The organism is Brevundimonas sp. (genome assembly GCF_031412435.1).
GTDB lineage: Bacteria > Pseudomonadota > Alphaproteobacteria > Caulobacterales > Caulobacteraceae > Brevundimonas.
This window is the reverse complement of sequence record NZ_JANODA010000088.1, coordinates 1-45179: the sequence shown is the minus strand read 5'-3', so window position 1 is coordinate 45179 and position 45179 is coordinate 1. Positions and strand designations below refer to the sequence as shown.

The 45179-nt window shown below is 67.5% G+C and carries 46 protein-coding genes; 27 read left to right on the top strand and 19 right to left on the bottom strand.

Translation table 11 applies throughout. The features are described 5' to 3' along the window. The 6 genes from RMO01_RS17915 to RMO01_RS17890 form a co-directional block, all read left to right on the top strand. On the top strand, positions 1-567 hold a 567-nt coding region (locus RMO01_RS17915; protein ID WP_309630424.1), incomplete at its 5' end, for a UvrB/UvrC motif-containing protein. Between the two features lie 121 nt (positions 568-688). Beyond that, entirely contained in the window at positions 689-2647 is a 1959-nt protein-coding gene (locus RMO01_RS17910; RefSeq protein ID WP_309630423.1) for an AAA family ATPase, read from the top strand. A gap of 25 nt (positions 2648-2672) precedes the next feature. After that, the gene (locus tag RMO01_RS17905; protein ID WP_309630422.1) at positions 2673-2891 is read left to right on the top strand and encodes a hypothetical protein; all 219 of its coding nucleotides are present in this window, start codon (positions 2673-2675) and stop codon (positions 2889-2891) included. A gap of 28 nt (positions 2892-2919) precedes the next feature. Next, positions 2920-3726 (top strand): DpnI domain-containing protein, encoded by an 807-nt coding sequence (locus tag RMO01_RS17900; RefSeq protein WP_309630421.1) that lies wholly within the window; start codon positions 2920-2922, stop codon positions 3724-3726. 238 nt (positions 3727-3964) lie between these two features. Then, positions 3965-4306 carry a GIY-YIG nuclease family protein gene (locus RMO01_RS17895; protein WP_309630420.1) on the top strand — a complete coding sequence of 114 codons (342 nt, stop codon included), beginning with the start codon at positions 3965-3967 and terminating at the stop codon, positions 4304-4306. 271 nt (positions 4307-4577) lie between these two features. Beyond that, positions 4578-5123, top strand: coding sequence for a hypothetical protein (locus RMO01_RS17890; RefSeq protein WP_309630419.1), 546 nt, complete (start codon positions 4578-4580; stop codon positions 5121-5123). A gap of 196 nt (positions 5124-5319) precedes the next feature. Here RMO01_RS17890 and RMO01_RS17885 read toward each other — a convergent pair whose 3' ends face one another. Next, positions 5320-5991, bottom strand: coding sequence for a DsbA family oxidoreductase (locus tag RMO01_RS17885; protein WP_309630418.1), 672 nt, complete (start codon positions 5989-5991; stop codon positions 5320-5322). 78 nt (positions 5992-6069) lie between these two features. On the opposite strand from RMO01_RS17885, the gene RMO01_RS17880 reads away from it, so the two are divergent. Beyond that, positions 6070-6585 (top strand): hypothetical protein, encoded by a 516-nt coding sequence (locus RMO01_RS17880; RefSeq protein ID WP_309630417.1) that lies wholly within the window; start codon positions 6070-6072, stop codon positions 6583-6585. Positions 6586-6632: 47 nt separating this feature from the next. Next, positions 6633-7040, top strand: a complete 408-nt coding sequence (locus tag RMO01_RS17875) for a hypothetical protein (RefSeq protein WP_309630416.1) — start codon at positions 6633-6635, stop codon at positions 7038-7040. Between the two features lie 11 nt (positions 7041-7051). Here RMO01_RS17875 and RMO01_RS17870 read toward each other — a convergent pair whose 3' ends face one another. The 4 genes from RMO01_RS17870 to RMO01_RS17855 form a co-directional block, all read right to left on the bottom strand. Further along, the gene (locus tag RMO01_RS17870; RefSeq protein ID WP_309630415.1) at positions 7052-8041 is read right to left on the bottom strand and encodes a hypothetical protein; all 990 of its coding nucleotides are present in this window, start codon (positions 8039-8041) and stop codon (positions 7052-7054) included. A gap of 63 nt (positions 8042-8104) precedes the next feature. Then, the gene (locus tag RMO01_RS17865) at positions 8105-8386 is read right to left on the bottom strand and encodes a DUF427 domain-containing protein (RefSeq protein WP_309630414.1); all 282 of its coding nucleotides are present in this window, start codon (positions 8384-8386) and stop codon (positions 8105-8107) included. Between the two features lie 12 nt (positions 8387-8398). After that, on the bottom strand, positions 8399-9166 hold the full coding sequence (locus RMO01_RS17860; RefSeq protein WP_309630413.1) for an ABC transporter permease: 768 nt from the start codon (positions 9164-9166) through the stop codon (positions 8399-8401). Next, positions 9163-10119, bottom strand: a complete 957-nt coding sequence (locus tag RMO01_RS17855) for an ABC transporter ATP-binding protein (RefSeq protein WP_309630412.1) — start codon at positions 10117-10119, stop codon at positions 9163-9165. The genes RMO01_RS17860 and RMO01_RS17855 overlap by 4 nt, the downstream gene beginning before the upstream one ends. 238 nt (positions 10120-10357) lie before the next feature. Between RMO01_RS17855 and RMO01_RS17850 the strand changes: the two genes are divergently transcribed. The 5 genes from RMO01_RS17850 (at position 10358) to RMO01_RS17830 (ending at position 14419) form a co-directional block, all read left to right on the top strand. Continuing rightward, entirely contained in the window at positions 10358-10723 is a 366-nt protein-coding gene (locus RMO01_RS17850) for a BlaI/MecI/CopY family transcriptional regulator (protein ID WP_309630411.1), read from the top strand. After that, on the top strand, positions 10716-11585 hold the full coding sequence (locus RMO01_RS17845; protein ID WP_309630410.1) for a M56 family metallopeptidase: 870 nt from the start codon (positions 10716-10718) through the stop codon (positions 11583-11585). The genes RMO01_RS17850 and RMO01_RS17845 overlap by 8 nt, the downstream gene beginning before the upstream one ends. A 60-nt stretch (positions 11586-11645) precedes the next feature. Continuing rightward, positions 11646-12119, top strand: coding sequence for a hypothetical protein (locus tag RMO01_RS17840; RefSeq protein ID WP_309630409.1), 474 nt, complete (start codon positions 11646-11648; stop codon positions 12117-12119). Beyond that, positions 12116-12643, top strand: a complete 528-nt coding sequence (locus RMO01_RS17835; protein ID WP_309630408.1) for a hypothetical protein — start codon at positions 12116-12118, stop codon at positions 12641-12643. The genes RMO01_RS17840 and RMO01_RS17835 overlap by 4 nt, the downstream gene beginning before the upstream one ends. Positions 12644-12805: 162 nt before the next feature. After that, a complete protein-coding gene (locus tag RMO01_RS17830; RefSeq protein WP_309630407.1) occupies positions 12806-14419 on the top strand; it encodes an NAD(P)/FAD-dependent oxidoreductase in 1614 nt (537 codons plus the stop codon). 160 nt (positions 14420-14579) lie between these two features. Here the strand turns inward: RMO01_RS17830 and RMO01_RS17825 are convergent, their stop codons facing one another. Then, complete coding sequence (locus tag RMO01_RS17825) at positions 14580-15569, bottom strand: histidine kinase dimerization/phosphoacceptor domain -containing protein (protein ID WP_309630406.1); 990 nt, start codon at positions 15567-15569, stop codon at positions 14580-14582. Positions 15570-15840: 271 nt separating this feature from the next. On the opposite strand from RMO01_RS17825, the gene RMO01_RS17820 reads away from it, so the two are divergent. The 3 genes from RMO01_RS17820 (at position 15841) to RMO01_RS17810 (ending at position 18703) form a co-directional block, all read left to right on the top strand. Next, positions 15841-16758: a DUF1206 domain-containing protein gene (locus RMO01_RS17820; RefSeq protein WP_309630405.1), complete on the top strand. Its 918-nt coding sequence runs from the start codon at positions 15841-15843 to the stop codon at positions 16756-16758. Positions 16759-16833: 75 nt separating this feature from the next. Further along, positions 16834-17373: a lipocalin family protein gene (locus RMO01_RS17815; protein ID WP_309630404.1), complete on the top strand. Its 540-nt coding sequence runs from the start codon at positions 16834-16836 to the stop codon at positions 17371-17373. Positions 17374-17383: 10 nt separating this feature from the next. Then, a complete protein-coding gene (locus RMO01_RS17810) occupies positions 17384-18703 on the top strand; it encodes a sorbosone dehydrogenase family protein (protein ID WP_309630403.1) in 1320 nt (439 codons plus the stop codon). Between the two features lie 58 nt (positions 18704-18761). On the opposite strand, the gene RMO01_RS17805 is transcribed toward RMO01_RS17810, so the two are convergent. Then, positions 18762-19301 carry a hypothetical protein gene (locus RMO01_RS17805; protein ID WP_309630402.1) on the bottom strand — a complete coding sequence of 180 codons (540 nt, stop codon included), beginning with the start codon at positions 19299-19301 and terminating at the stop codon, positions 18762-18764. Positions 19302-19659: 358 nt separating this feature from the next. Between RMO01_RS17805 and RMO01_RS17800 the strand changes: the two genes are divergently transcribed. From RMO01_RS17800 to RMO01_RS17780, 5 genes are all read left to right on the top strand, one after another. Next, complete coding sequence (locus RMO01_RS17800; RefSeq protein ID WP_309630426.1) at positions 19660-21459, top strand: long-chain-acyl-CoA synthetase; 1800 nt, start codon at positions 19660-19662, stop codon at positions 21457-21459. Positions 21460-21528: 69 nt separating this feature from the next. Then, on the top strand, positions 21529-22398 hold the full coding sequence (gene motA / locus RMO01_RS17795; RefSeq protein WP_309630401.1) for a flagellar motor stator protein MotA: 870 nt from the start codon (positions 21529-21531) through the stop codon (positions 22396-22398). Positions 22399-22563: 165 nt separating this feature from the next. Next, complete coding sequence (locus RMO01_RS17790; RefSeq protein WP_309630400.1) at positions 22564-22842, top strand: hypothetical protein; 279 nt, start codon at positions 22564-22566, stop codon at positions 22840-22842. Positions 22843-22958: 116 nt separating this feature from the next. Then, positions 22959-24824, top strand: coding sequence for an FAD-dependent 5-carboxymethylaminomethyl-2-thiouridine(34) oxidoreductase MnmC (gene mnmC, locus RMO01_RS17785; protein WP_309630399.1), 1866 nt, complete (start codon positions 22959-22961; stop codon positions 24822-24824). After that, complete coding sequence (locus RMO01_RS17780; RefSeq protein ID WP_309630398.1) at positions 24800-25210, top strand: hypothetical protein; 411 nt, start codon at positions 24800-24802, stop codon at positions 25208-25210. Before mnmC ends, RMO01_RS17780 begins: the two co-directional genes overlap by 25 nt. An 8-nt stretch (positions 25211-25218) precedes the next feature. Here the strand turns inward: RMO01_RS17780 and scpA are convergent, their stop codons facing one another. From scpA to RMO01_RS17755, 5 genes are all read right to left on the bottom strand, one after another. Next, on the bottom strand, positions 25219-27363 hold the full coding sequence (scpA, locus tag RMO01_RS17775) for a methylmalonyl-CoA mutase (RefSeq protein ID WP_309630397.1): 2145 nt from the start codon (positions 27361-27363) through the stop codon (positions 25219-25221). Beyond that, positions 27360-28748 carry a methylmalonyl-CoA mutase family protein gene (locus RMO01_RS17770; RefSeq protein ID WP_309630396.1) on the bottom strand — a complete coding sequence of 463 codons (1389 nt, stop codon included), beginning with the start codon at positions 28746-28748 and terminating at the stop codon, positions 27360-27362. The genes scpA and RMO01_RS17770 overlap by 4 nt, the downstream gene beginning before the upstream one ends. A gap of 70 nt (positions 28749-28818) precedes the next feature. Then, on the bottom strand, positions 28819-30129 hold the full coding sequence (locus RMO01_RS17765; RefSeq protein ID WP_309630395.1) for an MFS transporter: 1311 nt from the start codon (positions 30127-30129) through the stop codon (positions 28819-28821). A gap of 77 nt (positions 30130-30206) precedes the next feature. After that, complete coding sequence (locus tag RMO01_RS17760; protein WP_309630394.1) at positions 30207-31019, bottom strand: fumarylacetoacetate hydrolase family protein; 813 nt, start codon at positions 31017-31019, stop codon at positions 30207-30209. A gap of 49 nt (positions 31020-31068) precedes the next feature. After that, positions 31069-31398 carry a hypothetical protein gene (locus tag RMO01_RS17755; protein ID WP_309630427.1) on the bottom strand — a complete coding sequence of 110 codons (330 nt, stop codon included), beginning with the start codon at positions 31396-31398 and terminating at the stop codon, positions 31069-31071. Here RMO01_RS17755 and RMO01_RS17750 point away from each other — a divergent pair. After that, positions 31289-32287, top strand: a complete 999-nt coding sequence (locus RMO01_RS17750; RefSeq protein WP_309630425.1) for a LacI family DNA-binding transcriptional regulator — start codon at positions 31289-31291, stop codon at positions 32285-32287. The two genes, RMO01_RS17755 and RMO01_RS17750, sit on opposite strands and share 110 nt — an antisense overlap. A gap of 46 nt (positions 32288-32333) precedes the next feature. Here RMO01_RS17750 and RMO01_RS17745 read toward each other — a convergent pair whose 3' ends face one another. Next, the gene (locus tag RMO01_RS17745; RefSeq protein WP_309630393.1) at positions 32334-32993 is read right to left on the bottom strand and encodes an RpiB/LacA/LacB family sugar-phosphate isomerase; all 660 of its coding nucleotides are present in this window, start codon (positions 32991-32993) and stop codon (positions 32334-32336) included. Between the two features lie 119 nt (positions 32994-33112). Here RMO01_RS17745 and kduI point away from each other — a divergent pair, with 119 nt between their 5' ends. The 5 genes from kduI to RMO01_RS17720 all read left to right on the top strand — a co-directional run bounded on the left by kduI (position 33113) and on the right by RMO01_RS17720 (position 38348). After that, the gene (gene kduI, locus RMO01_RS17740) at positions 33113-33946 is read left to right on the top strand and encodes a 5-dehydro-4-deoxy-D-glucuronate isomerase (RefSeq protein ID WP_309630392.1); all 834 of its coding nucleotides are present in this window, start codon (positions 33113-33115) and stop codon (positions 33944-33946) included. A gap of 6 nt (positions 33947-33952) precedes the next feature. Beyond that, a complete protein-coding gene (gene kduD, locus RMO01_RS17735) occupies positions 33953-34711 on the top strand; it encodes a 2-dehydro-3-deoxy-D-gluconate 5-dehydrogenase KduD (RefSeq protein ID WP_309630391.1) in 759 nt (252 codons plus the stop codon). A 20-nt stretch (positions 34712-34731) separates the two neighbouring features. Continuing rightward, the gene (locus RMO01_RS17730; RefSeq protein WP_309630390.1) at positions 34732-35742 is read left to right on the top strand and encodes a sugar kinase; all 1011 of its coding nucleotides are present in this window, start codon (positions 34732-34734) and stop codon (positions 35740-35742) included. Positions 35743-35985: 243 nt separating this feature from the next. Continuing rightward, a complete protein-coding gene (locus RMO01_RS17725; protein WP_309630389.1) occupies positions 35986-37635 on the top strand; it encodes a pectate lyase in 1650 nt (549 codons plus the stop codon). Further along, complete coding sequence (locus tag RMO01_RS17720; protein WP_309630388.1) at positions 37635-38348, top strand: LamG domain-containing protein; 714 nt, start codon at positions 37635-37637, stop codon at positions 38346-38348. Before RMO01_RS17725 ends, RMO01_RS17720 begins: the two co-directional genes overlap by 1 nt. A gap of 100 nt (positions 38349-38448) precedes the next feature. Here the strand turns inward: RMO01_RS17720 and rplS are convergent, their stop codons facing one another. The 6 genes from rplS to RMO01_RS17690 form a co-directional block, all read right to left on the bottom strand. Then, positions 38449-38877: a 50S ribosomal protein L19 gene (rplS, locus tag RMO01_RS17715; protein ID WP_309630387.1), complete on the bottom strand. Its 429-nt coding sequence runs from the start codon at positions 38875-38877 to the stop codon at positions 38449-38451. 3 nt (positions 38878-38880) lie between these two features. Further along, positions 38881-39630, bottom strand: a complete 750-nt coding sequence (gene trmD / locus RMO01_RS17710) for a tRNA (guanosine(37)-N1)-methyltransferase TrmD (RefSeq protein ID WP_309630386.1) — start codon at positions 39628-39630, stop codon at positions 38881-38883. 32 nt (positions 39631-39662) lie between these two features. Further along, positions 39663-39998 (bottom strand): thioredoxin, encoded by a 336-nt coding sequence (trxA, locus tag RMO01_RS17705; RefSeq protein ID WP_298163590.1) that lies wholly within the window; start codon positions 39996-39998, stop codon positions 39663-39665. A gap of 149 nt (positions 39999-40147) precedes the next feature. Beyond that, complete coding sequence (locus RMO01_RS17700; RefSeq protein WP_309630385.1) at positions 40148-40987, bottom strand: alpha/beta fold hydrolase; 840 nt, start codon at positions 40985-40987, stop codon at positions 40148-40150. A 173-nt stretch (positions 40988-41160) separates the two neighbouring features. Continuing rightward, positions 41161-44649, bottom strand: coding sequence for a double-strand break repair helicase AddA (addA, locus tag RMO01_RS17695; RefSeq protein WP_309630384.1), 3489 nt, complete (start codon positions 44647-44649; stop codon positions 41161-41163). Further along, on the bottom strand, positions 44646-45179 hold a 534-nt coding region (locus RMO01_RS17690), incomplete at its 5' end, for a PD-(D/E)XK nuclease family protein (protein ID WP_309630383.1). The genes addA and RMO01_RS17690, both read right to left, overlap by 4 nt.

Below are 45179 nucleotides of genomic sequence, written 5' to 3'. Positions count from 1 at the left end.
TGCGGCCTGGTCGCCATCCTCGACGCGGACAAGGAGGGCTTCCTGCGCTCCGAGACCTCCCTGATCCAGACCATCGGCCGCGCGGCCCGCAACGTCGACGGCCGCGTCATCCTCTATGCCGACCGGATCACCGGCTCGATGGAGCGCGCCATCGCCGAGACCAACCGTCGCCGCGAACGGCAGGAGGCCTACAACGCCGAACACGGCATCACCCCGGCCAGCGTCAAGCGCGACATCAAGGAGATCCTCGACAGCCCCTATGAGAAGGACCGCGTCCTGGTCCCCGTCACGGGCGTCAAGGAGGACAGCCGCCCCTTCATCGGCAACAATTTCCAGGCCACCCTGCGCGACATGGAAGGCAAGATGCGCGAGGCCGCCAGCAATCTGGAGTTCGAGGAGGCCGGCCGCATTCGCGACGAGATCAAGAAGCTGAAACTGCTCGACCTGGAGTTCGCCAACGAGATCCTGACCGGGGACGGACAGGACGTGGACGCCTCAGCGCCGAAGCGGTGGCGCAAGGAGGCGCAGGCGGAGGCGCAGGAGCGGTTCAGGAAGGGGCGGTTGTAGGGGGCGACCCGCGATCCAAGTCGACGAAGCTCACCTGCCGAAAAGTACAAAAAGCGAACATCAACTTGACCGTGTCCGTTTTCCGATCAACGATACGGGAAAATGATGAGGGGAGAAGTCGGTGAAACTGGCCAAGATTCACGTCCAAAATTACCGCTCGGTCGAGGACTCGGGCGAGTTTTCTATTGGGGACGTAACTTGCCTCGTCGGAAAAAATGAGGCGGGCAAGACAGCGGTTTTAAACGCTCTCCATCAGCTACGGCCGTATGGTGAGGACGAAAAAGCATACGACAAGGTCATCGACTACCCGAGACGCTTCCGTGCTGACTACAAGCAGCGGCACGCGGGAAGCGAAGCCATTGTATGCAGCTCTGAATGGATTTTGACTGCTTCCGAGATCGCGGCGCTGAACGCAGCATTTGGCGAGGGCGCATACAACGGCGGCACAGTCACCATCTCAAAATATTACGAAAGCGCGGGGGCACATTGGTTGCTCCCCATCGACGATAGGAAAGCACTAGCCAACCGCATCGCAGCCCATCGATTGGATGAGCTAGAAGCCGAACCGTTGAAACTTGCGCCCGGAACCGCAAGTGCGGCGAAAATATTATCCGAACTGCCGTCGCCAAGCGACAAGCAAGCTGCGCTTTTAGCCGAGTTGAACACTTACCCAGCTAAGAGTGCAGTATCTCGGGCGCGCGCTATTTTGGACAAAACTACTCCAAAGTTCAAACTCTTCTCGCATTTTGATCGAATGGCCGGTGAAGTTCAATTGGAGAAGATTGTCTCTGATAGAGACAATAGCCGATTGACCCGTCCAGATGCGATTTTCCTGCAGTTTCTCGAATACGCAGGAACTGACTTGGCGGACATATCAGGCGCAAACAGGTATGAAGAACTGAAGTCAGAGTGCGAAGCCGCTTCAAATCGCCTAACCGATCAGATATTCGAGTATTGGTCCCAGAATACAGCCCTTGAAGTTGAGGTTGACGTTTCACCCGGCCGTCCGGGTGATCAGGCACCCTTTAACTCAGGAACTGTGATCCGTGCTCGCGTTAAAAATACCAATCACCGAGCGTCGGTGCCATTCTCCGAGCGAAGCGCCGGCTTTATTTGGTTCTTTTCTTTCTTGGTTGAGTTTACCCAAATCAAGAACGAAGATGGCAATGTCATCATTCTCTTGGATGAACCTGGCCTAACACTCCACGGGAAAGCTCAAAGAGACCTCCTGCGATATGTCTACGAGCAACTTAGCCCTCACCACCAAGTCATCTTCACCACGCATTCGCCGTTCCTGATCCCGAGCGACGATCTCGGAGCGGTTCGTGTCGTGGAAGATGTTGTGAACCGCCTCCCGAGCGGCCGGATGGAAGTCTTGGGGACTAAGGTTCGATCGGACGCTTTGGCGACGGACCGTGATACCTTGTTCCCGCTACAAGGTGCGCTCGGATACGACATCGCTCAATCCCTGTTTATCGGCGAACACACACTCCTCGTCGAAGGCCCTTCGGACATTCTATATCTGAAGGCTGCATCGCAGGCCCTTCGCAAAGCAGGAAGGATGAGTTTGGACCCAAGATGGGTCATTTGCCCGTCCGGCGGGATCGACAAACTCCAACCGTTCATATCGCTCTTTGGCGGCAACGGTCTTCATGTTGCCGCGCTATCGGATTTCGGCGCGACCGACAGACGAAAAGTCGAGCAGTTGCTCGCTTCAAACATTCTTCAGGCAGGGCACTTCTTCACGACCAGCGATTTTGTGGACCAAGACCATTCCGACATCGAGGATTTCTTCGGGGTGGATGGCTACCTCGAAATAGTGAACTCGACCTACGGGAAAGACCTGAAACCTAAGCTGATTGCAGCCAATTTTTCCACGGTTGAGCCTAAGAGTGAAAGGGTCGTGAAAATGGTCGAGGGCGTTTTTCGACTAAAGCCGACGTGGCCCGATTTCGATCACTTCACCCCATCGTCTTGGTTCTTCGAGCACCCCACCGAAGCGAGCGATCTCCTCTCTCGGAACCCCGAAGCAGTGGACCGTTTCGAAAAACTGTTTGTGGCACTCAATAAGCTGCTTTGAGCAGCCGATCCGTCGGAGGTGCACCATGCCTAGGTTCACGGTACTCAGCCGCGTCGATGCCTACGTCGACTATTTGACTGAGGTTGAGGCCGACTCTCCCGAAGAGGCCGCTGAGATCGCTTATGATGGTGGTCCCGAAATCAAATGGGTCGAGCAGGGCACCGTCGAGTTCGACGCTGCCCGCGTCGTGACCCTCGACGCCCATGGCGAAGAGATCGAGTCCACCGTGTGCGGTAAGGGCTGACTAACCAACGCACGGCCATTCTGACCGCATGGCCGAAGACGACGCGCCCTGGAGTACGCTCGGCTTCGCCGAAGAGGCGGCCGTATATAACGGCGCGACCCAGAACGCCCGCGTGCTCAGCGAGGACTGGGTCGCCGCCAACGCCTTCTGTCCAAGCTGCGGCGCGACGCCCCTGACCGCCTTCGCGGCCAACGCGCCGGTGGCCGACTTCCATTGTGGCGTCTGCGCCGAGGAATACGAACTCAAGGCCACCAAGGGCCGCACCGATACCAAGCTGGTCAACGGCGCATGGGGCGCGATGAAGGCGCGGCTGGCGGCGGCGAACAATCCCAGCCTGATGGTCATGGGTTATGACAAGGCCCGCACCCGCGTCACCGACCTGATCGTCGTGCCGAGCCATTTCTTCACCGAAGCGATCATCGAGCCGCGCAGGCCGCTGTCGATGACGGCGCGTCGCGCGGGCTGGCAGGGGTGCAATATCCTGATCGGGAAGGTGCCGCTGGCGGGGCGTATTCCGCTGATCCGGGCCGGGGCGCATGTAGCGAAACAGGCCGTGCTTGAGCAATGGCGGGCGACGCTGTTCCTGCGTGACGCCGCGCCGGCTGCGCGGGGCTGGCTGCTCGATGTGATGAAATGCGTCGAGGCTATCGGACGGCCGGAGTTCACCCTGGCCGAGGTCTATGGGTTCGAGGCGCGGCTGGCGGCGATCTATCCGGGCAACAACAATGTCCGGCCGAAGATCAGGCAGCAGCTGCAGGTGCTGCGGGACATGGGGTGGCTGCAGTTCGGCGGGCGGGGGAGGTACCGGCTCGCACGGGAGACCCCCTCGGTTTGAACGAGACGCTCTCTTACTTTCGTCATTCCGGGCGAAGCGAAGCGTAGACCCGGAACGGGGTGGCGCGCGGGAGCGCGAACCTGTCGCGCATGCATCCGCTGACCCATCGCCTTCGCTTCGCTGCGGCGCCGCCTCGTTCCGGGTCTGCGGCGCAAGCGCGCCTTCGCCCGGAATGACGAATGAAAGTGGGTGGGGAAGCGGGAATGACGAAAACCGAAAACACGTGTAGATTGCACGGATGCGGACACGTCGCCCCTTCATTGCGACCTACATCATGGCGAACGGGCGCAATGGCGCGACCTATGTCGGGATGACGTCGAACCTCCGTGCGCGGGTGTGGAAGCACAGGAACGGGACGTTCGACGGCCATTCGAAGACGAAGGGCTGCACGCAACTGGTCTGGTACGAGCCGCACCAATGGGTGGTCGAGGCGATCCGGCGGGAGAAGCGGATCAAGGGCTGGAAGCGCGACTGGAAGCTGAAGCTGATCGAGGATGCGAACCCCGACTGGCTGGACCTCGCGGCGGACTGGTATCCGGTGAACGATCCGGACTGGGTTCCGCCGCCTGAGGAGGATTGATCGTCCCTCTCTCTCTCCTTCGTCATTCCGGGCGCAGCGCAGCGGAGACCCGGAACATTCGTCATCCTCCGGCCGAGCGGAGCTCGGACCGGGGGACGGCGCCGCAGCGAAGCGAAGGCGAATGCTTCAGCGAATGCGCACGCGACAGTTTCGCGCTCTCGCGCGCCGCCTCGTTCCGGGTCTCCGGCGCAAGAGCGCCTTCGCCCGGAATGACGACAGGGTGGCGGGCGTGCGTCCGATTCCGGCGCAAGGGCGTGCAAGGCTCATGTCCATGACGCTGCATCGCTTCAAGAAATTCCGCGACGACGAGACCTGGGAACGCGTCCGGCGGGCGTGGGAGGGCGGGGAGACGGCGGCGTCGTGCGCGCGGCGGTTCGATGTCGGACTGGCCAATCTGTGGCGGCGGCGGGCGGCGGAGGGGTGGGAGCGGGATCGGCCCGAGGACCCGACGCCGGAGCCGGTCGAGGGCTGGGAGCGGTACGCCCAGGATCAGGTCGAGTGGTTCGAGCGTCGGCTGAGGGACGAACGCGCTCTGGCGAAGAATCTGGCGCAGTCGATGGCGGGCGGGCCGGTGGAGGATGTGCCGCTGTGGCACCTCGGCTTCGTGCTGGCGTGGCGGGCCGAACACCTGGGCGCCGAGGTCGCGGCCGGGGATCGGGAGCGGAACCGGGAGCAGCCGTGGGCGAGCGCGATCTGGGCCGAGGACGGGACGATGAAGATGCCGGCGACGATGGACCGGGGCATCGTGGCGCTGCATCGCGAGGCGTGGCGGAAAGAGGCCGGGCTGCCGGAGGGGGTGGCGGAGTTGTGGCCGTGAGGGGGTGTCCTTCTCCCCGTCCGAAGGATGGGGAGGTGGCAGCGAGCCCTTCGCGAGCTGACGGAGGGGGCGACCGGGTTTCGACGGGTGGGCACGCGCCAGCCCTCACCTTACGCATCGTGTCGCCCCCTCCGTCACGACGCGAAGCCGCGTCGCGCCACCTCCCCATCGCTGCGCGACAGGGAGGAGAAGGACGTTAAGCCGCCGCCTGTTCCGCCGCGATCTTGCGGAGGGCTTCCTCGAACACCGCGGCGGGCTGGCCGCCGGAGATCAGGTATTTGCCCTCGACGACCACGGCGGGGACCGAGTTGATGCCGCGCTGGCGCCACAGGGCCTGTTCGGCGCGGACCTCGGCGGCGTAGCGGCCGGAGGCGAGCACCTCGGCCGCCTCGGCGCGGTCGAGGCCGGCGGCCTCTGCGGCCCGGGTCAGGACGCCGGCGTCGGTCAGGTTGTTCCCGTCGGTGAAATGGGTGCGGAACAGGGCCGCCTTGAGCGCCTTCTGACGCTCCGGCCCCGCCTCCCCGGCCCAGGCCAGCAGGCGGTGGGCGTCGAAGGTGTTCCAGATGCGGCTGTCGGCGGCCATCCTCATCTCGAACCCGGGCCAGGCCTCGGCCGCGCGGGCGGTGATCATGGCGCGGTTGGCCGCCGACTGTTCGGGGGTGGAGCCGTATTTGGCGGCGATGTGCTCGGCGACGTTCTCGCCCTCGGGCGCCATGCCGGGGTTCAGCTCGAACGGCTGGAAGGCGATCTCGGCGGTGATGCCCTCGTCTTTCAGCTTGTCGAGCGCGGTCTCGAGCCCGCCGAGGCCCACGACGCACCAGGGACAGACGACGTCGGAGACGAAGTCGATGTGCAGGGGTCTGGTCATGGCTTCGGTCATGGGCGGGGCTCCGCAACGGTTCATGTTGCATATGGGTCTTCGGGCGGTCTGCGCTAGGGTGGGGTCATGGCTCACTACGCGCGTATTCTGGCGACCCTCGTCCTGCTGGCCGCCGCCGCCGGCGGGGTGGTGTGGCGGCTGTGGAAGCCGAAGGCGGAGCCGCTCTACGAGGAGCGGATCCTGCTGGGAGCGGAGGTCCGGGCGCGGCTGCAGGCCCTGCGCGACGAGGACAAGTTCCACGCCGACGGGACCTATGCCGGACCCAAGGGGCCGAAGAACCGGGCCACCCTGTCGGCCTGGGTCGATGGAGTCATCGACGACATCCTGGCCGAACCGGACGGGCCGCTGGAGGCCTCGGACGTGGCCGGGCGGCTGGGGATCGCCATCGGGGCGGCGTCGAAACGGCCCGCGGCGGACCAGGACCGGCTGCACGGCTACCTGATCGAGATCTGGTACATCCTCGGCTACCGCTCGGCGACGGGGTATTTTCCGGCGTCGGAGGATGCGCCCGAGGGGTGGTCGGAGCCCCTGCCCCCCGGCTGGGCCGCTCCGGACCGGCCACGCTTGCTGACGTCGCGTTAACCGGTCGGGCGCAGGCTCCGCTCAGGGAAACGCCCAGGGAAGCCTGAATGTCCAGCATCATGACGTCCAGCAGCCGCAGCCGCCGGGACCATTTCGAGCCCAGCGACAGCGATCCGCAGGAGCAGCGCAAGCTCCGCGGGCATCTGGAACAGATCGACTACACCGCCTTCGTCTCGAACCGGGAGGTGATCCCGCAGGTCCTGGGACTGGGCGCCAACCATACCGAACCGGCCGCCTTCCAGAGGCTGGCGGTGGCCGCGGCGACGGCGCGGGCGCGCTGGATCGCCGAGGCGCTGAGGCTGTCGGAGGCCGGACAGGCCGTCGGCCCGGCCGAGGCCCAGAGGCTGACCGGCCTGCGCGCGGCCTACGAGGAGCTGTCGGAGGCCTATGAGGGCCTGCGCCGCATGGTCGAGCGGGGCTACCTGCCCTACCGCGCGCCGGAGCCCAAGGCCTAGTTGAGCGGCTCCTAGTTCAGCGGCTGGGGCGCGGTCGAGACGGGCGCGTCCGGGTCAGCCTGTGCGGGCGCGGCCGGGGTCGGCGGCTCCACGACCAGGGGCGCAGTCTCGATATAGGGCCGGGGCGCGGTCTGGGCCGGGGCGGACGGAACCCCTGCGACTGGCGCGGCCTGCGTCGGTGTCGCACGGCGCGGCGGTGCGGCCACCGGCGCAGCGGGCGCGGATGAGACAGGCGCAGGCGCGGCGCTGGCGGGCGCAGGGCGTTCGACAGCGGGCGAAGAGTCCTCGACCACGGGCGTCTCGTCGAGACGCGGCGCATCGGCGACAAGCGGAGTCGGGGCCGGGGCGACCGGCCGCGGCGCCGGCAGGGTGGCCAGCCAGATGAATCCGCCGATGACCACCAGGGCGGCGACGCCCGCGACGATGGGCCAGCGGTCGCCTTTGGCCACCTTCTGCATGGCCGCGCCCATGGTGGCGTAGATCGCCGGGGTCACAACCACCGACGGCAGTTCGCGCGGTCGGGCGGCCGGTTTCGCCTCGGTCGAGAGCGGCGGCGGAACGGTGACGGCGGGCTCGGCCGCCTCGGGCTCGATGACGATTTCCTGCGGCGCCTGCGTCGGCTCGGGCGCGGCCTGAACGGAGTCGGCCACGGGTTCGAACGCGGCGGCGACCGGCTCCGGTTCGGGCGAGACGGCCTCGACGACAGGTTCCGGCGCGACGGGTTCAGGCGCGGGAGCAGCCTCGACGATCGGTTCGACCCGAGCTTCGGGCAAGGGCTCGACGGCAGGGGACGCGGCCCGGGTCGAAGGGATCATGGAGCCGGTCAGGATGCCGGCGCCCGCTCTGCGGACGGGACGGGCGGCCGGGGCCGGGGCGACGCGCGGCAGGGGACCGACGCGGAACACGGGCTGGGGCGGGCGCGACCAGACGATCCGGCCGCGCGAGAACGGCTCGGTCGGACGGTCTTCAGCGGGGGGGCCTGAAGGGGTGTCGGAGGACATGGGAGCGGTCTTAGCGGCGAACGGAGGGGGCGTCCAATGTCAGGACATTAACCGACCGTACCGTCAGCGAACCTCGACGCCCTTCCAGAAGGCCAGTCGACCGGCGATCTCGGCGGCGGCGGACCTGGGCTCGGGATAGTACCAGACGGCGTCCCTGTTCTCCTTCCCGTCCACGACCAGCGAGCAATAGGAGGCCGTCCCCTTCCACGGGCAGACCGAGGTGGTCGTCGAGGCCGTCAGCACGGCCGGATCGACGGCGTCACGCGGAAAATAGTGGTTGCCCTCGACCACCACGGTATCGTCCGAGCGGGCGATCACCACCCCGTTCCAGGTCGCAGTCGTCATCTGTCATCTCCGTCAGGTTTTGAGCCGATAGCCGGTTTTGAACATCCACCCGACGACCGCCAGGCAGGCGACGAGGAAGCCGACGGTGGCCACCAGGCTCCAGACGATCGGCACGTCGCCGGTCCCGTAGAAGCTCCAGCGGAATCCGGAGATCAGATAGACCACCGGGTTGAAGTGGGTGATCGTCCGCCACGGCTCGGGCAGCATGTGGATCGAATAGAAGGAGCCGCCCAGGAAGGTCAGGGGCGTCACCACCAGCATCGGGATGAAGTTCAGCTGCTCGAAGCTCTGGGCCCAGATGCCGATGATGAAGCCGAACAGGCTGAAGGTCGTGGCGATCAGGATCAGGATGGCCAGCATCCAGACCGGGTGCAGGATCTGCAGCGGCACGAACAGGGCCGCGGTCCCCAGGATGATCAGCCCCAGTACCGCCGACTTGGTCGCCGCCGCCCCGACATAGGCCAGGACGATCTCGAACGGCGACACGGGCGCCGACAGCAGTTCGTAGATGGTGCCGGTGAACTTCGGGAAATAGATGCCGAAGGAGGCGTTGAAGATCGACTGGGTGAACAGGCTCAGCATGATCAGGCCGGGCACGATGAAGGCGCCGTAGGGCACGCCGTCGATCTCGGTCATGCGGCTGCCGATGGCCGAGCCGAAGACGACGAAATACAGGGCCGTGGTGATCACGGGGGTGACGATCGACTGCCACAGGGTGCGGAGAGCGCGCGCCATCTCGAACTTGTAGATGGCCCAGACGCCATAGCCGTTGAAGGTCATGCGGAGGCTCCCCCGACGCGGATATCCTGCGGCGGTTCGCGGTGGACAAGGCTGACGAAGATGTCCTCCAGCGAGCTCTGGCGGGTGTTCAGGTCCTTGAAGGCGATGCCGAGGTCCGAGAGCTTGCGCAGCAGGGACGGCACGCCGGTCTTCTCGGCGTTGGAATCGAACACGAACTCCAGCTCATTGCCCTCGTCGCGCAGGGTCAGGTCCCACTCGGCCAGCTCGGGCGGCAGGGTCTCCAACGGGTCCTGCAGGTTCAGGGTCAGGGTCTTCTTGCCCAGCTTCTTCATCAGCTCGGTCTTGTCCTGCACCAGGATCAGTTCGCCCTTGAGGATGACGCCGACCCGGTCGGCCATCTCCTCGGCCTCCTCGATATAGTGGGTGGTGAGGATGATGGTGACGCCGCTCTCGCGCAGGCGCCGGACAAGGTTCCACATGTCGCGACGCAGCTCGACGTCCACGCCGGCCGTCGGCTCGTCGAGGAACAGGATGTCGGGCTCGTGGCTCAGGGCCTTGGCGATCATGACCCGGCGCTTCATGCCGCCGGACAGGGTCATGATCTTCGCATCCTTCTTGTCCCACAGACTGAGGTCCTTCAGGACCTGTTCGATATAGGCCGGGTTCGACGCCTTGCCGAACAGGCCCCGGCTCAGGGTCACGGTGGCCAGCACCGTCTCGAAGGCGTCGGTGGTCAGTTCCTGGGGCACCAGGCCGATCTTCATCCGCGCCTGGCGGTAGTCCTTCTTGATGTCATGCCCGTCGGCGATGACCGTGCCGGACGTGGCCGTCACGATCCCGCAGACGATGGAGATCAGGGTCGTCTTGCCCGCCCCGTTCGGACCCAGCAGTGCGAAGATCTCGCCCTTGCCGATCTGAAGGTCGGTGGGCTTGAGCGCCTGCAGCCCGGAGGCGTAGGTCTTGCTCAGGCCCTTGATGTCGATGACCGGCATGCGGCGTTCCTGACGGCCGAACTGCCGTGGCGGCAATATGGCGACGTTCGGTCGCCGCTCAAGGCGCAGCGGGCAGGTAAGTCGCCAACTGCTGACATTTCGAGGCTTTGAGCGGACACGGTCCATGTCCGCCATGAGCGGGAAGCGCACGGGTGCTTTCAAATCATCCTGGCCGTTCAGCTCGAGATCGCTTGCGCCGGCGTTGCTTTACATGTGTAATCCTGTGCCGGAGAGACGCATGAACATCACGGACGCCGAGTTCAAGGTCATGGACGCCCTGTGGGTGGGGCAGCCCCTGTCCGCGGAACAGCTGATCGCCGAGGTGCGCGCCCGGACGACCTGGGGCGACGCAACGGTCAAGACCCTGATCAACCGGCTCCTGAAGAAGGGCGCGATCCGCTCCGAGCGCGCGGAGGGGCGGCACCGCTATCTCGCCGCGCTGGAGAAGGAAGCGTTCGCCCTGGCCGAGAGCGAGACTTTGCTGGACCGGCTGTTCGGCGGAGAGGTTGCGCCGCTTGTGGCGCAGTTCGCGCAGCGCCGGACGCTGTCGGCCCAGGATCGGGAACGCCTGCGAGCCATCATCGCCGAGTTGGGCGATGACTGACGCCTTGGGACATCTGACGGAGCTGAACGCGGCGCTGGCTGCGGCTGTGCTGATCGTGCTTCTGGTCCGCCGACCGTTTCGCCACAGGTTCGGGCCGCGCGCCGCCTATGGCCTTTGGGCGATCGTGCCTGCGGCCATGGCGTCCGTTTGCCTGCCGAGAATGGGCATCGGCGTTGAATCCGCAGCGCCGTTCGTGGTTCCGACGACGATCGTCCTGTCCGTCTGGCTGTTTGGTGTCGTGGTGTCCGCCGGCCTGATCGTGGCGGCGCAGGCGCGGTTCGCGATGCAGGCGCGCCGGGGCCTGGCCGGCCCCGCGATCACCGGGGTCCTCGTTGGACAACTGGTCATGCCGGCCGATAGCGGCGCCCGCTGGAGCCCCGAGGAATTGGCCGTCGTCCGCGCCCATGAACACGCCCACCGCGACCGGGGCGATCTGCGCGTCAATGCGGCGGTCGCGGTGCTGCGCTGCCTCTTCTGGTGCAACCCGCTGGCGCACATCGGCGCCGACCGCTTCCGTTTCGATCAGGAGCTGGCCTGCGACGCCACGGTGATGGCGATGAGGGCCGGGCGACGCCGCATCTACGCCGAGGCCCTGCTCAAGACGGCGCCGACGCCGCCCCTGGTCCTCGGGTGCAGCTGGAGCGCAACCGGCGCCACGGCGCTGGAAACGCGCGTGGCCAGCCTGCGTTTGCGCTGTCATCGGCCGGACCTCGCGGCGACCCTCTGCGTGTTGGCGCTCGCCCTGGCCGCCGCGACGGTGGCCTGGAGGGTGCAGCCCGCTTCGCCGGAGACTGTAAGGCCGGCGTCCTTGCCCGTGGTGTATCTCCAACTGAGAGCCCCCGTCTCGCTCGCCGCGCCATGACCTGTTGACCGTATTACAATTGTAATCCATTCTGCCTTCGTCAATCGAACGGAGGATGCCATGCGTTTCCACATCGCCTTGCCGACGATCGCGGCGGCCTTGTTCGCCGCCTGGGGCGTCGCGGCGCAGAGCGTCGAACCCGGCGGAAGAGGATGGAAGGTCGCCGCGGCCTTCAACGACGCCGGGCCCGAGACGAAGCTCATCGTGATCGGTCTGGTCGTCAGCGGGCTGACGGCCGCGGCTCTGGGACCCTGGCTCGCCAGACGGACGCGCGACACCCTGTCGCCCCGGGGGATCGGCTTCGTGTCGGGGCTGCGGCTGGGCGGACCACTGGTCGCCCTGATGACCGTGTTCCAGAACCTGCTCAACGGGGCCGTGGCCTCGGCATGGTTCAACCGGCCGCCATCGTCCCTGCAACTGGCGCAGATCTACGCGGAACTCGCCCTGATCGCCCTGGCGGGGACTCTGGCTGCCGCCGCGGCCGTCTTCAGCCTGGAGCATGTGCGGGCCGCCATCGCTCGCGCGAGGCAATGACCTTGCGCCGAGGTCAGTCGGTGACCTGGGCCGCCGTGCGGTTGACGATCCTGACGGCGGCGATGGTTGCGGGGTGCGAGGTCCGCACGGACCGTTGGCTCGAACGACAGGCCGCAGTCGACCCGCCGGAGTTGTGGCGTGTGGAGGTCGTGAACAGCGACTCCCTTCCTGTCCAGCTCTGCGCCGACACCCTGCTTCGCGAGGGCTTCAAATCCCCGCTTCCGGAGGTGGGGGGACAGCCCTGCATTCTTATCGGGGAACCGGTGGAGACCGACGGCGGGCGGATCGGACGTTGCGCGTCCGGCGGCCACGCCCTGATGTTCAGCGTGAAGACGGAGGGCGACCCGTCGGACTTCACGGTGGCCCTGAACGTTCAAACCCTGGGTCGGCACGGCTACATCGTGACCCAGACCCGTCGCTACACCAGGCTGGGACCCTGCCCCCAAGGCTGGAGCATCGGAGACAACACTGATCAGCAGGGTCGGAAGCGGAACAATATCTGGCCGCCGGCCTGGGGCGGATAGGCAGGCGCCTCCAACTTCCCGACCGCAGTTGTCGGGATCTGCCCTTGAGGTCCGCTTTGCGTGGTGGGCCCACCGTCGAAAGCGGACCTTGGCCTTTTGCCGAGAAACCGACGCGAACGTTGGCTCATGCGCTTAGCGTCGCGAGCGGCTACAAGGCCGCCGATGTTGCGCCTCTCCGAACTCAAACTGCCTCTCGACCATGCGCCGGAGGCCCTGCCCGCCGCGATCGCCGCGCGTCTGGGCGTGCCGGCGCGCGATCTGATCTCGTGGTCGATCTGGAAGCGGGCGCATGACGCGCGCAAGAAGTCGGCGGTCCTGAAGGTCTATATCCTCGACGTCGAGGTGACGGATGAGGCGGCGGTGCTGGCCCGCTTCAAGGACGACCCGCATGTGAAGTCCACGCCGGACGTCGCCTATCGGCATGTCGCCGTTGCGCCGAAGGATCAGCGCCTGAGACCGGTCGTGATCGGGGCCGGGCCGTGCGGTCTGTTCGTCGGGCTGATCCTGGCCGAGATGGGCTTCAAGCCGATCATCCTGGACCGCGGCAAGGTGGTGCGGGAACGGACGAAGGACACCTGGGAGCTGTGGCGGAAGGGCAAGCTGCACCCGGAATCCAATGTCCAGTACGGCGAGGGCGGGGCGGGCACCTTCTCCGACGGCAAGCTCTACAGCCAGATCAAGGATCCGCGATTCCTGGCCCGCAAGGTGCTGCATGAGTTCGTCGAGGCCGGGGCGCCGGAAGAGATCCTGACCGAGGCCCATCCGCACATCGGCACCTTCCGCCTGGTGACCATGGTCGAGGCCATGCGCGAGAAGATCGAGGCCCTGGGCGGCGAGTATCGGTTCGAGCACCGGGTCACCGACATCGAACTGGAAAAGGGCGCGATCCGGGGCGTGCGCCTGCACACCGGCGAGACCATCGAGGCGGACCACGTGGTCTTCGCCATCGGCCACTCATCGCGCGACACGTTCGAGACGCTGTATGAGCGGGGCGTCCATATCGAGGCCAAGCCGTTCTCGATCGGCTTCCGGATCGAGCATCCGCAGTCGTGGATCGACCGGGCGATGTTCGGCCCCTGCGCCGGACACCCCGATCTGGGCGCGGCGGCCTATACGCTGTCGCACCACTGCTCGAACGGCCGCACCGTCTACAGCTTCTGCATGTGCCCGGGGGGCACGGTGGTGGCGGCGACCAGCGAGCCCGGCCGCGTCGTGACCAACGGCATGAGCCAGTATTCGCGCAACGAGCGGAACGCCAACTCCGGCTTCGTGGTCGGCATCTCGCCGGAGGATTACGGGAGCGACCACCCGCTGGCGGGGATCGAACTGCAGCGCGATCTGGAGACCCGCGCCTATTCGGCAGGAGGCGGCGACTATTTCGCGCCCGGTCAACTGGTCGGCGACTTCCTGGCGGGCCGCGCCTCGACCGAGTTGGGGGAGGTGGCGCCCAGCTACAAGCCGGGGGTGCGCCCGACCGATCTGGCGCCGCTGATGCCCGACTATGTGATCGCCGCCATGCGCGAGGCCCTGCCCGTCTTCGGCCGCAAGATCGCCCGCTATGACGACGCCCAGGCGGTCCTGACGGGGGTGGAGACCCGCAGTTCCTCCCCCATCCGCATGACCCGCGGCGCCGACTTCCAGAGCCTGAACGTGCGCGGCCTGTTCCCGGCGGGCGAAGGCGCGGGCTATGCGGGCGGCATCCTCTCGGCCGCTGTCGACGGCATCAAGGTGGCCGAGGCCGTGGCCCGGTCGATGGTGGGCGGGGACGCGGCGTAGGCGGACGGGGTCGATGTCCGCCATGAGCGGGAAGAGGACGCCGTTCTGGTTGTCGCCGTCGATGGAGCGGCCCCGGGCAGTGAGCGCGATGATGATTGAGGAGTTCGCCTTGGGCGGTATGGCAAGCCCTGGCGGCGGAGCGCTTCCGGGAGTGGCGGTATCAGGTCTGGCGCGGCGCGGGTGACGTGGGCCAGCACAGCCGGGCGCATGCGCCGGGGTCGGCCGACCGAAGCGACCACTGCCCGCCCAGTTGTCGTGTCAGGGCGGTGATGATCCTGAGCCCCATGCTGCCGGGTTCGGCGGCCGCCGTTTCGGAGACGCCCACGCCATCGTCGGCGATGGTCAGAGTTCGATCAGGACCGTCGTCCCTCAGCTCGATCGTGATCCGGCCGGGACGGTCCGGGAAGGCGTGCTCCAGAGCATTGTTCACGCTTTCCAGCAGAATCAGCACGACCGGCGTGGCTTCCTCGGCCGACAGCGCCACCTCGCCGCTTGAGATGGAGACGGCGACATCGTCGCGGGCGGCCGCCTTGAGCGCGTCATCGACGATGGAGCGGGCAAGGGCCTCGAAGGCGGTGGCCTGCCGCTCGGCGTCGGCCAGGCTTCTCTGGATGCGGGCGACCAGGGCGGTGCGGGCGGAGGCATCGGCCAAGACCTTGCGGGCGCCCGGATCGGCTGCGGCGCGCGCTTCCAGACTCAACAGCGCACTGACCACCTGGATATTGTTGGACACCCGGTGCTGCACTTCCCGCAGGAGAATGTCGCGGCTCTCCGCGAGGGCGGCGTTGCGCTCGACCTCGCGGGCCAGCCGCCGTGATACGCCGTCCATGCCGACGATGAAGAAGATGTCGACCGCCGCGACGAAGATATAAAAGCCGAGGGCGACCAGGGTGGCGACGCCGAGGTCGAAACCTTGCGGGCCGATCCAGAACCACCAGGCGGTCAGGCCGGACAGAGTGGCGGTCAGGATCGCAGGACGCAGGCCGGCATAGTAGGCCACCAGCACCACGGCCGGGAAGAAGGTCAGGTAGGGAAAGCCCGGCGGGAACCATTGCGCCAGCCCGTGGCGCACGGCGAAAGCGACCCCCCAGGCGACGAGGGCCAGCAGGTAGCCGCGCCAGGCGGCGCGTCGGAAGACATCTTGATCCATGCGGTCCCCGGCAGCCGCGGGAAGCGCGGCTGCTGGCTCCACCTATCGAAGCTGCACCTCAGGAAGTCCAGTCCGGGAGCCTGCTGTGATCAATGCCGGACTCTCGACGGATCCTTAAGGGGGCGGGCGACCAAACCGGCTCGGGGTCGGATAAGAACCTTGAACTCCCGCCGGGCAGGTGACGCTGCCCGCCCTGGCTCAGCATTCTGTTTTCCGCCCGGGAGCGATACGGCGCCTCCGGCGTTGAACGGCTCCGCTTGTTCGAGACGACATGGCCGCATCCCTCCCCGACCTCGGCATCGGCCGCCTCCGCAGGGAGGTCGGTCGTCTGATCGACCGCGTTCGCAAACGCCGTACATGGCGCGACCGGTTCCCGCGTCTGCACGACGCGCTGGAAGCCTCGTCACGGTTCGGTTTCGCGGCCAACGGCTTCGTCTATGTTTCGGTCGGCATCCTGATGCTGGCCACGGCCCTCGACATGCGGGGACAGGCGGTCGATCCGCACGGCGTCCTCTCTGTGCTGGCTCAGCAACCGCTCGGGCGGCTTTGGCTGATCCTGATCGGCGCAGGTCTGTGGGCCTTCGTCGGCTGGCGGGTGTTGCAGGCGGTTTTCGACGTCGATCACGAGGGTTCGAACCTGCAGGGATGGGTCGTGCGCGCGGCCCAGGCCGCCAGCGGGCTGGCCTACGCCGTTCTGGCCTCGGGCATGTTCGAACTGCTGGACGAGGTCGGTTCGAACATGGGCGCGGAGCAACTGGCCGAGAACCAGGAAAAGGCGTCGGTCCTGCTCGGACTGCCGTTCGGAGGCGCGACGCTGATGATCATCGGCCTGGTCATCGCGGGCGTCGGGATCGGCAATGTCGTCAGGGGGATCATCAGCGACTTCGGCGCGACCCTGATCTGTTCGAAGACGGTCTGTCGCTGGGTCTTGCCCCTGGCGCGTGTCGGCTATGTCGCGCGGGGTCTGGCTTACCTGCCGCTGGCCCTGTTCGCGACGCTTGCGGGGTGGCGGGCGCAGTCTTCGAAGGTCGAAACCTTCGGCACCGCCCTGGAGGCGCTGGAGCGACAGCCGGGGGGCGATCTGATGCTGGGACTGACCGCCGCAGGGTTGATCGCCTTCGGCGCCTATGCCTTCGTCGAGGCGCGGTTCCGAAGGATCCGGGTGCCGAAGGATCTGGCGACCGGATAGGCTTGTGTCGGCGATGCGTCCGGGGACGGAACCGCGCACGTATCTGTGGTTTTCCATTCAAAGCGAGGACTGCCGATGTCGATCCGATCCCTGGTCATGGCCGCCGTGGCGGTCGTCGGCGTCAGCGCCTGCGCCACCTCCATCCCTGCGGACCAGATCCGCGCGCCCCAGCCGGCGCGGGCCGTCGATCTGGAACGATTCTATACCGGCCGCTGGCTGGAAATCGCCCGTCTGCCCATGAGCCTGACCGACGGCTGCGTGGCCGGGGCGACGACCTATGTCGTCCAGTCGCCGACGCGGATCGGAGTGCGCGACACCTGTCAGCGCGACACGCCGCAAGGCTCGGAGAAGGCCATCGGGGCGTCGGGGACGATCCTTGATCCGGGCTTCAACGCCAAGCTGCGCGCCCGATACCTCGGCGGCCTGATCACCTGGGAATACTGGGTGCTGGATCACGCGGAGGACTACAGCTGGTTCATCTCGTCGGATCCGAAGTTCGAGAAGCTGTGGATCTATACGCGCGAAGTTCCCGACGCCGCCGAACGCGCCGCCCTGGTCGAGCGGGCCCGCGCCTTGGGCTATGATGTCAGCCGCCTCGAATTCCCCGCCTTCTAGGATGCGAACCATGCGCCACGCCCCCCTCGTTCTTACGGTCTGCGCGGCGGCCCTGACGCTTGCGGCCTGCGGCAGCGGACCAATCGCACCGGAGGGCTCGACCTATGGCGCCCAGCCGACCCTGGTCGAGCCGCACAGGAACCTGGTGGCGCCGACGGTGAACATAGCCCCGGCCGTGGGTTGGCCCGACGGCGCCATGCCGACCGCGCCGCAGGGTTTCCGGGTCCAGGCCTTCGCGAGTGGCCTCGACCATCCGCGCTGGCTCTACGCCCTGCCCAACGGCGACATCCTGGTCGCGGAGACCAATGCGCCGCCGAAGCCCGAAGGCAAGTCGGGCGGCATTCGCGGCTGGGTTATGGGTCTGGTGATGAAACGCGCGGGCGCGGCTCCGCCGAGCCCGAACCGGATCATCCTGCTGCGCGATGCGGATGGGGACGGGGTCGCGGAGACGAAGTCGACCTTCCTCGAGAACCTGACCTCCCCGTTCGGCATGGCTCTGGTCGGCGACAGGCTGTTCGTGGCCAATGCCGACGCCGTCGTCGCCTTCCCCTACCAGGGGGGCCAGACGCAGATCACGGCCCCGGCGACGAAGATCGCCGATCTGCCCGCCGGTCGGAACCACCACTGGACCAAGAGCCTCGTCGCCTCGGCGGACGGGACGAAGCTCTATGTCGGGGTCGGGTCGAACTCGAACATCGGCGAGAACGGCATGGACGAGGAAGTCGGCCGCGCGGCGATCCACGAGATCGATGTGGCGACGGGGGCCCAGCGGATCTTCGCCTCCGGCCTGCGCAATCCGGTCGGGATGGCCTGGCAGCCGGACAGCCGCGCCCTGTGGGTCGCAGTCAACGAGCGGGACGAGCTCGGGAACGATCTGGTGCCCGACTACATGACCTCGGTGCGGGATGGCGGCTTCTATGGCTGGCCGTACAGCTATTACGGCCAGACGATAGATGCGCGGGTGCGGCCACAGGACCCGGCGAAGGTCGCCTCGGCCCTCGCGCCGGATTATGCGCTGGGCGCGCACACAGCGTCGCTGGGCCTGGCCTTCTACGTGGGGAACGCCTTCCCGACCGCTTACAGCCACGGCGCCTTCGTGGGGCAGCACGGGTCGTGGAACCGGGAACCCAAGGCCGGATACAAGGTGATCTTCGTGCCCTTCGCCAATGGCGTTCCATCGGGCGCGCCGCAGGACTTCCTGACCGGCTTCCTCAACGACGACGGCGAGGCGATGGGTCGGCCGGTCGGGGTGCAGGTCGATCGGCTGGGCGCCCTGCTCGTCGCCGACGACGTGGGCAATGTCATCTGGCGGGTCGCGCCCGCGCGCTGACTGCAGACCGCAAAAAGCCCCCGGCGCGAACCGGGGGCTTTTCTGTCTTCACCGCTGGTTAGTTCAGCGGGGCCGTCTGGATGGCCGGGGCGCGCGGCGCCGTTGGCAGGGCCGGCAACAACGGGGACTGGACGGTCACCTCGGAAGGCGAGGCGCTGTAAGGCTGCGGACCGGTCGGTTCAGCCGCGGTCCCGGCGCGGGGCGCGACTGCAGCCGGGGCGACGCGACGCTCCACGGCAGTGGCGCGAGGCCGGACGGCGGGCGGCGTGGCGGGCGGAGCTTCGCGGACCACCGGAGCCGGAGCGGCCGCCGCGGTCGTCAGAGCCGCCGGAGCGACCGAACTTTCCATCGGCGCGGCCACGAGTGGCTGGACGGCGGGTGCGACAGGTTCGGGCTCGACCAGAGGCTGGCTCTCGGCTCCTCCGCCCATGACCATGATGGCGCCGCCGCCGATCAGGGCCAGGGCGCCGATGGGGGCGAGGATCATCCAGGTGCGCACCCCCTTCTTCGCGCGCTTGGCGCGGGCGTAGCGCGGCACGAAGGTATCGGCCTCGACCGAAGTGTTTCGAACGGCTTCTTCCGTATAGGTCACAGTCATCTGTGTTGCTCCAAGGTTAGGTCGATAGAACTACCGTCAGCGATCAGGGTTCCGGAAGACCGATGCTGCCTTCAAGAAACACCGTGATCGACACAAACCAGCCGCGATCAACGGTGATCACGACCAAACCTTGGCCGTTTTTGCAGTCAGCGACGTGTAGTCTTGCAGAGCGATGCGGCCTGCGATGTCTTAGGAACCAGCCTGGACGCAGGCTTCCCCTGCGGCGCCGACGCAAAGGCGCCACGCCCGGGAGGAAACGGCGCCGACCACCGTTACGGATTCGCCTGCCGGTTGACCCCGTCCCGCCGGTTGTTCATCACCGGTCTGACTTACGCCTGCATACGGAGTGACTGCGACCATGGGTCTGGCGGCCAATATCCGACGCGATCTCAAGTTCGCGGCCGGTCTGCGTCGGCTGCTGAAGCGCATCAAGCCGATCGCTCTGGATAGCGACGTGCTGGTCTGCGACGACTTCGAGGAAGCCGTCGACAAGTTCTCCGACAATATCGCGGTCGAGGACGAGCACCGGTCGCTGACCTATCGCGACCTGGACGGCATGGCGAACCGGTATGCCCACTGGGCGCGCAGCCGGAACCTGAGGCGGACCGACGTCATCGGCCTGGTGATGACCAACCGTGCGGAATACATCGCTGCCTGGATGGGGTTCTCCAAGGCCGGCATCGCCACGGCCCTGATCAACACCAACCTGACCGGTCATACGCTGGCGCATTGCCTCAACATCGCCGGCGTCGCCGTGGTCGTGGCCGACGAAGAGACGTGGCGGAAGTGCGAGGACGCCCGGCCCTTCGTCTCCCGCACCATGATGCTGTGGGTGCTGGGCCTGAAGGACGCCGATGAGGTGTCCGAGCGGCGCGGTCTCGACAATGCGGTGCGCAGCGGATCGTCGGTGCGCCCGACCCGCGCCATCCGCGACGGCATCACCAACCGCGATACCGCCCTCTATATCTACACCTCCGGCACGACCGGCATGCCCAAGGCGGCTCGCATCCATCACGCCCGGGCACGGACCTACATGCGGGCCTTCGCCGGCTGCACGGAATCGACGCCGACGGACCGGATCTTCAACGTCCTGCCGCTGTATCACTCGACCGGCGGTCTGGTCGGCGTGGGCCCTGCCCTGCTGAACGGCGGCCGGCTGATCCTGCGCCGGAAATTCTCGGCCTCCAGCTTCTGGCAGGACGTGAGCACCTCGGGCGCCACGATGTTCGTCTATATCGGCGAACTGTGCCGCTATCTGGTCAACTGCCCGCCGCAGGATGGCGAGCGGGGGCACAAGATCCGCCTGGCCTACGGCAACGGCCTGCGGCCTGACGTCTGGCCGGACTTCCAGTCGCGGTTCGCCATTCCGCAAATCCTTGAGTTCTACGGCTCGACAGAGGGCAACGTCTCGCTGTTCAACTTTGACGGCAAACAGGGCTCCATCGGCCGGGTGCCGAAATTCCTCAAGAACCAGATCAACATTCGCCTCGCCGCCTTCGACGTCGATACCGAAGAACCGATCCGCAACGCCAGCGGCCTGGTCTCGGAGGCGTCGGTCGGCGAAATTGGCGAGGCGATCGGCAAGATCGGCGACGACATCCGACACGATTTCTCAGGCTATGCCGACAGGGCCGCCTCCGAGAAGAAGATCCTGACCGACGTCTTTGTGCGCGGGGATCGCTGGTTCCGCACCGGCGACCTGATGCGTCAGGACTCCGAGGGCTATTTTTACTTCATCGACCGGATCGGCGACACCTTCCGCTGGAAGGGCGAGAATGTCTCGACCGCCGAGGTCGAACAGCGGCTGGTCGATGCGCCGGGCGTGAAGGAAGTCATCGCCTATGGCGTCCCCGTACCCGGAGCCGAGGGCAAGGCAGGCATGGTCACCCTGGTGGTCGAGGGCCGCTTCTCGGCCAAGGAGTTCGCCGCCTGGGCCGACGAACAGTTGCCCCACTACGCCCGGCCGGTGTTCGTCCGGCTGGCCAAGACGCTGGAAACGACGGGCACCTTCAAATACCGCAAGGTCGATCTGGTCGCCGAGGGCTTCAATCCTGAGAAGATCGACGGGCAGGTGTACGTGCGGGGCGGCAAGTCCGGCTACACCAAGCTGACCGACGAGGGGTTCGCCGCGATCCAGAGCGGCCACAACCGACTATGACCTAAAGCGGCCGTTAATCATTAACGGCGAAGGTCGGCGTCTCTGCTCCCGGAGACGTCGGACCGCTTCATGTTTCAGATCATCGGTATTGTCGTGCTGTTCGCCATGGTGTTCGGCGGCTACACGATCGCGGGCGGCAAGATGGGGGTCATCCTCCACTCACTGCCCTACGAGATGATGATGATCGGCGGCGCCGCGGTGGCTGCCCTGCTGATTTCCAACGCCCCGTCGACATTGAAGGGCGTGGCCGGCGGATTCGGCCGTGTGTTCGCCGGACCAAAATGGAAGAAGCAGGACTACAAGGATCTGCTCAGCCTGCTGTTCGCCCTGACCAAGACCATGAAATCCAAGGGCGTCATCGCCCTGGAAAGCCATATCGAGAAGCCGGGCGAGTCCGCCATTTTCCAGAAATACCCCAAGGTGATGAAGGATCACTTCGCCACCGACTTCATCTGCGACACCCTGCGGATGATGACGATGAACCTGGAGGATCCTCACCAGATCGAGGATGCGATGGAAAAACAGCTCGAGAAGCATCATCACGAGGCGCTAGAGCCCGCGCATGCGCTTCAGAACATGGCCGACGCCCTGCCCGCCCTGGGCATCGTCGCGGCCGTTCTGGGGGTGATCAAGACGATGGCGGCCATCACAGAACCGCCGGAAGTGCTGGGCGGAATGATCGGCGGGGCGCTGGTCGGAACCTTCCTCGGCGTGTTCCTGGCCTATGGACTGGTTGGACCCCTGGCGACACGGCTTACTGGCATCATCAACGGCGACGCCGCCTTCTACAAGATCATCCAGTCGGTGCTGGTCGCACACCTGCACGGCAACGCCGCCCAGATCTCGGTGGAGATCGGCCGTGGCGACATCCCCTCGTCCGCCCAGCCTTCGTTCGCCGAAATGGAGGAGCATCTCTCGGCGAACCCGGCCGACGCCTGACCCTTTCTCACCGCCTTTCTGCTCGCTGAAACGGCATAAGAGCCCGCGAACACGGACGATCACGAACGCGTGAGATTTAGCTTGCGAATCCGCTCACGATCCCGTTATCTCCCTGATGGAGAGGTCTTATGACCCCTCTCAAAAAACCCCTAGGAGGATAACCCCATGCGCATCGTTGCCCTGATTGCCGCTTCGGCCGCCGCTCTGGCCCTGGCTGCTTGCCAACCCGCCGCCGAAGACAAGGCCGCTGACGCTTCGGCCGACGCCGCTGCCGCCGCCGACACCGCCACGGACGCTGCTGCGACCGCCGACGCTGCCGCCACGGACGCTGCTGCCGCCGCTGGTGAAGCCGCTGCCGCCGCTGCTCCGGCCGCCGATGCCGCCATGGCTCCGGCCCCGGCCGCCGCCGCTGCCCCGGCCGCTGAGAAGCCGGCCGCCCACTAAGACCTCACGGTCTCAGTATTCGAGCGGCGCACAGCGTCGCTCGGCGGAAAGGGATCGCCTCCGGGCGGTCCCTTTTTTCGTGCCCGCGATGCGCCGCGCCGCCTATAGACCCCGCAATGACCAATACGGATGACCGCGACCCGCAACTGGTCTGGACAGAGGTCGGAGAGCCGCGCTCCGGCCGGTATGGTGACGTCTATTTCTCGGCCGAAGACGGGCTGGCTGAAACGCGCGCCGTCTTCCTGGACGGTTGCGACCTGCCGAACGCCTGGGCGGGTCGGCGGGACTTTACGGTGGCCGAACTCGGCTTCGGCAGCGGGCTGAACATCGCCGCCCTGCTCGACCTGTGGCGAGAGCGCCGCCCCGAAGCCGGACGACTGCACATCTTCTCGATCGAGGGCTATCCGCTGGACGCAGGACAGGCGCGCCGGGCGCTGTCCGCCTGGCCCGGGATTCATGAGGCGACGGCGGCCCTCGTCGACCGCTGGCCCGCCGCGACCCCGGGCTTTCACCGCATCGACCTGCCGGAGTTCCACGCCGTTCTGGATCTCGCCGTGGGGGACGCGGAGTGGGCATTGGCTCAGTGGACGGGCCGCGCCGACGCCTGGTTCCTCGACGGGTTCGCGCCCTCGGTGAACCCGGGGATGTGGTCGGAAGCCGTCTTCGACCTGATCGCCGCGAAGTCGGCGCCCGACGCCCGCGCCGCGACCTTCACGGTCGCCGGGGTGGTTCGTCGAGGACTGGGTGAGCGTGGTTTCGCCGTCGAGAAGCGCCCCGGCCATGGTCGCAAGCGCGAACGGCTCGAGGCGCGCCGCACCGGTGATCCCGCCGCTGTTCTCCCTCTGCGCCCGGTCATCGTCATCGGCGCAGGGATCGCCGGAGCCGCCATGGCGCGCGCCCTGACGGTGGCAGGCATGGCTCCCGTGGTCATTGAAGCGGCTGGTGCGGGCGCGGGCGCATCCGGCTTCCCGGCCTCACTGGTGACCCCACGCTTCGACCTCGGCGACGAGACGGTCGCAGTATTGTTCGCCCAGGCGCTGGAGCGGGCCGACGCCCTGTATGGTCCCGTGCCTGGCGCCGTCGTCGCGCGCGACGTTCTTCAACTCGCGGGCACGGAGCGAGACGCGCGGCGCTTCGAGCGTATCGCCGCCCAACCGGTCTGGGTCGACGGCGCGATGACATTGACGGACGGCGCCGAAGCCTCGCGCATCGCCGGGGAGCCTGCCGAAGGCCCGGGGCTGCGTATGGGCTCCGCCTTCGTCGTCGCGCCGCACGCCATCCTGTCGGCCTGGCTCGCGCCCGACGCCGTGCGCCAGGGCAAGGCGACGCGCGTCGAGCCCCATGCGGGGGGATGGCGGGTTCTCGATGCGACCGGCGCCGTTCTGGCCGAGGCGGAGGCGGTCGTGTTCTGCGCCGGAGCGGGCAACGCCGCCCTGACGCCGGAGTTGTCGCTGTCGCCGGTGCGGGGACAGGCCGAATGGGTCGAAGCGAGCGAGGCGCCGAATGCGATGGCCTGGGGCGGCTATGTCGCGCCGACCGGGACGGGCTTCCTGTTCGGGGCCACCCACGACCGGGGCGACACCGGGACGGAGGTCCGTCCGGCCGATACGGAGCGGAACCTCGCCGCGCTCGCCGCGCGTCTGCCGCAGCTGGCGGGGAACATCACGCCGGACGCGGTCCGCTCTCGCGCCGCGACCCGGGCGACCACTCGAGACCGCCTGCCGATCGCGGGCCCCCTGCCCGGTCAGCCCGGGCTGTTCGTTCTCGGCGGGCTGGGATCGCGCGGCTTCTGCCTCGCGCCGTTGCTGGGCGAACATGTCGCCGCCCTGATCGCGGGACAGCCCTCGCCCCTGCCGTCCGACGTCGCCGAAAGGATCACGCCCTCGCGAGCGGCCCTTGCGCCCCGCCCAAGGCAGGAGGACGGTCGCGGCGTCCAGTTCGAAAGAGGAGACGCTGCATGCGCCGATCGATCGCGGTCCTGATTGCCCTGTCCGGGCTCGCGGCCTGCGCCCCGACTGAAGGCTCGGCTCCCGGCTCTGGTATCGGTTTGCCCGGCGGGGGCGCGCGTCAGTGCTTCCAGCCGGACCGGATCATCAATTTCACCCGCGGCGAGACCGAGCAGGTTTACGTGAAGGTGCTGGGCGGAGGGGTCTTTGCGATCCGATCGGGCGGATGCCCCGACGTGGCGTCGGCCAATAGCCTGTCGATCACCCCGGCGACCGGCATGGGCAGCCAGCTGTGCGTCGGCGACAGCGCACGGATCGTCGTGCCGAACGCCCGCTTCGGCCCGGATCAATGCCTCGCCCGCGTCGAACGCTCTCTGACCCAGGCCGACGTCGACGCCCTGCCGGCCCGCCAGCGACCCTAGAGCCTGATTCACGCCTTCTGGGCGTAACCCAGGCGCTGGTTCAGCTTCTCGATCAGGTCGATGGCCGTGTCGGCGATGACGGAGCCGGGCGGGTAGACGGCGGCAGCGCCCATGTCGATCAGGGTCTGGACGTCGCTTGGCGGGATGACGCCGCCGACGGTGATCATGATGTCCGGCCGACCCAGCTTCTCCAGCTCGGCTTTCAGGGCGGGCACCAGCGTCAGGTGTCCGGCCGCCAGCGACGAGGCCCCGACGACGTGGACGTTGTTGGCGACGGCGTCGCGCGCGGCCTCCTCCGGCGTCTGGAACAGCGGGCCGGCGACGGCGTCGAGACCGAGGTCGCCATAGGCGGTGGCCACGACTTTCTGGCCCCGGTCGTGACCGTCCTGTCCCAGTTTGGCGATCAGGATGCGCGGGGGGCCGCCGTCGTTCTCGACGAAGGCGGCGACCATGTCGCGGGCGCGGGAGATCTTCGGGTCCTTGCCGGCCTCGCGGGCGTAGACGCCTGAGACCGTCTTCACCGTGGCGACGTGGCGACCGAAGGCGGCCTCGAGCGCATCGGACATCTCGCCGACCGTGGCGTGGGCGCGGCCTGCGCGGACGCAGAGCTCCAGCAAATTGTCCGAGCCCTTCGCGCCCTCGGTCAGGGCGGTGAGAGCGGCCTGGCATTTCGCCTCGTCGCGTTCGGCGCGGAGACGTTTCAGCTTGTCGATCTGGGCTGAGAGGACGGCGGCGTTGTCAACCTTGAGCACCGGGATGTCGTCGGGCGTATCGTTGAGATAGCGGTTCACCCCGACCACGGTCTGCTGGCCGGTATCGATGCGGGCCTGTGTCCTGGCGGCGGCTTCCTCGATGCGGAGCTTGGGCAGGCCGGCCTCGATGGCCTTCGCCATGCCGCCCAGTTCGCGCACCTCGGCCATATGCGCGCGCGCCCGCTCGGCCAGCTCGTGGGTCAGGCGTTCGACGAAGAAGCTGCCGCCCCAGGGGTCGATGACCTTGGTCAGGCCGGTCTCGAGTTGCAGCAACAGCTGGGTGTTGCGCGCGATCCGGGCCGAGAAATCCGTCGGCAGGGCCAGGGCCTCGTCCAGCGAATTGGTGTGCAGCGACTGGGTCTGGCCGCCTGCCGCCGCCATGGCCTCGACCATGGTGCGGGGCACATTGTTGAACACGTCCTGGGCCGCCAGCGACCAGCCCGAGGTCTGGCAGTGGGCCCGCAGAGACAGGCTGCGTTGGTCCTTCGGCGCGAACTCGGCCTGGACCGCCTCGGCCCAGAGCAGGCGGCCGGCGCGGAGCTTCGCCACCTCCATGAAATAGTCCATGCCGATGGCCCAGAAGAAGCTCAGGCGCGGGGCGAACCGGTCGACCTCCATGCCCGCCGCGACCCCGGCGCGGATGTATTCCAGCCCGTCCGACAGGGTGTAGGCCAGCTCCAGATCGGCGGAGGCTCCGGCCTCCTGCATGTGATAGCCGCTGATGGAGATGGAGTTGAACTTCGGGGTCTCCTGCGCCGTCCAGGCGAAGATGTCGGCGATGATCCGCATCGAGGGGCCGGGCGGATAGATGTAGGTGTTCCGGACCATGAACTCCTTGAGGATGTCGTTCTGGATGGTCCCGGTCAGGGTCTTGTGCTCGACGCCCTGCTCTTCCGCCGCGACGACATAGAGGGCCAGGATCGGCAGGACGGCGCCGTTCATGGTCATCGAGACCGACATCTGGTCGAGCGGGATGCCGTCGAACAGGGTCCGCATGTCGAGGATGGAATCGATCGCGACCCCCGCCATGCCCACATCGCCGGCGACGCGCGGGTGGTCGGAATCGTAGCCCCGGTGGGTGGCTAGGTCGAAAGCGATGGACAGTCCCTTCTGACCGGCCGCGAGGTTGCGGCGGTAGAAGGCGTTGGAGGCCTCGGCGGTGGAGAAACCGGCGTACTGGCGCACGGTCCAGGGGTTGGACGCATACATGGTCGGATAGGGGCCGCGCACGAACGGGGCGAAGCCGGGCAGGCCGTCGGTGAAGTCGAGGTTTGCGATGGCCGCCGCATCGTAGACGGGGGCGATGTCGATGCCTTCGGGCGTGCGGATCGGGGCGCGGTCAAGGGCGCCGGCGAGGGGCGACAGGTCGAGAGAGGCCCTGGTGAAATCTGGATGGGTCATGCCGCTTCTCCCTCGAAGGCTTCGGCCCAGCGGAGGGGCGGCAGGGGCGGACAGCGGTCGCCGCCGGACCCGGATGGTTCGGCGGTAGAGGTCTCGACCGCGACAGACCGCACGTCGGCATCGACGAACTTCGTCACCCCGATCATCTGGCCGCCGCCGTCCGAGAGAGCGGCCTTGCCCGCCATGCGGGAGGCGGCGATGCGCTGCTGGAGCGCGCCGCCGCGCAGGGAGGCGACGATCCCGCCCTCCCGCTCGATGCGCTGGAATTCCGCCCAGCCGGCCTCGGCGAGGTCGCGGGTGCGGTGGTCGAGGAACCACGAGCCGGCGGCCGGGTCGGCGACGCGGCCGATGTGCGCCTCCTCCATAAGGATCAGCTGGGTGTTGCGAGCCTGACGGCGGGCGAAGGCGTCGGGGCGACCGACGGCGCGGCTGAAGCCATCCAGCACCACGGCGTCCGCGCCGCCGACCGCGCCGGCGAACCCGGCGGCGGTGAGGCGTAGAAGGTTGGGCCAGGGATCCTTGGCCGCAAGCATGCGGCGCGAGGAGCGGGCTTCGATACGGGCGGGTGTCTCGTGTCCGTAGACCGAGGCGATCGAGCGCCAGATGAGGCGCAGCGCCCGGACCCTGGCCAGGCTGTCGAAATATTCGGCGTCGATGCTGACGCCCAGGCCGGTCCCGGACAGCGCGCGCTCGACGGGCAGGCCGGCCTCGACGGCGGCCTTCAGATAAGCCGTGGCGGCGGCGGCGGCGAAACCGAGTTCCTGACCGGCGGAACCTCCGGCCTCGTGCGCGGCGCGGCCCGTGGCGAGGAAGAAGCTGGCGTCCGGATAGGCGCCGGCATGGCGGGCGGCGGTGTTGGCGGCGAGGCTGATATGTTCCTCGATCGACCGGGGCGATCCGCCCGTTTCGGCGAAGGCCGTCAGAGGATCCATGTGGAACATCAGCTTCGCGCGCGGCGAGCCCTTGGCGACGACGGCCAGGGCGTTGGCGGCGTCAGGGCCGGCGAGACCGGCGTCGAGACCGACGGGCGCCAACTCCAGCGCCACGCCGTTGAGAGTCCGGCCGAGCGGCTCTGAATCGGCCAGGACCGTTCCTGACAGGATGACAGAGGCGGCGCCGCCTTCGAGGTCGGCGAGGACGGCTGCGTTGGCGGCCTCAGGGTCATCGCCCTCGACCTGGGTGCGCAGGTCCCAGGGGCGGCCGTCGGCGTCCGAGGTCCGGGGGGCGAAGACCGCCTCCGTCGCATTGGCTCGGCCGTAAAGCGGGCGGGTCGTCAGGTGGTCGGCGTCGAGATGGACCAGCCCCTCGACCGGCCTGCCCTTCAGAGCCTTCTCGGCCTCGGCGCGCCAGTCGGCGGGCGACGGGATCGGGAAGGCGTTGGACATGCGGACTCCGAAAAAAGGCGGGAGCCGCTCTATTGCGACTCCCGCCCTGATCCGTCCAGTCCGGCTAGCTTCAGACCTTGGCCGGCTCGTAGCGCGGCGACAGGAGGTGGATGACCAGGAGAGCGATCAGGTAGGCCGAGGCGGCGACGATGAAGATCGGCGTGTAACTGCCGATCTGGTCGAGGACGTAACCGGCGTATTTGGCCATGGCCATGCCGCCGAAGCCGCCGATCATGCCGCCGATGCCGACCACGGAGCCCACAGCCGAGCGGGGGAAGACGTCGCCCGGCATGGCGTAGAGGTTGGCTGAGAAGCCCTGGTGGGCCGCGGTGGCGATGCCGATGACCAGAACCGCCAGCCACATGTTGTCGATATTGCCCGCGAAGGCGACCGGCGTAACGGCGAGAGCGCAGATCAGCATGGTCAGTTTGCGTGCCGACCCCAGGCTCATGCCCCGTTTCAGGAACTGTCCCGACAGCCAGCCTCCGCCGATCGAACCGACGTCCGAGAGCAGATAGATGGCGATCAGAGGCGGACCGAAAGTGAGCAGGTTCAGGTCGTACTGGGCGCCGAGGAAGCCCGGCAGCCAGAACAGGAAGAACCACCAGATCGGATCGATCAGGAACTTGCCGAGCGCATAGGCCCAGGTTTCCTTGACCGTCAGCAGCTTCAACCAGCCGATCTTGTGAGCCGGGTCCGGCGCGTCCTGGGCGATCCAGTTCAGCTCGGCCGGGGTGACCTTCTTGTGCTCGCTGGGGCGGCGATAGATCATGAACCAGACGGGGACCCACAGGAACCCGAGCACGCCGATAATGATCAGAGCCATGCGCCAGTTCGGGTCGTCGGGCGTGCCGAGCCAAACCGAAGCGATGAGGGGAATGATCAGCGGGGTGATGATGGCGCCGATGTTGGTGCCGGCGTTGAACAGGCCGACCGCGAAGGCGCGTTCCTTCTTGGGGAACCACTCCGTCACGGCCTTGATGCCCGCCGGGAAGCCGCCGCCTTCACCGATACCCAGCGCCACCCGGGCGATGATGGCGGTATTCAGGCTGCGAATGCCGGCGTGGGCGAGGAAGGCGATCTGCCAGATGATGAAGGCGATGCCGAAGCCCCAGCGGGCCCCGATCTTGTCCACCAGCCGCCCCCACAGCAGGTAGGAGACGGCGTAGGCCGCCTGAAACCAGAAGACGATGTCGGCAAAGTTGGTTTCGGTCCAGCCGAACTCGTCCATCAGCGTCGGCTTCAGGACGCCCAGCGCCTGACGGTCGACGTAGTTGATGACCATGGCCGCGAACAGCAACCAGACCACCACCCAGCGGTATCTGCCTGACGGCGGCTGGATCTGGATTGGTTCGACCTTGGCCGAAGTGGCGTCTGTCATGGCCCCGTCCTTACTGTTTCCGTGCCCTGACCCTTCTTGTCACCGCGAGCGGCGCGCCGGGTTCCGGGATGGTTGAACTACGCCTCGGCCGCTACGACCGTGCAATGAATTTCGCCGACACCCGAGAAGGCGCAGACGGATTGAGCGCCGATATCGACGCTGTGCACGCCAGTGACGGCGCCCGTGGAGATGAGGGTTCCCTCGGTCACCGGCCGTCCGCGACGGGCCAGATGTTCGATCAGGAAACGGACCGATTCCAGAATCCCCATGGGGATAGCAGCGGCCGTGGCCGTGCCGATGACCTGTCCGTCGATGATCGTCTGCACCTCGATGCCGTCCAGGCGTGCGGCCCAGTCCTCGATCTCGGCGCCCAGCACCAGGCCGCCGTTGTTGCCGAAGTCGGAGGCCACAACGGCCGAGCCGAGATCGTTGATGGTCGGCAGGGCGCTGGCGGCCAGTTCGACGCCGATATGCATGGCGACGATGGCGGCGGTCGCTTCTTCCAGGGTCCAGTCCAGCTTGGCCGGATCAACCTTGCCGATGCGGGCGACGAACTCGGCCTCGACCGCCGCGAACCCGCCGGGAATGGCCGGAAGGGGTGTCGGCCCGGACGAGGCGGTCCAGACGTTGCGGCTGAAGATCGGGCCCGCGAGGCGGTGAATCTTCAGGGTCGGCTGCTGGGCCGGCGGCACCATGCCGACCTTCCAGCCGATGATCTCGTCAGGGAACAGGCCAATGGCCGCTTCCTGGGTCGCATAGGCGGTGGCCATGTCGAGCGGCCGCTGGCCCGGATAGTCCGGCAGGGCGGTCCGGGTCAGGCGCGCGTCGACGAAGCGTGCGGCGATGTCCGACACACTGTCGTTCAGGCCCTGGGCGTTCACCGCGCTCATGCCGCGACCGCCGAATGATGATGAATGCCCGTCACGCGCCGTCCCGATGTCATTTGCCGGATGCCGATCTTTCGTCGGTCAGGGATGATTGAAGGGGAAGGAAACCGGTGTCAACGGGGTTGCCGACATCGGTGTCATCCGGAGAGGCAGGCATGGCGTCGCGACCGGAGCGGTTGTAAGGCTGGTCGGCTAGCAGCAAGAGGTCGAGTTTGACCGACGACGACACGACATCCGCCCGCGCGGGGATGAGGCCCGGAAAACGGCCCACGATCAACGACGTGGCCCGCATCGCCGCGGTCTCGAAGAAGACGGTCTCGCGGGTCATCAACCAGTCGCCTTTCGTGCGCGAGGAAACCCGCGTGCGGGTCAGTTCGGTCATCGAGGAACTGGGCTTCACGCCGGATGCGCAGGCGCGCGGCCTGGCCTTCCGGCGGTCCTTCCTGGTCGGGCTGATCTACGACAACCCCAGCCCCAACTACGTCGTGAACATGCAGCAGGGGGTGCTGGACGCCCTGCGGGGCTCCGGTCTGGAACTGGTCGTGCACCCCTGCGTCCGCACATCCGACACCGTGGTGACCGACATCCGCACTTTTGTGGAGCGTCAGAAGCTGTTCGGCGTGATCCTGCCGCCGTCGATGTCGGAGGACGAACGGGTCATCCAGGTCCTGCGCGACCTCGACTGCCCCTATGTCCGCATCGCCTCGGTGTCTCTGGACGAGCCGGGCGCCATGCTGGTGACCAACGACCATCTCGGCGCGGCGGAGGCCGGACGGCACCTGGCCGACCTGGGGCACAGCCGGATCGGCTTCATCTCCGGCCCCGAACTGTTCCGCTCCAGCGCCGTGCGCGGCGGGGGCTTCCGCGAGGGCCTGGCCGAAAAGGGGCTGACGCTGGACGACCGCTATGTCGCCGTCGGCGCCTATACGTTCGAATCGGGGGTGGAGGCGGCGAAGACGCTTCTGGCCCTCGACCCGCCGCCGACCGCCATCTTCACCGGCAATGACGAAATGGCGCTGGGCGTGTTCAAGGTCGCCCGCGACATGGGTCTGGAGATACCGCGCGACCTCAGCGTGGTCGGCTACGACGACCTGCCGATGGCGTCACGGGTCTGGCCCAACCTGACCTCGGTGCGCCTGCCGATCCGCGACATGGGCCGGATGGCGGCCGAGAAACTGCTGGCGCCGCTGCGCGGTCTGGATCCGGCGAAGCTGAACCAGCCGGAGGTGCGGCCTTCGCTGGTGGTCAGGGATTCGGCGCGGGCGCTGTAGCTCGAGAAGGTGGCGGCGGCGCGCCGGGGCGCGCCGCCTTCCAAACTCAGGCCGGCGCGAGCGCCTTCGCGCCGACGAGGCCCTTGATGTAGTCGCGAATGCCTTCGTCGGTGGCGTTGGCGAAGAAGTAGTCCTGGAACTTCTCGCCGGCGACGGCCGCCTTCAGCAGGTCCTGATCGACGTTTTTCAGCACCGTCAGCATGTCGTGGCAGGTCACGGCCTTCAGCGACTTCAGGATGCCGCGGTTTTTGGCCATGATCTCTGCGCGCTCCTTGGGATAGCCCAGGCCGCGCTCGCCTTCGAACAGCTTGCGATAGACGTCCTGCAGGTTCAGCTCGGCCGCCCAGCCGAAGCCCTTGGCGTAGGGCATGGAGATGGCGTTGCCGTCGTTGATCTGGCCAAACAGGAAGGCGTCGGTCGGATCGATGACCAGACCGCAGAAGACGCCCGGCATGGCGTTGCAGGCCAGCATGGAGCCCATGCCCGTGCCGCAGCCGGTGACGACGAAGTCGGCGGCGCCCGAGTTCAGCAGGATGCCCGTCAGCAGGCCGTTCATGACGTAGGTCAGCGAGGCCTTATCCTCGGCCGTGTACATGCCGTAGTTGAAGACCTCGTGGCCCATCGGCACGGCCACGGCGGTCAGGGCGTCGTGGATGATGGCGTTCTTCGCGGCCTGGCTGTTCTCGGTGATCAGGGCGATTTTCATGGGATGTTCTCTCGTCAGGTCTGTGGGATCGGCGAGGGCTTTACCCCGTCGCGCGATCATTTGCATCTGGTTTTGACACCGGTTACCAAGCACCCAAACGCCGGTGGGAGGATCGCCGCATGTATCGCAAGACTTACCATGCCACCCATCCGGGTTCGATGGTCGGCGCCAGCAATGACGATCTGCGCGACCGCTATCTGATGACGGACCTGTTCGCTCCGGGCGAGGTGCGGCTGAACTACACCCACTATGAGCGGATGGTGATCGGCGGGGTCGAGCCGGGTTCCGGGTCCGTGAGCCTGCCCAGACAGACAGAGCCGGCGTCGGCGGCGGGCCAGCCCTATCTGGAGCGGCGCGAGATGGGCGTCATCAATGTCGGTCAGGCCGACGGCGTCGTCATCGTTGACGGCCAGAGCCTCACTCTCAGGCCCAGGGACGGGCTCTACATCCCGATGGGTTCGGCCGAGGTCAGCTTTGCAGGCGCGACGCGCTTCTATCTCGTGTCCACCCCCGCCCACGCGGCCCACCCGCTGACGCTGATCCCGCAGGATCAGGCCGTGTCGATGGAGCGCGGCGCGCTGGAGACGGCGAACGAGCGGACCATCTACCAGTACATCGTGGCGGGGACCGTGAAGTCCTGCCAGCTGGCCCTGGGCCTGACGGTGCTGAAGCCCGGCAGCGTCTGGAACACCATGCCGCCGCACACCCACGACCGGCGCTCCGAGGCCTATTTCTATTTCGAGCTCGGCGAGGCCAACCGGATGTTCCATTTCATGGGCGAGCCGGACAAGGTGCGCCAGATCGTGATGGCCGATTCCGAGGCCGTGATCAGCCCGCCGTGGTCGATCCACATGGGCGCGGGCACGTCGAACTACACCTTCATCTGGGCGATGGGCGGCGAGAACATCGACTATACCGACATGGACGTCCTCGACGTCAGCCAACTGAAGTAGGGCCTCATGACCAATCCATTCAGCCTTTCTGGCAAGGTCGCCGTCGTCACCGGCGGCAACACCGGCATCGGTCAGGGTATCGCCCTGGCGCTGGCGGACGCGGGCGCGCACATCGCCTCGGTCGCTCGCCGGGCTTCGGACGACACTGTCGGCCAGTGCCTGGCCAAGGGGGTGAAGGCCATTTCGATCCAGGCCGACCTCGGCTCGATGGAACCGATCGAGCGCATCGTCGCCGAAGCCACCTCGGGCCTCGGCCCCATCGACATCCTGGTCAACAACGCCGGCATTATCCGCCGCGCCGACGCCGTGGACTTCACCGAGGAAGACTGGGACGCGGTCCTGAACGTCAATCTGAAGTCGGTCTTCTTCCTCTCCCAGGCCGTGGTCCGCGACATGATCGCCGGCGGTCGCAAGGGCAAGATCATCAACACCGCCTCGATGCTGTCCTATCAGGGCGGGATCCGGGTGCCGTCGTACACGGCGTCCAAGTCGGGCGTCGCCGGCCTGACCAAGCTGATGGCCAACGAGTGGGCGAAGCACGGGATCAACGCCAATGCCATCGCGCCCGGCTATTTCGCCACCGACAACACCCAGGCGCTGCAAGACGACCCGGTCCGGTCGAAAGAAATCCTCGGCCGCATCCCCTCGGGTCGCTGGGGCCAGCCGTCGGACATCGGCGGGGCGGCGGTCTTCCTGTCGTCGGCGGCGTCGGATTATGTTCAGGGCATCACGCTTCCGGTCGATGGCGGCTGGCTCGCTCGCTAACGACCCGCTAGCGTAACGGCATGTCCATTCTGTGCTTCGGCGAGATGCTGCTGCGTCTCACGCCCAACGATGGCGAACTGCTGATGCAGTCGCCCGGCCTGACCGTCCGTCCCGGAGGGGCGGAGGCCAATGTCGCGGTATCCCTGGCCCGCTACGGCGCGCCGGCCGCCATGGCGACCGTCCTGCCCGACAATGCGCTGGGTCACACCGCCCGTGACGAGGTGCGCAAGCACGGCGTCGACACGCGCGGCATCGTCTTCAAGCCGGGCCGGATGGGGCTGTATTTCCTGACGCCGGGGGCCGTGCGGCGTCCGTCGGAAGTCCTCTATGACCGCGCCGCCTCGGCGTTCGTCCAGCATGTCGACGGCGCGCTGGACTGGGCGACACTGCTGGAGGGCGTGGAGTGGCTGCATCTGTCGGGCGTGACCCCCGCGACCGGGCCGACCGGCTCGGCCGCTGCGCTGGCCGCCATCGCCGCTGCGACGGCTGCGGGCGTAAAGGTCAGCTTCGACGGCAATTTCCGGGGCAAGCTGTGGGCCGAATGGGCCGGCGATCCGCCGCGCGTCCTCGGCCAGATGCTGGCCGGGTCCAGCCTGGCCTTCGCAGACGACCGCGACTTCGCCCTGGTGCTGGGACGGTCCTTCGAAAACGCGGACCCTGCCGAGCGTCGCCGCATGGCCGCGAAGGTCGCCTTCGAGACCTGGCCCTCGCTGGAGCGGATCTGCTGCACCCTGCGGATCAACGACAGCGTCCAGGACCAGACCCTGTCGGCGGTGATGATCACCCGCGACGGCGAACACCACGCGGCGCCCATCGCCCTGACCGGGGTCGTGGACCGGGTCGGCGGCGGGGACGCCTTCGCTTCCGGGGTGCTGTTCGGCGTCTACAGGGGCTGGTCGAATGACGAGGCTCTCGCCTTCGGTCTCGCCGCGGCCGGCCTGAAGCATTCGGTTCCCGGCGATTTCAACCTGTTCGACGAGGCCCAGGTCCGGGCCGCCATGACCGCCGAAGGCTTCGACATCCGGCGCTGATTGATCCTCCCCGCATCGGGGGAGGGGGACCGCAGCGCGCTTGCGCGGGGGTGGAGGGGGCTAACCCCGGACACCGAACTCGCGGTTGGCCCCCTCCGTCACGGCGCTGAAGAAGCGCCGCGCCACCTCCCCCGATGGGGGAGGAATGGCATCTAGGAAACCGGTGTCAATCGTGGTTATGATCCGGGCGACCGGGCGCAAGACCCGGCGCTTCTGTCTTTAGGAAACGACCCGGAGTTCCCCATGTCGCCGACCCTGTCGCGCCGCGCCGTCCTCGCCTCGGGCGCCGCCCTGATGGCTGTCGGCGGAGCGGCCCCCGCCTTCGCGCAAAGTTCTCACGGAGGGGCCGCGCCCGACCGCGCCGCCATTCTCGCCACCATGAAGCGCGCCACCGCCTTCATGACCGACGAGGTCGCTGTGGGCGGCGGCTATGTCTGGAACGTCCTGCCCGACTTCTCGCGACGCTGGGGCGAGCTGGAAGCGTCGCCGACCATGATCTGGGTCCAGCCTCCAGGCACGGCGACGGTGGGCCACGTCTACCTCGATGCCTATCACGCCACCGGCGACGAGCAGTTCTACAACGCCGCCAAGGCCGCCGCCGACGCCCTGATCGCCGGCCAGCACCCCCGGGGCGGCTGGAACTACGTCATCGACACGGCCGGCGAGGAGAGCCTCAAACACTGGTACGAGACGATCGGCGGAAACGCCTGGCGGCTGGAGGAATTCCAGCACTACTACGGCAACGCCACCTTCGATGACGCGGGCACGGCCGAGGCGTCGCAGCTGCTGTTGCGGGTCTATCTGGAGAAGCGCGAGCGCAAATATCGGGCGCCGCTCGACAAGGCGATCCAGTTCGTTCTCGACGCCCAGTATCCGAACGGCGGCTGGCCCCAGCGCTTCCCGTTCGTCGAGGGCGCGGGCGGCCTGCACGGCAATCCGGACTACACCCCCTACATCACCTTCAACGACGACGTGGCGGGCGAGAACATCGAGTTCCTGCTCTACTGCCACCAGGCGCTGGGGTCGAACGACCGCCGTCTGGTCGACGCCATCCAGCGTGGCATGGACATCTTCATCGCCACCCAGCAGCCGATGCCGCAACCGGCCTGGGGGCTGCAGCACTATCCCGACACGCTGAAGCCGGCTCAGGCCCGCACCATCGAACCGCGCGCCTTCGCCACCCACACCACGGCGACGAACATCCGGTCGATGATCGGCTTCTACAAACTGACGGGCGACCGGAAATACCTGGCGCGCCTGCCGGAGGCGCTGGACTGGCTGGATCAGGTGAAGACGCCCCAGAACCTGATCGCGCCGGGGCGGACCCATCCGACCTTCATCCTCGAGGGCTCGAACACCCCGGTCTATATCCACCGCCGGGGATCGAACATCAGGAACGGCCGCTACTACGCCGACGAAAACCCGACCAACCTTGTCATCCACTACGGCTCGTTCCGGAACCTCGACACGGCCGCCCTTCGCGCCGAGCTGGAAGCGGCGACCGCGATGGATCCGGCGGCTCTGATCGCCGCCTCGCCGCTGAAGGTTCGGGCGGGTACGCTGAACCTGCCCAAATACTTCACCCTGCGCGACGTCAGCATCTGGGACATGTCGACCGACGGGCGGCGTCCGCGTCCGGTGGCGGCCGGGCGGGCGGCGGAACTGGCGGCGAGCCTCAACGCACGCGGCTACTGGCCGACGCCGATGACCACGACGTCCAACCCCTATATCGGCCCGTCACCAGAGGCGGTGACCGGCGGCGAGTATCAGACAACCCGTGTCGGCGACCTGTGGGACACCTCGCCTTACAACACCGACTTCCCGGTGGAAGCCATCTCGACCGAGACCTTCATCCGCAACATCGGCGACCTGATCGAGGCGATGGCGTCGTAATGGACCGGCGACAGCTTCTCGTCACCGGCGCGGCGGCGGGCCTGACCGCCACTGGCGGCTGCGCCTCCCTGATGGGCCGGGGCCCGGCGGACCAGACCGTCTGGCGCTTCGGGGCCCTGGACCGGATCGGCGCGCCCCTGACGATCGAGGGGGCGCCGCAGCGCGTCGAGGGCCCCTCCTCCCTTCCCGACGGCGCCCTGCAGTTCGACGGCGTGGACGATGCCCTTTTCATCAGCCAGCATCCGCTGGCCGGGGCCTCGACCTTCGCCTTCGAGGCCGTCTTCCGCCCCGACGGCGGCGCCTTCGAACAGCGCTGGCTGCATCTTCAGTCCGACGAGAATCCCGCACCCGGCCAGACCCCGGTCGGGACCCGGTTCCTGTTCGAGATCCGCGTCTACGGCGACCAGTGGGCGCTCGACGCCTTCGTGAAGGGGCCGACCTACAATCAGACGCTGCTCTTCCCCGACAGGCTGCACCCCGTCGGCCGCTGGCACCACGTCGCCCAGACCTATGACGGGACGACCTACCGGGCCTATGTGAACGGGGAGCTTCAGGGCGAGGCCGCGATCGCCTTCACGCCCCAGGGCCCCGGTCGCGCATCGGTCGGCACCCGGATCAACCGGGTCAACTATTTCAACGGCGCCATCGCCGAGGCCCGGTTCACCCGGCGTTTCCTGCGGCCCGACCAGTTCACCGGCGTCCATCCGGCCTGATCCCGCGCAATGAAAAAGGCCCCGGCGTTTCCGCCGAGGCCCTCACTCATCTCATTCCGCGCTCACGTCGCCCGAAGGGCGGTCGCGCGAAAAGAATGTCTTACGCCTCGTCAGCAGGCTTGTCGGCGGCGCCGGTGACCGGCACCTGGGCGCCCTTGGCCGGACGGACGGTCTGGCGTTCGGCGATACGGGCCGACTTGCCGCGACGGTCGCGCAGGTAATAGAGCTTGGCGCGCCGGACGACGCCGCGACGCTTCACCTCGATCGACTCGATGTTCGGCGACAGGATCGGGAAGACGCGCTCGACGCCCTCGCCGAAGGAGATTTTCCGGACGGTGAAGTTCTCGTTCACGCCGCCGCCGGCGCGGGCGATGCAGACGCCTTCGAAGGCCTGAACGCGCTCGCGCTCGCCTTCCTTGATCTTGACGTTGACGCGAAGCGTGTCGCCGGGCTGGAAGACCGGGATCGCGCGGACGGCGATCAAACGGGCTTTTTCTTCCGCTTCGAGCGTCTGAAGGATGTTGGCCATGGTCTATTCTCCTCGGGCTTTGGCGCCCTTTAGCTTTGATTTGGCGGAAGGTTCCGCAGGTCTTGTTTCCAGATGCGCCGCCCACAGATCGGGCCGTCGCTCCCGGGTCGTCTCTTCCCGTTGCGCCTGACGCCAGGCCGCCATCTTGCGATGGTCGCCGGACAACAGGATCTCGGGGATGTCGATCCCCTCGAACGTCCGCGGTCGCGTGTACTGCGGATGCTCCAGAAGACCGTCCTCGAAGCTTTCGGAGGACAGGCTTTCGGCCTGGCCCAGAACGCCGGGGATCAGTCGCACGCACGCCTCGATCACCACCATCGCCGCCGCCTCGCCACCGGCCAGGACTGCGTCTCCGACGGAGACCTCCTCGAACCCGCGTGCGTCGAGCACCCGCTGGTCCACCCCCTCGAACCGGCCGCAGAGAACGACGATGCCGTCCGCCTTTGCCCAGTCCTTCACTCGCGCCTGCGTCAGGGGTCGACCGCGTGCGCTCATGTACAAAAGCGGCCGGGGCGACCCTGTCAGGCTGTCGAGAGCCCGGGCCACCACGTCCGCTTTGAGGACCTGTCCGGGGCCGCCACCCGCGGGGGTGTCGTCCAGGAAGCCGCGCTTATCTTCGGAAAAGTCGCGAATGTCCAGCGTCTGCAGGTCCCAGAGCCCCTTCTCGCGCCAGGCCGTGCCGATCAGCGACACGCCGAGCGGCCCGGGAAAGGCCTCGGGGAACATGGTCAGGACGGTGGCGGAGAAGGGCATGGGGCGCGATCTAGCGCCCCTGCCCTCTCACGTCACGCCTTGGCGGCGATGCCCGTCTCGGCGAGCCATTCCAGGATCTTGCCCTTGGGCATGGCGCCGACCTTGAGCGACGCCATCTGGCCGTCCTTGAACAGCATCAGGGTCGGGATGCCCTTCACGCCCAGTTTGGACGGGGTCATCGGGCTGTCGTCGATGTTGATCTTGGCGATGGTGACCTGGCCGCCGAGTTCGTCGGAGATCTGCTCCAGGGCCGGGCCGATCTGCTTGCAGGGGCCGCACCACTCCGCCCAGAAGTCCACCAGCACGGGGGTGGACGATTTCAGGACGTCGGCGTCGAAGCTCTCGTCGGTGACCTTGACCGTGGCCATGGGACTCATCTCCTCAAGGGGCGGCGTCGGCGCGCCCGGTGTCATGTTGGTCTGAGATGTGGGGCGATTCTGGGGGAAATCAACGGAGGTCACGCAGCGACCTTCACAACCAAAAGGCCGCCGCTCCGCGAACGACGACCTGATCAGGCTTACGCGGAGAAACACGACCTCTCGATGAAGCCTTGCGCGGCGGCCGACGCCTCCGACGGGTTATGCCCGCCGTCGAACTCGAGTGCCGCGAACGGAGCCTCCGCCACGCGCAGGGCCTCGACCAAAGGCACATAGTGGTCGGCGAAAGGCGCGGCCGGATCACGGCGGCCGCCAGCGACGAAGACCGGACGATCGGCCAAGGCGGCGGCGCGAGGCGCCAGCCTGTAGGATTCAGCCCCGGCAGTGATCGCGTTCATGAAGCCGTCGACGCCATCGGGTCCGAAGCGCGTCGAGGCAGGGTCGGCCGCGAAGCTGTCCAGATCCGTCTTCCAGGCCGATCGATAATCGGCGTCTGCTCCCCAGCGCGCACCGATCACGCCCATGTCTGCGGGAACCAGGGCTACGGCGCACCGAACGTCGGGGTCTGCAGCGGCTGTCTGCAAGGCGACCCAGCCGCCGTAGCTGACACCGATCACCCCGATCTTCGCCGCATCAACGCCGTTACCCGCAGCCTCCTTCAACCAGGCCACTGAAGCGGCGCCGTCTTCGCGCGAATGTTGAAGGCTGATCGTACCACCAGAGGAGCCGGTGCCTCGATACTGGGGCAACAGCACCGTATAGCCGGCCGCCTGCAGGTCCGTGGCGATGCGCGGAATGTTCGGACCAGCAGGAAACCCGTTGAACAGGACGATGGCCGGACGCGCACCTTCACCGACACCATCCAGAACACGGGCGGAGAGGGTTGCATCACCGGACGTGATGGACACGTCCCTCGCGGGTTCTTGTGCGGCGGCGATCCCCGGGAAAGCCAGCAGGGCGATGGCGGCGAAGGATTTCATTTGAAGCCTTGAAGTTGAAGATGCCCGGCGCAAGTCGCGTTCAGCAAGCGTCATCTTACCGGCGTTTCTCAGCCCACGCAGGTTTACCTTCTGTCATGACACGGCTTTCATGATGCGGAAGTATGAGTGTCTGATCGCCAGCCTCGAATCCGCCGCCCGGCCATAACTGGCGTTCACCGCATTCTCTCTTCGCGCAGTCCCGCCAACGCTTCGTCCATCAGCCCCTGCGGCACCGGCATGAGTTTGGGCCCGTCCGTCCAGACCAGGGCCGCCTCGACCGGGCGGTCGGGATACAGCCGGGCCAGCACCGCGACATAGGTGGCCATCTGGGCGACGTAGGCGGGGTCGGCGTCCTCGATACGGCCGGGGGCGGGGCGGTTGGTCTTGTAGTCGACGACGAGGACGCGCTCGGGCGTGACCACCAGCCGGTCGATGCGGCCGTTGATGACGACGCCGGGACGCAGGGTTTCGGCCCCGCCGGTCAGGGCGATCTCGGCGCGGGAGCCGGGGCCGAAGACGGCGTGGAAGCGGGCGTCGTCGAGCACGCGGAAGGCGGCCTCGATCATCTCCGCCCGCTGGGCGTCGGACAGGTCGCGCTCCTTCGCCAGCAGGCGGGCGGCGGCCTCGGGTCGGTCGGCGGGGGCGATTTCGGGCAGGCGTTCGAGCAGCAGGTGGATCAGATCGCCGCGCCGGAAGCGGCCCAATGCGGCCCCCTCCCCGGTCGATGAGACGGCGAGCGGCGACGGGGCGGCGATCCGCTTGGCGCCCTCCATCTGGGATGGGGAGACATAGCGGGCGGATGGATCGACCGGCGGCAGGGTCCGGGCCCAGGCGGGGACATCGGCGGCGGATCGGGCGGAGGCCTCGCCGGCGCCCAGCACCTCGGGATCGACGCCGTAGCGGCGGCGGCCGTCGCCGATGTCGCGGACCTGTCCGCCGAGGCGTTCGAAGGTCTCGGTCAGGACGGCCCACCAGCTGCCGTCCTCATAGCCCAGTTTCGACCGGCCCGAGCCGCGCCCGAGGATGACGATCCGGTCGCGGGCGCGGGTCAGGGCGACGTAGAGGAGGCGCAGGGTCTCGTCGTCGACCCTTTGCTGGCGGACGGCGCGGGCGGCGGCCGAGGCCTCGCAGTCCTCCTTTTCCGACCCGGGGCACATCAGCCAGGCCTCGGCCCCGTCGGCGAATTCGACCGGCATCAGGGTCGGCCCCTGGGCCTTCGCCCGCGCCGTGGTGTCGGGCAGGATCACCACCGGCGCCTCCAGCCCCTTCGAGCCGTGGACGGTCATGACGCGGACCTCGCCGCGCGCGCCTTCGAGCTCGCGCTTCACCTCGACGTCGGCGGCCTCCAGCATCGACAGGGCGGTCTCGAGATCGAGGCCGCCGCGCTGTTCGGCCGCCAGCACCTGGTTCAGGGTCTCGTCGATCGCCTCCTCCGCCTCGCGACCGAGGCGGGACAGGAGGCGGGCGCGGCCGGAGCGGCCGGTCCCGTCCACCCGGTTCAGCAGGGCGGCGAAGAAGGCGAAGGGGTCGCGGCCCCGCTGGTCGATCGCGAAGGTCAGCAGGTCGCGGGCGCGGGCCCACTCCGGGCGTTCGGCCGCGCGGCTTTGCAGGACAGGCCACAGCCGACCCTTGCGGCGCTCGGCCCCGGCGAGGTCGAACAGACTGTCCTCGTCCAGATCGCAGAAGGGGCTGCGCAGGATGCCAGCGAGGCTGAGGTCGTCGTCAGGATAGAGGGCGAAACGGGCCACGGCGATCAGGTCGTCGAAGGCGATGTGCGACGACAGCTTCAGCCGGTCGGCGCCGGCCACGGGGACGCTCGCCGCCTTGAGGGCGCGGATGATCTCCTCGAAGGTCGCGTCACGGCGGCGGACCAGGATCAGGAAATCGCCGTAGCCGCAGGGACGCAGGGCGCGGGTCTTGCGGTCCTGCACGGCGACGCCGGTCTCGACCTGGCGTCTGATCTCACGAGCGAGGTCGGCGGCCATCCGCTTGCGCGCGCCCTGGACCGGCTCCTGATCGACGGGGTCGTCCCAGGCGTCGCGTTCGGGCGGTTTCTCGTCCTCGTAGAGGGGCCAGAGGTCGATACAGCCCTGATCGTCGGCGCGCATCGCCTTGTGGGCCGGGATGGCGCCGACCTGTTCGCCGACGAGGGCGCGGGTGCGTTCGGGGCCTTCGAAGACGGCGTCTACGAAGCCCAGCACCTCGGGCGTGGAGCGGAAGGAGGTGGCCAGTTCGACGCCCGCGTAGGCGAAGCCGGCCCCGCGAACGAGGGTCTCGTAGCTCTGCGCCTCGCGGTTCAGCCGCTCGGGCCGGGCGCCCTGGAAGGAGTAGATCGACTGTTTCTCGTCGCCGACGGCGAAGACGGTGCGCTCGACCTGGCCGGCCCCGAAGCGACGCGATCCGGCGCCGGAGAAGAAGCCCTCGGTCAGGGCGCGGATGATGTCCCACTGCTCCGGGGCGGTGTCCTGGGCCTCGTCGATCAGGACATGCTCGACCCCGCCGTCCAGCTTGTAGAGGACCCAGGCGGCGTTGGCCCGGACGGTGAGCAGCTCGACGGTGCGGGCGACGAGGTCGCCGAAGTCGAGGGCGCCGCGCCGGGTCTTGGCCTGGTCGTATAGGGCGCCGTGGGCCTGTGCGAGCGTGAGAACATGGACGGTGTCCTCGGCGACGCGGGCCTTACGGACCTGACCCAGGGTCGCGACCACCTTGTCCTGCAGGGCCATCAGCCAGTCGCGGGCCCGGGCGGGCGCCGACTTGGTGGCCATCGACTTGCGGGGCGCGCCGCTGGTCAGGAAGACGGCGGAGACCTCCGGAAAGGTCCAGTCGGCGGCGTACATGCGGTCGGCGCAACCCTGATCGGTGACCGAACCGGTCGACATCAGTTCTGCGATTTCCAGCCATTCGCCCCGGTCGAGGAAGCGCATGAAGTCGGACTGGATCGACGCCACATCGCTGTCGGGATCAGCGCCGACGAGGGCGTAGGGGCTGATCGTGGGGTCGGCGGCGATGCGGGCGACATAGTCGATCAGCCGGGCGCGATCCTGTTCGATGCGGGCCAGCAGGCTCTCGAAACTGGCCCAGTCGAGCTCGACGGCGAAATGGGCATAGGCGCGGCCGATGCGGCCGTCGACGTTGGCGAGCGCCGCGCGGGCCAGGTCCTCGCGCGCGGCGTGCGACAGGGCCAGGGCCGCCTGATCCTCCAGCACGGTGAAACCGGGGGTGACGCCGGCCTCCAGCGGGAAGCGCCGCAGCAGCTTTTCGCAGAAGGCGTGCAGGGTCTGGATCTTCAGACCGCCGGGGGTGTCGAGGGCCTTGGCGAAGAGTTTGCGCGCCCGCGACAGGTCGGCATGGGACAGGGTGGCGGCGTCGCGTCCGTCGAGATCGGCCAGGGACGCCGACAGGGCGCGGTCGTCCATGACGGCCCAGGCGCCGAGCCGGTCGAACAGCCGCGCCTGCATCTCGGCGGCGGCGGCCTTGGTATAGGTGACGCACAGGATCTCGCCCGGTTGGACCTCCTCCAGCAGCAGACGCGCCACCCGGTCTACCAGGGTAGAGGTCTTGCCCGACCCCGCATTGGCGGTGACGAAGACCGACTGGCGCGGGTCCGCCGCCGCAATCTGATACGGGTCGGGCAGGATGCGGGTGGAGGCCTCCAGGCTCATGTCTCCCCCTCATCGCCGCCGACGACATGCCATTCCCAGACGCGGGCGAGATGATCGTAGTTGCCGCCAAAATTGCCCATGAACTGAGGCGCGACCCAGCTCAGATAGGGCGTTCGTTCGCTGTCGAACCGCGCCACCCGCGCCTTCAGCCCGGCCAGCGCAGCCTGCGACAGTGCCGCCGCCTCGGCCCCCGAAGCCCGCACCGCCTGCTCGCCCGGCACCTTGCGACCGACGACGCGGACATAGGTCAGCTCCTCGGGCTCGACCGGGCCGGAGGTCTTCGACCCGGCGTCGGCCAGGATGGCCCCGGTCAGGGTCAGCTGGGGCGAAAAGCCCGTCTTTAGCTGTTTGGCCGAGGGGATCTGCCCGGTCTTGAAATCCAGCACCGCCGCACCCGAGCCCGACAGTTCGATCCGGTCCGCCTTCGCGGTCAGGGTGAAGGGTCCGGCGGGGGCCGCGAACGTCAGGGACAGCGTTTCCTCCACGCGGATGTCGATGCCCTTGGCCCGCCTGCTCATCTCGAACCCGGC

Coding starts and splice junctions, on each gene's coding strand:
- RMO01_RS17905 (WP_309630422.1), top strand. CDS start 2,673: ATGCCTAGGTTCACGGTACTCAGCCGCGTCGATGCCTACGTCGACTAT.
- RMO01_RS17900 (WP_309630421.1), top strand. CDS start 2,920: ATGGCCGAAGACGACGCGCCCTGGAGTACGCTCGGCTTCGCCGAAGAG.
- RMO01_RS17895 (WP_309630420.1), top strand. CDS start 3,965: ATGCGGACACGTCGCCCCTTCATTGCGACCTACATCATGGCGAACGGG.
- RMO01_RS17890 (WP_309630419.1), top strand. CDS start 4,578: ATGACGCTGCATCGCTTCAAGAAATTCCGCGACGACGAGACCTGGGAA.
- RMO01_RS17885 (WP_309630418.1), bottom strand. CDS start 5,991: ATGACCAGACCCCTGCACATCGACTTCGTCTCCGACGTCGTCTGTCCC.
- RMO01_RS17880 (WP_309630417.1), top strand. CDS start 6,070: ATGGCTCACTACGCGCGTATTCTGGCGACCCTCGTCCTGCTGGCCGCC.
- RMO01_RS17875 (WP_309630416.1), top strand. CDS start 6,633: ATGTCCAGCATCATGACGTCCAGCAGCCGCAGCCGCCGGGACCATTTC.
- RMO01_RS17870 (WP_309630415.1), bottom strand. CDS start 8,041: ATGTCCTCCGACACCCCTTCAGGCCCCCCCGCTGAAGACCGTCCGACC.
- RMO01_RS17865 (WP_309630414.1), bottom strand. CDS start 8,386: ATGACGACTGCGACCTGGAACGGGGTGGTGATCGCCCGCTCGGACGAT.
- RMO01_RS17860 (WP_309630413.1), bottom strand. CDS start 9,166: ATGACCTTCAACGGCTATGGCGTCTGGGCCATCTACAAGTTCGAGATG.
- RMO01_RS17855 (WP_309630412.1), bottom strand. CDS start 10,119: ATGCCGGTCATCGACATCAAGGGCCTGAGCAAGACCTACGCCTCCGGG.
- RMO01_RS17850 (WP_309630411.1), top strand. CDS start 10,358: ATGAACATCACGGACGCCGAGTTCAAGGTCATGGACGCCCTGTGGGTG.
- RMO01_RS17845 (WP_309630410.1), top strand. CDS start 10,716: ATGACTGACGCCTTGGGACATCTGACGGAGCTGAACGCGGCGCTGGCT.
- RMO01_RS17840 (WP_309630409.1), top strand. CDS start 11,646: ATGCGTTTCCACATCGCCTTGCCGACGATCGCGGCGGCCTTGTTCGCC.
- RMO01_RS17835 (WP_309630408.1), top strand. CDS start 12,116: ATGACCTTGCGCCGAGGTCAGTCGGTGACCTGGGCCGCCGTGCGGTTG.
- RMO01_RS17830 (WP_309630407.1), top strand. CDS start 12,806: ATGTTGCGCCTCTCCGAACTCAAACTGCCTCTCGACCATGCGCCGGAG.
- RMO01_RS17825 (WP_309630406.1), bottom strand. CDS start 15,569: ATGGATCAAGATGTCTTCCGACGCGCCGCCTGGCGCGGCTACCTGCTG.
- RMO01_RS17820 (WP_309630405.1), top strand. CDS start 15,841: ATGGCCGCATCCCTCCCCGACCTCGGCATCGGCCGCCTCCGCAGGGAG.
- RMO01_RS17815 (WP_309630404.1), top strand. CDS start 16,834: ATGTCGATCCGATCCCTGGTCATGGCCGCCGTGGCGGTCGTCGGCGTC.
- RMO01_RS17810 (WP_309630403.1), top strand. CDS start 17,384: ATGCGCCACGCCCCCCTCGTTCTTACGGTCTGCGCGGCGGCCCTGACG.
- RMO01_RS17805 (WP_309630402.1), bottom strand. CDS start 19,301: ATGACTGTGACCTATACGGAAGAAGCCGTTCGAAACACTTCGGTCGAG.
- RMO01_RS17800 (WP_309630426.1), top strand. CDS start 19,660: ATGGGTCTGGCGGCCAATATCCGACGCGATCTCAAGTTCGCGGCCGGT.
- motA (WP_309630401.1), top strand. CDS start 21,529: ATGTTTCAGATCATCGGTATTGTCGTGCTGTTCGCCATGGTGTTCGGC.
- RMO01_RS17790 (WP_309630400.1), top strand. CDS start 22,564: ATGCGCATCGTTGCCCTGATTGCCGCTTCGGCCGCCGCTCTGGCCCTG.
- mnmC (WP_309630399.1), top strand. CDS start 22,959: ATGACCAATACGGATGACCGCGACCCGCAACTGGTCTGGACAGAGGTC.
- RMO01_RS17780 (WP_309630398.1), top strand. CDS start 24,800: ATGCGCCGATCGATCGCGGTCCTGATTGCCCTGTCCGGGCTCGCGGCC.
- scpA (WP_309630397.1), bottom strand. CDS start 27,363: ATGACCCATCCAGATTTCACCAGGGCCTCTCTCGACCTGTCGCCCCTC.
- RMO01_RS17770 (WP_309630396.1), bottom strand. CDS start 28,748: ATGTCCAACGCCTTCCCGATCCCGTCGCCCGCCGACTGGCGCGCCGAG.
- RMO01_RS17765 (WP_309630395.1), bottom strand. CDS start 30,129: ATGACAGACGCCACTTCGGCCAAGGTCGAACCAATCCAGATCCAGCCG.
- RMO01_RS17760 (WP_309630394.1), bottom strand. CDS start 31,019: ATGAGCGCGGTGAACGCCCAGGGCCTGAACGACAGTGTGTCGGACATC.
- RMO01_RS17755 (WP_309630427.1), bottom strand. CDS start 31,398: ATGACCGAACTGACCCGCACGCGGGTTTCCTCGCGCACGAAAGGCGAC.
- RMO01_RS17745 (WP_309630393.1), bottom strand. CDS start 32,993: ATGAAAATCGCCCTGATCACCGAGAACAGCCAGGCCGCGAAGAACGCC.
- kduI (WP_309630392.1), top strand. CDS start 33,113: ATGTATCGCAAGACTTACCATGCCACCCATCCGGGTTCGATGGTCGGC.
- kduD (WP_309630391.1), top strand. CDS start 33,953: ATGACCAATCCATTCAGCCTTTCTGGCAAGGTCGCCGTCGTCACCGGC.
- RMO01_RS17730 (WP_309630390.1), top strand. CDS start 34,732: ATGTCCATTCTGTGCTTCGGCGAGATGCTGCTGCGTCTCACGCCCAAC.
- RMO01_RS17725 (WP_309630389.1), top strand. CDS start 35,986: ATGTCGCCGACCCTGTCGCGCCGCGCCGTCCTCGCCTCGGGCGCCGCC.
- RMO01_RS17720 (WP_309630388.1), top strand. CDS start 37,635: ATGGACCGGCGACAGCTTCTCGTCACCGGCGCGGCGGCGGGCCTGACC.
- rplS (WP_309630387.1), bottom strand. CDS start 38,877: ATGGCCAACATCCTTCAGACGCTCGAAGCGGAAGAAAAAGCCCGTTTG.
- trmD (WP_309630386.1), bottom strand. CDS start 39,630: ATGCCCTTCTCCGCCACCGTCCTGACCATGTTCCCCGAGGCCTTTCCC.
- trxA (WP_298163590.1), bottom strand. CDS start 39,998: ATGGCCACGGTCAAGGTCACCGACGAGAGCTTCGACGCCGACGTCCTG.
- RMO01_RS17700 (WP_309630385.1), bottom strand. CDS start 40,987: ATGAAATCCTTCGCCGCCATCGCCCTGCTGGCTTTCCCGGGGATCGCC.
- addA (WP_309630384.1), bottom strand. CDS start 44,649: ATGAGCCTGGAGGCCTCCACCCGCATCCTGCCCGACCCGTATCAGATT.